The organism is Streptomyces meridianus (assembly GCF_023703325.1).
In the GTDB taxonomy this organism is placed as follows: domain Bacteria; phylum Actinomycetota; class Actinomycetes; order Streptomycetales; family Streptomycetaceae; genus Streptomyces; species Streptomyces meridianus.
Map to the genome: position 1 here is coordinate 1 of NZ_JAMQGM010000023.1, position 55,969 is coordinate 55,969.

55 protein-coding genes and 1 pseudogene (1 of these 56 cut by a window edge) are annotated in these 55,969 nt (G+C 71.7%); 32 read left to right on the forward strand and 24 right to left on the reverse strand.

The features are described 5' to 3' along the window. Nucleotides 1-135, forward strand: a pseudogene (locus M1E25_RS26030) (SCO4983 family protein); the annotation flags it as partial. Nucleotides 136-393: 258 nt separating this feature from the next. Here M1E25_RS26030 and M1E25_RS10830 read toward each other — a convergent pair. Continuing rightward, nucleotides 394-2,226, reverse strand: coding sequence for a phosphoenolpyruvate carboxykinase (GTP) (locus M1E25_RS10830; protein ID WP_251413263.1), 1,833 nt, complete (start codon nt 2,224-2,226; stop codon nt 394-396). Nucleotides 2,227-2,483: 257 nt separating this feature from the next. Between M1E25_RS10830 and trhA the strand changes: the two genes are divergently transcribed. Continuing rightward, nucleotides 2,484-3,302 carry a PAQR family membrane homeostasis protein TrhA gene (trhA, locus tag M1E25_RS10835; protein WP_372500590.1) on the forward strand — a complete coding sequence of 273 codons (819 nt, stop codon included), beginning with the start codon at nt 2,484-2,486 and terminating at the stop codon, nt 3,300-3,302. A gap of 55 nt (nt 3,303-3,357) precedes the next feature. Here the strand turns inward: trhA and M1E25_RS10840 are convergent, their stop codons facing one another. Next, on the reverse strand, nt 3,358-5,409 hold the full coding sequence (locus M1E25_RS10840; protein ID WP_251413266.1) for a thioredoxin domain-containing protein: 2,052 nt from the start codon (nt 5,407-5,409) through the stop codon (nt 3,358-3,360). A gap of 98 nt (nt 5,410-5,507) precedes the next feature. On the opposite strand from M1E25_RS10840, the gene M1E25_RS10845 reads away from it, so the two are divergent. Then, the gene (locus M1E25_RS10845; protein ID WP_251413268.1) at nt 5,508-5,753 is read left to right on the forward strand and encodes a type II toxin-antitoxin system VapB family antitoxin; all 246 of its coding nucleotides are present in this window, start codon (nt 5,508-5,510) and stop codon (nt 5,751-5,753) included. After that, nucleotides 5,750-6,163 carry a PIN domain nuclease gene (locus M1E25_RS10850; protein ID WP_251413270.1) on the forward strand — a complete coding sequence of 138 codons (414 nt, stop codon included), beginning with the start codon at nt 5,750-5,752 and terminating at the stop codon, nt 6,161-6,163. Before M1E25_RS10845 ends, M1E25_RS10850 begins: the two co-directional genes overlap by 4 nt. Nucleotides 6,164-6,548: 385 nt before the next feature. Here M1E25_RS10850 and M1E25_RS10855 read toward each other — a convergent pair whose 3' ends face one another. The 3 genes from M1E25_RS10855 to mca all read right to left on the reverse strand — a co-directional run bounded on the left by M1E25_RS10855 (nt 6,549) and on the right by mca (nt 9,264). Then, a complete protein-coding gene (locus M1E25_RS10855) occupies nt 6,549-7,769 on the reverse strand; it encodes an alpha/beta hydrolase family protein (RefSeq protein ID WP_251413271.1) in 1,221 nt (406 codons plus the stop codon). A gap of 315 nt (nt 7,770-8,084) precedes the next feature. After that, the gene (locus M1E25_RS10860; RefSeq protein WP_251413274.1) at nt 8,085-8,387 is read right to left on the reverse strand and encodes a hypothetical protein; all 303 of its coding nucleotides are present in this window, start codon (nt 8,385-8,387) and stop codon (nt 8,085-8,087) included. Between the two features lie 4 nt (nt 8,388-8,391). Then, nucleotides 8,392-9,264 (reverse strand): mycothiol conjugate amidase Mca, encoded by an 873-nt coding sequence (gene mca / locus M1E25_RS10865; RefSeq protein ID WP_251413276.1) that lies wholly within the window; start codon nt 9,262-9,264, stop codon nt 8,392-8,394. A 118-nt stretch (nt 9,265-9,382) separates the two neighbouring features. On the opposite strand from mca, the gene M1E25_RS10870 reads away from it, so the two are divergent. Both M1E25_RS10870 and greA read left to right on the forward strand, forming a co-directional pair. Continuing rightward, nucleotides 9,383-9,823 (forward strand): DUF4307 domain-containing protein, encoded by a 441-nt coding sequence (locus tag M1E25_RS10870; protein ID WP_251413278.1) that lies wholly within the window; start codon nt 9,383-9,385, stop codon nt 9,821-9,823. A 169-nt stretch (nt 9,824-9,992) separates the two neighbouring features. Further along, nucleotides 9,993-10,490, forward strand: coding sequence for a transcription elongation factor GreA (gene greA, locus M1E25_RS10875; RefSeq protein WP_251413280.1), 498 nt, complete (start codon nt 9,993-9,995; stop codon nt 10,488-10,490). Nucleotides 10,491-10,628: 138 nt separating this feature from the next. On the opposite strand, the gene M1E25_RS10880 is transcribed toward greA, so the two are convergent. The 3 genes from M1E25_RS10880 to ilvA all read right to left on the reverse strand — a co-directional run bounded on the left by M1E25_RS10880 (nt 10,629) and on the right by ilvA (nt 13,991). Next, nucleotides 10,629-11,498 carry an ABC transporter permease gene (locus M1E25_RS10880; protein WP_251413282.1) on the reverse strand — a complete coding sequence of 290 codons (870 nt, stop codon included), beginning with the start codon at nt 11,496-11,498 and terminating at the stop codon, nt 10,629-10,631. Beyond that, the gene (locus M1E25_RS10885; protein ID WP_251413284.1) at nt 11,495-12,508 is read right to left on the reverse strand and encodes an ATP-binding cassette domain-containing protein; all 1,014 of its coding nucleotides are present in this window, start codon (nt 12,506-12,508) and stop codon (nt 11,495-11,497) included. Before M1E25_RS10885 ends, M1E25_RS10880 begins: the two co-directional genes overlap by 4 nt. Nucleotides 12,509-12,740: 232 nt before the next feature. Further along, on the reverse strand, nt 12,741-13,991 hold the full coding sequence (gene ilvA, locus M1E25_RS10890; protein WP_251413287.1) for a threonine ammonia-lyase: 1,251 nt from the start codon (nt 13,989-13,991) through the stop codon (nt 12,741-12,743). A 176-nt stretch (nt 13,992-14,167) separates the two neighbouring features. On the opposite strand from ilvA, the gene M1E25_RS10895 reads away from it, so the two are divergent. From M1E25_RS10895 to M1E25_RS10905, 3 genes are all read left to right on the forward strand, one after another. After that, a complete protein-coding gene (locus M1E25_RS10895) occupies nt 14,168-14,683 on the forward strand; it encodes a MarR family winged helix-turn-helix transcriptional regulator (protein ID WP_251413607.1) in 516 nt (171 codons plus the stop codon). Between the two features lie 92 nt (nt 14,684-14,775). After that, on the forward strand, nt 14,776-15,291 hold the full coding sequence (locus M1E25_RS10900; RefSeq protein WP_251413289.1) for a sigma factor-like helix-turn-helix DNA-binding protein: 516 nt from the start codon (nt 14,776-14,778) through the stop codon (nt 15,289-15,291). Then, nucleotides 15,288-15,539, forward strand: coding sequence for a hypothetical protein (locus tag M1E25_RS10905; RefSeq protein ID WP_251413291.1), 252 nt, complete (start codon nt 15,288-15,290; stop codon nt 15,537-15,539). Before M1E25_RS10900 ends, M1E25_RS10905 begins: the two co-directional genes overlap by 4 nt. 62 nt (nt 15,540-15,601) lie before the next feature. On the opposite strand, the gene M1E25_RS10910 is transcribed toward M1E25_RS10905, so the two are convergent. After that, nucleotides 15,602-16,765 carry a cystathionine gamma-synthase gene (locus M1E25_RS10910; RefSeq protein ID WP_251413294.1) on the reverse strand — a complete coding sequence of 388 codons (1,164 nt, stop codon included), beginning with the start codon at nt 16,763-16,765 and terminating at the stop codon, nt 15,602-15,604. Nucleotides 16,766-16,928: 163 nt separating this feature from the next. On the opposite strand from M1E25_RS10910, the gene M1E25_RS10915 reads away from it, so the two are divergent. Both M1E25_RS10915 and msrA read left to right on the forward strand, forming a co-directional pair. Next, nucleotides 16,929-18,047, forward strand: coding sequence for a hypothetical protein (locus M1E25_RS10915; protein WP_251413298.1), 1,119 nt, complete (start codon nt 16,929-16,931; stop codon nt 18,045-18,047). 109 nt (nt 18,048-18,156) lie between these two features. Further along, nucleotides 18,157-18,822 carry a peptide-methionine (S)-S-oxide reductase MsrA gene (gene msrA, locus M1E25_RS10920; RefSeq protein WP_251413301.1) on the forward strand — a complete coding sequence of 222 codons (666 nt, stop codon included), beginning with the start codon at nt 18,157-18,159 and terminating at the stop codon, nt 18,820-18,822. A gap of 615 nt (nt 18,823-19,437) precedes the next feature. Here the strand turns inward: msrA and M1E25_RS10925 are convergent. Beyond that, complete coding sequence (locus tag M1E25_RS10925; protein ID WP_251413610.1) at nt 19,438-19,953, reverse strand: snapalysin family zinc-dependent metalloprotease; 516 nt, start codon at nt 19,951-19,953, stop codon at nt 19,438-19,440. 504 nt (nt 19,954-20,457) lie between these two features. On the opposite strand from M1E25_RS10925, the gene M1E25_RS10930 reads away from it, so the two are divergent. Together M1E25_RS10930 and M1E25_RS10935 are read left to right on the forward strand one after the other, a co-directional pair. Beyond that, the gene (locus M1E25_RS10930; protein ID WP_251413611.1) at nt 20,458-21,171 is read left to right on the forward strand and encodes a polysaccharide deacetylase family protein; all 714 of its coding nucleotides are present in this window, start codon (nt 20,458-20,460) and stop codon (nt 21,169-21,171) included. Between the two features lie 127 nt (nt 21,172-21,298). Continuing rightward, nucleotides 21,299-21,685, forward strand: a complete 387-nt coding sequence (locus M1E25_RS10935; RefSeq protein WP_251413304.1) for a hypothetical protein — start codon at nt 21,299-21,301, stop codon at nt 21,683-21,685. A 124-nt stretch (nt 21,686-21,809) separates the two neighbouring features. On the opposite strand, the gene M1E25_RS10940 is transcribed toward M1E25_RS10935, so the two are convergent. Continuing rightward, on the reverse strand, nt 21,810-23,084 hold the full coding sequence (locus tag M1E25_RS10940) for a L,D-transpeptidase (RefSeq protein ID WP_251413307.1): 1,275 nt from the start codon (nt 23,082-23,084) through the stop codon (nt 21,810-21,812). 573 nt (nt 23,085-23,657) lie between these two features. Here M1E25_RS10940 and M1E25_RS10945 point away from each other — a divergent pair. After that, nucleotides 23,658-23,978, forward strand: coding sequence for a hypothetical protein (locus M1E25_RS10945; RefSeq protein WP_251413310.1), 321 nt, complete (start codon nt 23,658-23,660; stop codon nt 23,976-23,978). 88 nt (nt 23,979-24,066) lie between these two features. On the opposite strand, the gene hutH is transcribed toward M1E25_RS10945, so the two are convergent. The 5 genes from hutH to M1E25_RS10970 all read right to left on the reverse strand — a co-directional run bounded on the left by hutH (nt 24,067) and on the right by M1E25_RS10970 (nt 30,126). Continuing rightward, nucleotides 24,067-25,611, reverse strand: coding sequence for a histidine ammonia-lyase (hutH, locus tag M1E25_RS10950; protein WP_251413314.1), 1,545 nt, complete (start codon nt 25,609-25,611; stop codon nt 24,067-24,069). A gap of 118 nt (nt 25,612-25,729) precedes the next feature. Further along, nucleotides 25,730-26,818 carry a GGDEF domain-containing protein gene (locus tag M1E25_RS10955; RefSeq protein WP_251413626.1) on the reverse strand — a complete coding sequence of 363 codons (1,089 nt, stop codon included), beginning with the start codon at nt 26,816-26,818 and terminating at the stop codon, nt 25,730-25,732. A gap of 162 nt (nt 26,819-26,980) precedes the next feature. Continuing rightward, nucleotides 26,981-27,784, reverse strand: a complete 804-nt coding sequence (locus M1E25_RS10960) for an enoyl-CoA hydratase/isomerase family protein (protein ID WP_251413317.1) — start codon at nt 27,782-27,784, stop codon at nt 26,981-26,983. A 165-nt stretch (nt 27,785-27,949) separates the two neighbouring features. Continuing rightward, a complete protein-coding gene (locus tag M1E25_RS10965; protein ID WP_251413319.1) occupies nt 27,950-29,044 on the reverse strand; it encodes an adenylate/guanylate cyclase domain-containing protein in 1,095 nt (364 codons plus the stop codon). A gap of 104 nt (nt 29,045-29,148) precedes the next feature. After that, nucleotides 29,149-30,126 (reverse strand): biotin--[acetyl-CoA-carboxylase] ligase, encoded by a 978-nt coding sequence (locus M1E25_RS10970; RefSeq protein ID WP_251413321.1) that lies wholly within the window; start codon nt 30,124-30,126, stop codon nt 29,149-29,151. Nucleotides 30,127-30,375: 249 nt separating this feature from the next. Between M1E25_RS10970 and M1E25_RS10975 the strand changes: the two genes are divergently transcribed. The 5 genes from M1E25_RS10975 (at nt 30,376) to M1E25_RS10990 (ending at nt 34,666) form a co-directional block, all read left to right on the forward strand. Beyond that, on the forward strand, nt 30,376-31,983 hold the full coding sequence (locus tag M1E25_RS10975; protein WP_251413324.1) for an acyl-CoA carboxylase subunit beta: 1,608 nt from the start codon (nt 30,376-30,378) through the stop codon (nt 31,981-31,983). A gap of 14 nt (nt 31,984-31,997) precedes the next feature. Next, a complete protein-coding gene (locus M1E25_RS10980; RefSeq protein ID WP_251413337.1) occupies nt 31,998-32,201 on the forward strand; it encodes an acyl-CoA carboxylase subunit epsilon in 204 nt (67 codons plus the stop codon). 81 nt (nt 32,202-32,282) lie between these two features. After that, nucleotides 32,283-32,411 carry a morphogenic membrane protein MmpB gene (gene mmpB, locus M1E25_RS25615; protein WP_285830631.1) on the forward strand — a complete coding sequence of 43 codons (129 nt, stop codon included), beginning with the start codon at nt 32,283-32,285 and terminating at the stop codon, nt 32,409-32,411. 164 nt (nt 32,412-32,575) lie between these two features. Next, complete coding sequence (locus tag M1E25_RS10985) at nt 32,576-33,934, forward strand: erythromycin esterase family protein (protein ID WP_251413340.1); 1,359 nt, start codon at nt 32,576-32,578, stop codon at nt 33,932-33,934. 114 nt (nt 33,935-34,048) lie between these two features. Continuing rightward, nucleotides 34,049-34,666, forward strand: coding sequence for a nucleoside triphosphate pyrophosphatase (locus M1E25_RS10990; protein WP_251413343.1), 618 nt, complete (start codon nt 34,049-34,051; stop codon nt 34,664-34,666). Nucleotides 34,667-34,719: 53 nt separating this feature from the next. Here M1E25_RS10990 and M1E25_RS10995 read toward each other — a convergent pair whose 3' ends face one another. Then, entirely contained in the window at nt 34,720-35,160 is a 441-nt protein-coding gene (locus M1E25_RS10995) for a hypothetical protein (protein WP_251413344.1), read from the reverse strand. A gap of 382 nt (nt 35,161-35,542) precedes the next feature. Here M1E25_RS10995 and M1E25_RS11000 point away from each other — a divergent pair, with 382 nt between their 5' ends. Beyond that, nucleotides 35,543-37,306 carry an acetyl/propionyl/methylcrotonyl-CoA carboxylase subunit alpha gene (locus M1E25_RS11000; RefSeq protein WP_251413346.1) on the forward strand — a complete coding sequence of 588 codons (1,764 nt, stop codon included), beginning with the start codon at nt 35,543-35,545 and terminating at the stop codon, nt 37,304-37,306. Between the two features lie 234 nt (nt 37,307-37,540). Here M1E25_RS11000 and M1E25_RS11005 read toward each other — a convergent pair whose 3' ends face one another. After that, nucleotides 37,541-38,503 carry a DeoR/GlpR family DNA-binding transcription regulator gene (locus M1E25_RS11005; protein ID WP_251413629.1) on the reverse strand — a complete coding sequence of 321 codons (963 nt, stop codon included), beginning with the start codon at nt 38,501-38,503 and terminating at the stop codon, nt 37,541-37,543. Nucleotides 38,504-38,674: 171 nt separating this feature from the next. Then, entirely contained in the window at nt 38,675-40,183 is a 1,509-nt protein-coding gene (locus tag M1E25_RS11010) for an NAD(P)H-quinone dehydrogenase (protein ID WP_251413348.1), read from the reverse strand. 85 nt (nt 40,184-40,268) lie between these two features. Here M1E25_RS11010 and M1E25_RS11015 point away from each other — a divergent pair, with 85 nt between their 5' ends. From M1E25_RS11015 to M1E25_RS11025, 3 genes are all read left to right on the forward strand, one after another. Further along, nucleotides 40,269-40,706, forward strand: coding sequence for a gamma-glutamylcyclotransferase family protein (locus tag M1E25_RS11015; protein ID WP_251413350.1), 438 nt, complete (start codon nt 40,269-40,271; stop codon nt 40,704-40,706). Nucleotides 40,707-40,823: 117 nt separating this feature from the next. Next, nucleotides 40,824-41,651 (forward strand): purine-nucleoside phosphorylase, encoded by an 828-nt coding sequence (locus M1E25_RS11020; protein WP_285830632.1) that lies wholly within the window; start codon nt 40,824-40,826, stop codon nt 41,649-41,651. A gap of 91 nt (nt 41,652-41,742) precedes the next feature. Then, nucleotides 41,743-43,434 (forward strand): phospho-sugar mutase, encoded by a 1,692-nt coding sequence (locus M1E25_RS11025; protein ID WP_251413363.1) that lies wholly within the window; start codon nt 41,743-41,745, stop codon nt 43,432-43,434. A 39-nt stretch (nt 43,435-43,473) separates the two neighbouring features. Here M1E25_RS11025 and M1E25_RS11030 read toward each other — a convergent pair whose 3' ends face one another. After that, nucleotides 43,474-44,070: a PH domain-containing protein gene (locus M1E25_RS11030; RefSeq protein ID WP_251413366.1), complete on the reverse strand. Its 597-nt coding sequence runs from the start codon at nt 44,068-44,070 to the stop codon at nt 43,474-43,476. A gap of 231 nt (nt 44,071-44,301) precedes the next feature. On the opposite strand from M1E25_RS11030, the gene deoC reads away from it, so the two are divergent. The 4 genes from deoC (at nt 44,302) to M1E25_RS11050 (ending at nt 48,491) form a co-directional block, all read left to right on the forward strand. Beyond that, nucleotides 44,302-45,297: a deoxyribose-phosphate aldolase gene (deoC, locus tag M1E25_RS11035; RefSeq protein WP_251413631.1), complete on the forward strand. Its 996-nt coding sequence runs from the start codon at nt 44,302-44,304 to the stop codon at nt 45,295-45,297. Nucleotides 45,298-45,304: 7 nt separating this feature from the next. Next, the gene (locus M1E25_RS11040; protein WP_251413369.1) at nt 45,305-46,765 is read left to right on the forward strand and encodes an aldehyde dehydrogenase family protein; all 1,461 of its coding nucleotides are present in this window, start codon (nt 45,305-45,307) and stop codon (nt 46,763-46,765) included. Beyond that, nucleotides 46,762-47,628, forward strand: a complete 867-nt coding sequence (locus M1E25_RS11045) for an aldehyde dehydrogenase family protein (RefSeq protein ID WP_251413370.1) — start codon at nt 46,762-46,764, stop codon at nt 47,626-47,628. The genes M1E25_RS11040 and M1E25_RS11045 overlap by 4 nt, the downstream gene beginning before the upstream one ends. Before the next feature lie 197 nt (nt 47,629-47,825). Next, nucleotides 47,826-48,491: a hypothetical protein gene (locus M1E25_RS11050; protein WP_251413372.1), complete on the forward strand. Its 666-nt coding sequence runs from the start codon at nt 47,826-47,828 to the stop codon at nt 48,489-48,491. A gap of 36 nt (nt 48,492-48,527) precedes the next feature. On the opposite strand, the gene M1E25_RS11055 is transcribed toward M1E25_RS11050, so the two are convergent. Continuing rightward, nucleotides 48,528-49,493, reverse strand: coding sequence for an aldo/keto reductase (locus tag M1E25_RS11055; protein ID WP_251413374.1), 966 nt, complete (start codon nt 49,491-49,493; stop codon nt 48,528-48,530). Between the two features lie 499 nt (nt 49,494-49,992). Next, nucleotides 49,993-50,757: a SigE family RNA polymerase sigma factor gene (locus M1E25_RS11060; RefSeq protein WP_251413375.1), complete on the reverse strand. Its 765-nt coding sequence runs from the start codon at nt 50,755-50,757 to the stop codon at nt 49,993-49,995. A gap of 216 nt (nt 50,758-50,973) precedes the next feature. Here M1E25_RS11060 and afsQ1 point away from each other — a divergent pair, with 216 nt between their 5' ends. From afsQ1 to M1E25_RS11085, 5 genes are all read left to right on the forward strand, one after another. Further along, nucleotides 50,974-51,651, forward strand: coding sequence for a two-component system response regulator AfsQ1 (afsQ1, locus tag M1E25_RS11065; protein WP_251413378.1), 678 nt, complete (start codon nt 50,974-50,976; stop codon nt 51,649-51,651). Nucleotides 51,652-51,796: 145 nt separating this feature from the next. Then, on the forward strand, nt 51,797-53,359 hold the full coding sequence (locus M1E25_RS11070; protein WP_285830649.1) for an ATP-binding protein: 1,563 nt from the start codon (nt 51,797-51,799) through the stop codon (nt 53,357-53,359). Nucleotides 53,360-53,369: 10 nt separating this feature from the next. After that, entirely contained in the window at nt 53,370-54,035 is a 666-nt protein-coding gene (locus M1E25_RS11075) for a hypothetical protein (protein WP_251413384.1), read from the forward strand. Between the two features lie 151 nt (nt 54,036-54,186). After that, nucleotides 54,187-54,729, forward strand: a complete 543-nt coding sequence (locus M1E25_RS11080; RefSeq protein WP_251413387.1) for a VanZ family protein — start codon at nt 54,187-54,189, stop codon at nt 54,727-54,729. A gap of 74 nt (nt 54,730-54,803) precedes the next feature. Next, nucleotides 54,804-55,007, forward strand: a complete 204-nt coding sequence (locus tag M1E25_RS11085) for a PspC domain-containing protein (RefSeq protein ID WP_251413388.1) — start codon at nt 54,804-54,806, stop codon at nt 55,005-55,007. A 75-nt stretch (nt 55,008-55,082) separates the two neighbouring features. Here the strand turns inward: M1E25_RS11085 and M1E25_RS11090 are convergent, their stop codons facing one another. Further along, on the reverse strand, nt 55,083-55,445 hold the full coding sequence (locus M1E25_RS11090) for an ATP-binding protein (RefSeq protein WP_251413390.1): 363 nt from the start codon (nt 55,443-55,445) through the stop codon (nt 55,083-55,085). 170 nt (nt 55,446-55,615) lie between these two features. Continuing rightward, nucleotides 55,616-55,969: the 3' end of an adenosine deaminase gene (locus tag M1E25_RS11095; RefSeq protein WP_251413392.1), read on the reverse strand. It continues 813 nt past the right edge of the window; only the last 354 of its 1,167 coding nucleotides appear in the window; the start codon falls outside the window, past its right edge; it ends in the stop codon at nt 55,616-55,618.

Consider the following 55,969-nt stretch of genomic DNA (forward strand, 5'->3'; position numbering starts at 1 on the left):
GCGCACACGCTGGCCGGGCGGGCGCTCGTCGTCGCCGCCTCCCGGGCCGACACCGCGGCGGCCATCCTCGCCGCGGAACGCATGGATGCGCACGCGGCGGCGCTGGCCGAACCCGCCGGCCCCCGCAGCGCCTGACGCACGCGGGCCCGGGCACCGGAAGCGACCCCGGAAACACCGGAGGCCGGGACACGACAGGCGTCGTGTCCCGGCCTCCGGCAGCACCTGATCGGCCGCCTCAGCCGGGAGCGGCACTGGTCGGGGCCATCCCTGGCCGGCCGATCAGGAAGCACCGGCGGCGCGCACCCGGATCGCAACGATCAGGACACACTCCGCCGGAACCGTGCCCGGCGCTGCGGACCGCAGGATGACGAGAGCCCCCGGCCCGCACCCCGGCTATCCCAGGCGCTGGACGAGCGCCCGGTACTCGTCCCACAGCTCCTTCGGCGCGTGGTCGCCGAACGTGTTGAGGTGTTCCGGCACGAGCGCCGCCTCGTCCCGCCAGACGTCCTTGTCGACCGTGAGCAGCAGTTCGAGGTCGCCGTCCGCGATGTCCAGGCCGTTGGTGTCGAGGGCCTCCCGGGTCGGCAGCACGCCGATCGGGGTCTCCACACCGTCGGCCTTGCCGTCGAGGCGCTCCACGATCCACTTGAGCACGCGGCTGTTCTCGCCGAAGCCGGGCCACACGAAGCGGCCCTCGGCGTCCTTGCGGAACCAGTTGACGTAGTAGATCTTCGGCAGTTCGGACCGGTGCCCCTTGTCGACGGCGGACTGCCCCACCTTGACCCAGTGCCCCATGTAGTCGCCCATGTTGTAGCCGCAGAACGGCAGCATGGCGAACGGGTCGCGGCGCAGCTCGCCGACCTTGCCCTCGGCGGCGGCGGTCTTCTCGGACGCGACGTTCGCGCCCAGGAAGACGCCGTGCTGCCAGGAGAGGGACTCGGTCACCAGCGGGACGGCCGTGGCCCGGCGGCCACCGAAGAGGATCGCCGAGATCGGCACACCCTTCGGGTCCTCCCACTCCGGCGCGATGGTCGGGCACTGGCCCGCCGGAACGGTGAAGCGGGCGTTGGGATGGGCCGCCGGGGTCCCGGACTCCGGCGTCCAGTCGTTGCCCTTCCAGTCCGTGAGGTGGGCCGGCTTGTCCTCGGTCATGCCCTCCCACCAGACGTCGCCGTCGTCGGTCAGGGCGACATTGGTGAAGACCGAGTTGCCCCACAGGGTCTTCATGGCGTTGGCGTTGGTGTGCTCGCCGGTGCCGGGTGCGACGCCGAAGAAGCCGGCCTCCGGGTTGATGGCGTAGAGGCGGCCGTCCTCGCCGAAGCGCATCCAGGCGATGTCGTCGCCGATGGTCTCCACGGTCCAGCCGGGGATGGTCGGCTCCAGCATGGCGAGGTTGGTCTTGCCGCAGGCGGACGGGAAGGCGGCGGCCACGTACCTGGCCTCGCCCTGCGGCGGGGTGAGCTTGAGGACCAGCATGTGCTCGGCCAGCCAGCCCTCGTCGCGGGCCATCACCGAGGCGATGCGCAGCGCGTAGCACTTCTTGCCCAGCAGGGCGTTCCCGCCGTAGCCGGAGCCGTAGGACCAGATCTCGCGGGTCTCCGGGAAGTGCGAGATGTACTTGGTGCTGTTGCACGGCCACGGGACGTCCGCCTCGCCCTCGGCGAGCGGAGCCCCGAGGGTGTGCACGGCCCTGACGAAGAAGCCGTCGTCGCCGAGCTCGTCGAGGACGGCCTGCCCCATGCGCGTCATGGTGCGCATCGAGACGGCGACGTAGGCGGAGTCGGTGATCTCGACGCCGATGGCCGACAGCGGGGAGCCCAGCGGGCCCATGCAGAACGGCACGACGTACATCGTGCGGCCACGCATCGAGCCGCGGAAGATGCCCTTCTCGCCGGTGAAGATGTCCTTCATCTCCGCCGGGGCCTTCCAGTGGTTCGTCGGGCCCGCGTCCTCCTCCTTCTCGGAGCAGATGAAGGTGCGGTCCTCGACGCGGGCCACGTCCCGGGGGTCGGAGGCGGCGTAGTACGAGTTCGGCCGCTTGATCGGGTCGAGCTTCCTGAACGTGCCCTTCGCGACGAGCTCCTCGCACAGGCGCTCGTACTCGGCCTCGGATCCGTCGCACCAGACGACCTCGGCCGGCTCGGTGAGAGCGGCGATCTCGTCGACCCAGGAGATCAGCTCCCGGTGGTTGGTGAGGGTGGTGGGAGCCGCATTGCTGCGCGCCACGATCGCTCCGTCCCGCCGGTGCCCTGCCGCTCCGGCGTCACTTGTCGAGGGTTGTCGGACCCGTGGCGTCCGACGCCCCGAGCCCGTCTGTGAAGTAGTCACCCCGTGGGGGCCGCGACCCGGATGCTTCGTGACCGCTCATCCGGTGCCGACCGTACTCATTTGATCATCCGGCCAGAATCGTCATCTGTCCAGAGGGCGCTGTCGTGACCATCACCACTCGGCACGGATCAGTAACTTACGGTTCCGTAGGTAACATGATCCCCATGACTGCCGGCCCCTCCGACGCATCGTTCGAAACCGCCGACCCCCTTGGCGCGCCCGCCGAACCCGCCTCCGGACCACGGCACGACGAATCCGGGCCCGACGGTTCCGGGCCCGACGGTTCCGGCAGCGGCGGGGCCAAGGCCGCCGTCGCCCGCGCCCTCCACATCCCGGACCAGGTCAAGCCCCGGCTCCGTGGGTGGCTGCACGCCGGCATGTTCCCCGCCGCGCTCGCCGCGGGGATCTTCCTGACGGCGCTCGCGGACAGCACGCGCGGCCGCGTCGCCTGCGCCGTGTACACCCTCACCGCCGGGCTGCTGTTCGGCGTGAGCGCGCTCTACCACCGCGGCAACTGGAGCCCGCGGACGAACGCGGTCCTGCGTCGCCTCGACCACGCCAACATCTTCCTGATCATCGCCGGCACCTACACCCCGCTGTCGATCCTGCTCATCCCCGGCGGCCAGGGGCAGGCACTGCTGTGGGGGATCTGGGCCGCCGCCGTGGCGGGCATAGCCTTCCGGGTCTTCTGGGTCGGCGCGCCCCGCTGGCTCTACACGCCCTGCTACATCGCCATGGGCTGGGCGGCCGTCTTCTTCCTCCCCGACTTCCTGCACAAGGGCGGGGTCGCGGTGCTCGTCCTCGTGGTCGTCGGCGGTCTGCTCTACAGCGCGGGCGGGGTCATCTACGGCCTGAAGCGCCCGAACCCGTCACCGCGCTGGTTCGGTTTCCACGAGGTGTTCCACTCCCTGACGCTGGCAGCGTTCGTCGTGCACTACGTGGGGATCTCGCTGGTCGCCTACCGGCACGCCTGAGGCGGGCGATGCCGCCGTGACGGCCCGCGGCCGTCACCGGTCCGCGGGCCCACCGTCACGTACGGACGCCCAGGGTCTCGGCGAGAGCGGCGGGGTCCGTCGTCGGCGCCTCGCAGGTGAAGTGGCGGCAGACGTACGCGGCCGGCCTGCCGTCCACCGGCTCCCGCCCCTCCAGCAGGGGAACCTCGCCCGACCCCGGGGGTCCGACGGCCACGACCGCGCCGGGTGAGGTCCCCAGCAGGGCGGCGCGGTGGAGCTCCCGGGTGGCCGGGTCGCCCTCCGGCCCCACGACGGCCACCTCGCGCGGGCCGGCCAGCGCCGCCTCGGCCACCGCAAGCCCCCAGCCGACGAACCGGGGGGCGCGCGACGCCAGCGCCTTCACCACCCCGAGCGCCCGCTCGGCCGCCTCCCGGTGCCGCTCGCTGCCCGTGCCCGCGGCGTACGACAGCAGGGCGCCGGCCGCTGCCGTCCACCCCGAGGGAACGGCATTGTCCGTGGGGTCCTGGGGCCGCCTGATCAGGGCCTCACCGTCGTCGGCCGTGTCGAACAACGAGCCGTCCTCGGCGGTGAAGTGGCGGAGCACGGTGTCGAGCAGCAGGCCGGCGAACTCCACCCACACCCCCTCACCGGTGACCGACGCGAGGGTGAGGAAGCCCTCGGCGACATCGGCGTAGTCCTCCAGCACGCCGGAGTTCGCGCCGGCCGCGCCGTCGCGCGAGGTGCGGGCCAGCCGCCCGTCGTACCCCATGTGGACCCGCACCAGCAGGTCCGCCGCACCGGTCGCCGCGTCGATCAGGTCGGGGCGGTCGAAGTAGGCGCCGGTCTCGGCCAGGGCGGCGATCGCCAGGCCGTTCCAGGCGGCCACCACCTTGTCGTCGCGGCCGGGGCGCGGACGCTCCTCTCGCGCGGCGAACAGCCGCTCGCGCACCGACGCGACGCGCTCGGCCTCGGCCTCCGACGGCTCGTCCCCGAGGCCACGCGGCAGCCGGAGGACGGAGGTGCCCTTCTCGAAGCTGCCCTCGTCCGTCACCGCGAAGTACTCGGCCGCGAAGGCCGCGTCCTGCTCGCCGAGCACCTCGCGCAGTTCGCCGGGCGTCCAGACGTAGAAGGCGCCCTCGGCGTGGCCGCCCTTGCCGTCGTCGCTGTCGGCGTCCAGCGCGGAGGCGAACCCGCCCTCCGGGGTGAGCAGTTCGCGCACCAGGAAGTCGGCCGTCTCCAGCGCGACCCGGCGGGCGAGGCCGGAGCCGGTGGCGCGCCAGAGGTGGGCGTAGGCCCGGCAGAGCAGGGCGTTGTCGTGGAGCATCTTCTCGAAGTGCGGAACGATCCAGTCCCGGTCCACCGAGTAGCGCGCGAAACCGCCGCCGAGCTGGTCGTACATGCCGCCACGGGCCATGGCCTCGCAGGTGTCGGCGGCCATCCGGAGGGCGCCCTCCGAGCCGGTGCGCGCATGGTGACGCAGCAGGAACTCCAGCACCATCGACGGCGGGAACTTGGGCGCGTCGCCGAAACCGCCGCGGGAGGCGTCGTAGTTCCGGGTGAGCTCCAGCAGCGCGGCGTGCAGGTCTTCCTCGGCCGGCGGGACGGGCTCCGCGGCGCCGAGTGCCAGGGTGCGCGAGGCCAGATCGCGGACGATGCGGCCGGCGACCTCGCCGACCTCCTCGCGCCGCTCGGCCCAGGCGTCGCGCACTCCTTGGAGGACCTGACGGAAGGCGGGCATGCCGTGGCGCGGGGCGGGCGGGAAGTAGGTGCCGAAGTAGAACGGCTCGGCCTCGGGGGTGAGGAACACCGTCATCGGCCAGCCGCCCTGGCCGGTGGCCGCCTGCACGGCCTCCATGTAGACGGCGTCGACGTCGGGCCGCTCCTCCCGGTCCACCTTCACGGAGACGAAGTGCTCGTTGAGGTAGGCCGCGGCGGCCTCGTCCTCGAACGATTCGCGGGCCATCACGTGGCACCAGTGGCAGCTGGAGTAGCCGACGCTCAGGAGGACGGGCACGTCGCGCCGCCGCGCCTCCGCGAACGCCTCGTCGGACCAGGGCCACCAGTCCACCGGGTTGTCGGCGTGCTGGAGGAGATAGGGGGACGTCTCGTGAGCCAGTCGGTTCGGCATGTGTCCATCCTGGCGCATCGCCGGCCCGAGGCCGCCGTCACGCATCCGCCCCTTCCATGTATCCGTGATAGATTTTGGATATACGAAGGTGGGGTCGCATGAGCAAGACACTGATCGAAATCGACGAAGAAGCACTGGCCGTAGCGCAGGACGCGTTCGGCACCAAGACGAAGAAGGACACCGTCAACCGCGCTCTGCGGGAGGTCAGTGACCGGGTCAAGCGCCACGAGGCACGCATGGCGGCAGAGCGCATCGCCGCGGAAGCCCTGGACCTCGATGCCCTGACGGACAAGGCCGCCTACCGCCCCACCCCCGGCGACGACGACCAGGGCCAGGCTGCGTGAAGTACCTGGCCGACACCTCGGCGGTGGCACGCTTCCTGCGCCACGGCGCGGACACCTGGGGGTGGGGAGAAGCGCTCGACTCCGGACTGGTCGGCATGTGCGAGGTCACGGAGATGGAGGTTCTGCGCTCCGCACGGTCATCCGCACACCACAAGCAGATGCAGCAGTGTCTGAGCGGGTTCTACGCCTGGGCACCGATCCCGGACGGTGCCTTCCGACGGGCCCTGCAGGTCCAGCAGACTCTTGTCGATCACGGCGAGCACCGCAGCGCCGGACCGGTCGACCTTCTCGTCGCAACGGTGGCCGAACTGTCCGGCCTCATCCTGCTGCACTGCGACCGCGACTTCGAGACGATCGCGCGGCACAGCGGGCAACCCACATTGATGCTCACGGACGACTCCCGGCCGTAGAGCGCTGCCACAAGTCGCCGCCCGACGACGCCGCCGCATCGCCGCGGCCGACGCACACACCCATCGCCCTCTGCCGGGAGGCCGCCGTCGTCAGCAGCCTCCCGGACCACGAACGCCCTGCACTCATCGCGCTCGTGGACGAACCGGAGGTCGCGCTGTCAGGTCCCCCACAGGTCGGCTCGGCTGACCGGCCGTACGCCGCAAAGCACCGTGCGGCAGGAGCCGTTGTTCCGGGAGCGGCCGTTACGGCGACGAAAGCCAACGGGGCAGCGGCCGCGGTGCAGTCGGACCACGGCCGTCAGCCGGCTGTGCAGGGCACCCCGGAGTGGTCGCGCGGCTCGGTATCGGGACGCGCTTCCCGCTCTCGCCCGGTCCTGGTGCGCGGTCACCGCACGAACCGCACGTCCGGGTGCGCGGGGGACGGCCCGTCCAGCAGGTCGCGCGGCCGGTCACGCAGGTGCTGGTCGAAGAACGCTGCGATGTAGGCGCGTTGGGCCGAGGTGCTGCGTCCGGGGTCGACAGTGCCGATGTACTGCTCGCGGGTCCGGGCCGGGACGCCCAGTTGCTCGTCGAGAGCCGGCACGAAGGACTGCGCGTCCGTGTAACTGAAGTGGGCGGCGTCCTTCAGGCTCAGGTCGCGCTTCCAGCCCGTCGACCGGTTCCACAGGGACTGCCAGGACGGCTTGTTCAGGTGGGTCTGGTTCTCCTTGCCCAGGAGCATGAAGGGGCGTTCCAGTCCCTGGCGCGCCACAGGCAGGAAGTCGGTGTCGTTGTACTGGAGAGTGCCGTCCATGTTGATGCCCGCGTCGACCCGGCGGTCCACGCGCATGGTCTCGGCTGCGGTGGCGCCTCCACCCGAATGCCCGAACATCCCTGTCCGCCCCGGATCGAGCGTCCGGGCCAGACCACGGGGCAGACGGCGCCCCTCGGCGTCCGGATTCCGGCCGCCGTGCAGCACCTCGAGCTGATCGAGGACGAACCGGGTGTCGCGCACCCGGGTCCGGATGGCCTTCCTGAGGTCGTCCTCTCCGGACATCGGCTTCTGCAGCTCGACCCGGCCCGCGGGGAATTCCACGGCAGGCGTCTCGTAGGTGTGGTCGATGGTCACGACGACGTAGCCGCGGCTCGCCAGTTCCGTCGCCGTCGACGTGCCCAGTGATCGGAGCATCTGCAGTCCCGGCGAGTACAGCACGACCGCCCGGCCCTTGCGGCCGTCGGCCGGGGCACCCGCGCCCGCATCCGTCAGGACACCCGCCCAGTCCACCTGGCCGGGCTCTGCGAGCCCGAACGAGCCGGACGCGTCGACAACGCGCGCGACGCCCGGCGGCATGTACGGCCGGCGTGAATACCCGCGCGTGCCGCGGGCCGGGTACCAGAGAGTGACCATCAGTTCCCGGTCCCTGCCGGCGACCCAGGGGTCCTTCCGGTCGTGGTCGACGAGGTGGAGTTCGGTGCTGCCCACGGGCAGCCGGCCCGTCGGCTCCGGCAGCGTGAACCGCACGCCCTGCCGGGCGGGGGGTTCGGGCGGGGGGATGGCTGCCGCTGCTGTTCCGGCAGTGAGGCAGAGGACGATTGCGGCGGTGACCGCCGCCGGTTGCGTACGCATACCGGCCACTCTCCGCCCCCTGCCCGACGGCGGGATCCCTCGCGGGGTGGAGTCCGCCCCTGGCACACCACCGAGTTCCAGCCCGCAGCCGACTCAGGGGCGAAGCAGCGCCGTGCACCGGCCAGGGGGCCGGAGAAGTGCTTCGCCGGACCGCCCGGCCTCGGCCGGGGGCGCAGCTGGAGTGATGCGGCACGGCGAGTGCGTCCCATCGGCGGGCTCCCCCTCGGACGTCCCGGCAGGACCGGGCTCCGGCCCGACCGTCGAACGGCCCTCCCCGGGCAGGCGGCCGGTGCCCTGCCCGCCCGGGGACGCCGGTCAGTTCTGCCGTGGGTCAGCCGCCGGGCCGGCCTTCGGCGCCGAGGCGGTGTTCCGCTCCGCCGTCGCTCCGGCATCGGCGGTCGCGGCGCTGCCGGTGTCCGGAGTGTCCCGCCCCGGCCCCTCGTCGAAGTCGATCTTCGTGAACTGCTTGTTCATGTTCTTCATCAGCATCCACACCGCGCCACCGAGGAGTGCGAAGACGATGAACCCGAGGACGCCCGGCGTCACCTTGTTCTCGTCCAGTTCCCTGGCGAACGGGACGAGCTGCGAGGTGGCCAGGAGGGTGCTGGGAATGGTCATGTGCTCAATTCTTCCGGATGCCTGCGAAGAGGTCGTCCTCGGGGATGGAGGTCTCCACGTGCGACCTCACGAGCTCGTACTCCTCGGTCGGCCACACCTCCTGCTGGATGGGCATGGGGACCTTGAACCAGCCGCCCTCGGGGTCGATCTGGGTGGCGTGGGCGATGAGCGCCCGGTCGCGCACGGGGTAGAAGTCCGCGCACGGAACGTGCGTGGTCAGGGTGCGCTCCGGCCGCTGGAACTCCTTCCAGCGCTCGAGCCACTCGCCGTAGGGCGACTCCATGCCGCGGGCGAGCAGCGCCTCGTGCAGGGCAAGAGTGCGCGGCCGGTTGAAGCCCTGGTTGTAGTAGAGCTTCTGCGGCTGCCAGGGCTCGCCGGCGTCGGGATAGCGCTCGGGGTCGCCGGCCGCATCGAAGGCGACCACGGAGATCTTGTGGGTCATGATGTGGTCGGGGTGCGGGTACCCGCCGTTCTCGTCGTACGTGGTGACCACGTGCGGCTTGAACTCGCGGATGAGCTTCACCAGGGCACCGGCGGCCTCGTCGACGTCCTCCAGCGCGAAGCAGCCGTCGGGCAGCGGCGGCAGCGGGTCCCCCTCCGGAAGCCCCGAGTCCACGAAACCGAGCCATGCCTGCCGGACGCCCAGGATCTGGCGGGCCTCCTCCATCTCCTTGGCACGGACCTCGCGGATGTTCGTCTCGATGTACGCGTCGCCCTGCAGCTTCGGGTTGAGGATGGAGCCGCGCTCGCCGCCCGTGCACGTCGCGACGAGCACATCCACCCCCTCGGACACGTACTTGGCCATGGTGGCCGCGCCCTTGCTCGACTCGTCGTCGGGGTGGGCGTGGACTGCCATCAGTCGCAGTTGCTCGGTCAAGACTCGTCCTCGGTCTCGGTCGGTAACGGCCCGCTCGTCGGCCGGATCGGGCGCCTTCTATAGTGACCCAAACGAGGGGCCGATAATTCCGTGGTCCCCGTCCTCTGGAGGATCCGCCATGACCGCCACCCGCGACGGCTCGCCCCGGGGCGTCGCCGCAGCGCGGGCCCCGGGCCGGTACGGCGTCTCCGCGGACGCGGACGCGGCCGCCGACCGAAGGCTGAAGGCGGTGGGGGCCGTGCTGGGAACCCTGCTGGTTGCGTTCGTCGCGTGGTCGGGCTTCTCCTACGTGTCCGGGCAGGACGTCAGCGGCGAGATGATCAAGTTCAAGGTGGTCTCCGACCGAGCCGTCGACGTGCATCTCGAGGTCCGCAAGGAGCCCGGCGTGCACGGGGTGTGCACGGTGCGAGCCCTCGACGTCGCGAAGGGCGAGGTGGGCCGCAAGGACGTCCGGTTCACGGACACCGACGGCCGGGTGGACCGGGTCACGACCGTCCGGACCACGAAGCGCGCCACCGCCGCGGAGCTGATCGGCTGCACGCCGGCCGGGGACCGCTGAGGCCGAGCCGCCTCCAGCGGGCTTGACCAGCGGTTCCGAAAAAATCCGCAGGGAACATCCTCCCCCTTTTGAGCCGAAATTGTTAGGCTCGTGGTTTCGCCCACCCGTGCAGGCGCAACTCTGACGGGTAGGGCGACGCTTTGTATCCCAGTACCGACGAGGAGCACCTGTGACCCAGACCAGCGACAACGTCACCTGGCTCACCCAGGAGGCGTACAACCAGCTCAAGGCCGAGCTGGAGTACCTGTCGGGTCCCGCACGTACCGAGATCGCGGCGAAGATCGCGGCCGCTCGGGAAGAGGGTGACCTGCGGGAGAACGGCGGATACCACGCGGCCAAGGAGGAACAGGGCAAGCAGGAGCTCCGGGTCCGCCAGCTGACCCAGCTGCTCCAGCACGCCAAGGTGGGTGCTGCTCCCCCCGACGACGGCATCGTCGAGCCGGGCATGGTGGTGACCATCGCCTTCGACGGCGACCCGGACGACACCACGACCTTCCTTCTCGCTTCCCGCGAGTACGCGAGCTCGGACATCGAGACCTACTCGCCGCAGTCGCCGCTCGGCATCGGCGTGAACGGCAAGAAGGTGGGCGAGGAGGCCGAGTACGAGCTGCCGAACGGCCGTACCGCCTCCGTGAAGATCCTCGAGGCGAAGCCGTACCAGGGCTGATCCGCCTCGCTCAGCGACGAAACCCCCCGGCACCGAGCGCCGGGGGGTTTCGCTCGTCCGCCGCAACCCGCGCGGTGCGACGGCCACGACAGACCGAACCGGCAGGGGGCGGTGCGCCCGCCCCCGTACCGGCTGGGCTCAGGCCGTCGCGGAGCGGTACTTGCGCACCGCCAGGGTCCGGAAGAACATGATGATCAGGACCGACCAGATCGCCGAGGCCAGGACCGGGTGCTGCATGGGCCAGGCGTCCGGGACCGGGTAGCCGGCCGGGAGGTTCCCGAAGAGTTCGCGGGTGGCCTGCACGGTGGCGCTGAACGGGTTCCACTCGGCGATGTGCTGCAGCACCGTCGGCATGCTGCTGGACGGCACGAAGGCGATCGAGACGAACGTCAGCGGGAAGAGCCAGATCAGCCCGCCGGACGTGGCCGCCTCCGGGGTCCGCACCGTCAGGCCGATCAGCGCACCGATCCAGGAGAAGGCGTAGCCGAGCAGGAGCAGCAGGCCGAAGCCGGCGAGCATGTCGACCACGCCGTTGTGCGCCCGCCAGCCGATGAGCAGGGCCACCAGGGCGAGCACGACGAGCGTCAGCGCGCTCTGCGCCAGGTCGGCCAGCGTGCGGCCGGTGAGCACCGCTCCCCTGGACATGGGCAGCGAGCGGAAGCGGTCGATCAGGCCCTTGTGCATGTCGTCCGCGATGCCCGCGCCCGCGCCCGCCGTGGCGAAGGTGACGGTCTGCGCGAAGATGCCCGCCATCAGGAACTCGCGGTAGACCTCGGAGTCGGCCGGGCCGCTCGATCCGGGGACACCGATGGCGCCGCCGAAGACGTAGCTGAACAGCACCACGAACATGATCGGCTGGACGAGCCCGAAGACGACGACCTCGGGGATGCGCATCATCCGGATCAGGTTGCGCCGGGCGACGACCAGCGAGTCCCGCACGGACTGGGCGATGCCGCCGCGCGGTACCGGTGCCGCGAGCTTCGTGGACACCTCGGTTGCGGTGGTCACAGGGCTGCCTCCATTTCCTTCGCGGCGTCGGGTCCCCCGTTGCCGTTGTTGCCGTTCTCACCGGGGCCCGCCTCCGCGGCGTGACCGGTGAGCGAGATGAACACGTCGTCGAGGGTGGGACGGCGCAGGCCGATGTCGTCGATCTCCACCCCCTGCGCGTCGAGGTCGCGGATGACCTCGGCGAGCAGCTTCGCCCCGCCGGCCACCGGCACGGTGATCTTGCGGGTGTGCTGTTCGACGGTGGTCTCGCCGCGGCCGAAGCGGTTCAGGATTTCCGTGGCCGGCGTGAGCTGCTGCCGGTCGTGGACGACGACCTCGACGCGCTCCCCACCGGTCTGCGCCTTGAGCTCGTCGGAGGTGCCGCGGGCGATGACCCGGCCGTGGTCGATGACGGCGATGTCGTGCGCGAGATGATCGGCCTCCTCGAGGTACTGCGTGGTCAGGAGGAGGGTGGTGCCGCCGGCGACCAGCTCCTGGATGACCTCCCAGAGCTGCTGCCGGTTGCGCGGGTCGAGGCCGGTGGTCGGCTCGTCCATGAACATCACGGGCGGGCTGACGACGAGGGCCGCGGCGAGGTCCAGACGCCGCCGCATGCCGCCGGAGTAGGTCTTGGACGGCCGGTCCGCTGCCTCCGCCAGATTGAAGCGCTCGAGCAGTTCGCCCGCGCGGGCCTTCGCCGCCCTCGCGCTCATCTGGTAGAGCTGACCCACCATCTGGAGGTTCTCGCGGCCGGTGAGGTACTCGTCGACGGCGGCGAACTGGCCCGAGAGGCCGATGGAGCGGCGAACCTCGTTGGGCTTGTGGAGGACGTCGAGGCCTGCGACGACGGCACGGCCGCTGTCGGGCCTGAGGAGCGTGGTGAGCACCCGGACGGCGGTCGTCTTGCCGGCGCCGTTGGGGCCGAGCAGGCCCAGCACGGTGCCTTCCGGCACGTCGAGGTCGACACCGTCGAGGGCCCTCACCTTGCCGAAGGTCTTGACGAGACCCTCGGCGTAAATGGCGCCTGGCATGGATTCTCCCAGGATTCGATTCGGTTTTCGGGGGTGATGCGTGATGCCGTTCCCGGCGCGAGGCGGCCTGCGGGGCGGCCGGCGCGGTCCTGGACCGGCCGTTCACCCGCGCACACCCTCTGAGCCGTCCCGCACCGGACACGAGTCCGGTGCGACGAACCGAGAACACTGTCCCTCAACGCGATATATCGCGTCAAGCTGTTTCTCGATGTATCGCGAAATTCGAGCCAGGTCACGGCATCAGGGTGTAACCCGCCTCGCTCAGCGCCGTCCGTACCTCGGCGCAGTGCTCCGCACCCTTGGTCTCCAGATGCAGTTCCACCTCCGCCTCGGTCAGCCGCAGCCGTGGATCGGTCCGTACGTGACCCACGTCGAGAATGTTGGCATCCACCACCGACAACACCCCCAACAAGGAGGCCAGAGCCCCCGGACGGTCCGTCAGCCTCAGCCGCAGCGACAGGTACCGGCCCGCCGCGGCCATGCCGTGCCGCAGGATCCGCTGGAGGAGCAGCGGGTCGACGTTGCCGCCGGACAGCACGGCCACCACCGGCCCCTCGAAAGTCTCCGGGGACGACAGCAGCGCCGCCACCGGACTCGCCCCGGCCGGCTCGACCACCAGCTTCGCCCGCTCCAGGCACAGCAGCAGCGCCGAGGACAGTTCGTCCTCCGAAACCGTACAAATGTCGTCGACCAGTCCGCCAACGATTTTGAACGGCACGTCACCGGGACGGCCCACCTTGATGCCGTCCGCCATCGTCGACGGCGCGTCCAGCGCCACCGGACGGCCCGCGGCCAGCGACGGCGGATACGACGCCGAGCCCGCCGCCTGCACCCCGACCAGCCGCACGTCCGGCCGCAGCGCCTTCACCGCCACCGCGATCCCGGCCATCAGGCCGCCCCCGCCGACCCCCACCACGATCGTGTGCACTTCGGGGCACTGCTCGAGGATCTCCAGCCCGACCGTCCCCTGACCGGCCACCACATCAGGGTGGTCGAAGGGGTGGATGAACACCGCCCCGGTCTCCTGCGCGTGCTGCTGGGCCGCCTGCAGTGTCTCGTCCACGACCTGGCCGTGCATCACCACGTCCGCGCCGTACTCGCGGGTGGCTGCGACCTTCGGCAGCGGCGCGCCGGACGGCATGAAGACCGTGGACCGCACCCCGAGCAGCGAGGCCGCGAGCGCCACCCCCTGTGCATGGTTACCGGCGCTGGCCGCGACGACCCCCGCCGCGCGCTCCGCGGGGGTCAGCCCGGCGATGCGCACATACGCACCACGGACCTTGAACGAGCCCGTCCGTTGCAGGTTCTCGCACTTCAGGGACACCGGGGACCCCACCAGCGCACTGAGGTGACGACTTCCCTCCAGGGCGGTCATCCGGGCCACACCGCGCAACGTCCGGTGGGCGGCGCGCACGTCCTCGACGGTCACGCCGAGCGGTTCCCGGGAGAGCGTCCTCTCGGTCCTGCCCGAGGCTGCGGACATGGCCACAAGTCTTCCAGCACCGGCCCCGTCCGGCCTCCCGTGAGCCTCGCGGGGCTCTCCGGGAGCGTCCGCCCGGTCCCGTCGTGCACCGGTTCGAGCGGACCGCTGCGGAGTTCGAGCGGGCCGGTACCCTGTGCCCCAATCATCCGACCGTCACCACGAAGCGAGCCGAGGCCATGCCCACCACTCAGGACATGTCGACTGCACTCGAGAGCGGTCTGCTCGACGATCTCCAGCACCAGGTGGCGGTCTTCGCCCGCAGGGCCGAGCAGACCCGGCTCGGCGGTGTCGGCCGGCTCCGCAACTCCATGGACCGGGCTGCCTACCTGCTGCTCAGCCGGCTGGACAGCAAGGGCCCGATGGGCGTCAAGGCGCTCGCCGCGGGCATGGGGATCGACTCCTCGACCGTCACCCGCCAGGTTGCCCCGCTCGTCGAGACCGGGCTGGTCAAACGCACCTCCCACCCGGAGGACGGCCGTGCCGTGGTCCTTCAGCTCTCCCCGCGCGGGAAGACCCGGCTGGACGAGGTCCGCGCCTCGCGCCGCGAACTGATGGCCCTGCTGACCGAGGACTGGCAGGAGGACGAACGCGAGACCTTCTGCCGTCTGCTCACCCGCTTCAACTCCGCGCTGTCGGAGCGGATGGCCGCAACGGCCCAGCAGCCGGAGGCTCCCCGGGCCCCGGCCTCTTGACCGCAGCTCTCGCCTGCCGTCCCATGAGAGCTGTTGGCCGGCCCGTTCCGGGGGCAGAAGTCCGACAGGAGCTTCCAGGAGCGGGAGGCGGGGTGCGAGAACGGCGGAGGTCACACGAGGACCGTCGTGCCCAGGAGTTCACGGCGTTCGTCGCGGGCGCGGCCGGCCGGCTCCTGCACGCCTCGCTACTGCTCACCGGCGAACCGGCCGCCGCCGAGAAACTGTTGACGTCGGCCCTCGCCCGTACCTACACGGTCTGGGACCGGCTGCACGGCGAGGACCCCTACGCCCGCACCCGGCAGGAGATGGCCACCCGGTTCGCGCGGACCGGCCGGCGTCACCGCCATCCGTGCGGCGGGGCGCTCGACCGCCTCACGCCGCAGGAACGGCTGGTGGTCGTGCTGCGGCTCTTCGAAGGGGTGGACGAGGAACAGGTGGCCGCCATGCTCGGGCTGCCGGCCGAACGGATCCGGGCCGTCTGCACCCGCTCCGTCGCCACGCTGCGCAGCTCGCCCGCCCCGTCCGCCGCCGGCGGGCACGCGGGCGCCGCCGGAGCCGGAGCGGCTCCGGCCGAGGAACCGGCGCCGCTGTCGGAGGCGTCGCGATGAGCGCCCCCGACCGCAAGGAGCAGGAGGTCCGCCGGATGCTGGACGGGCCGCATCCCGTCGTGCCCCCGGACCTGGCCCGGCTCGCCGTCGAACGGGGACGCCGGCTGCTCACCCGCCGCCGGGCGCTGCGGGTCGCGGCGGGCGTCCTGATCGTCGTCGCCGTCGCGGCCTTCACCCTGTGGGCCGTCACCGCGCAGCCGTGGCTCGCACCACCGGCCGGCACCACTCCCCCGCTCGACGGCTGGTAGACAACGGCGGAACGGCCCGCCCCCACGGGGGAGCAGGCCGTTCCGGTACTCCGTGGTACAGGTCAGCCGAGGGCCGCCGACAGGTCGGCCAGCAGGTCCTCGACAGCCTCGATGCCCACCGAGAGCCGCACCAGGTCCGCGGGAACCTCCAGAGCCGAGCCCGCCACCGAGGCGTGCGTCATCCGGCCCGGGTGCTCGATCAGGGACTCGACACCGCCCAGCGACTCACCGAGGGTGAACAGCTCAGCACGGTTGCACACGTCGACCGCGGCCTGCTCACCGCCGGCGACGCGGAACGACACCATGCCCCCGTGGGCCCGCATCTGCTTGGCAGCGATGTCGTGCCCGGGGTGTTCGGCCAGGCCCGGGTAGTAGACGTGGCTCACCTTCGGGTGCGAGGCCAGCAGTTCCACGACCCGCTCGGCGTTGGCCGTGTGCCGGTCCATGCGCACGGCCAGCGTCTTGAGGCCCCGCAGCACCAGCCACGAGTCGAACGGCCCGGCGATCGCGCCCATGGCGTTCTGGTGGAACGCGAGCTCCTCGCCGAGCGCGTCGTCGTTCACGACCAGCGCGCCGCCGACCACGTCGGAGTGGCCGCCCATGTACTTGGTCATGGAATGCACGACGACGTCCGCGCCCAGCGCCAGCGGCTGCTGGAGGTACGGGCTGGCGAAGGTGTTGTCGACGACCAGACGGGCCCCTGCGGTATGGGCGATCTCGGCGACAGCGGCGATGTCGGTGATGCCGAGCAGCGGATTGCTCGGGGTCTCGACCCACACCATCTTCGTACGCGGCCGCAGCGCCCCACGCACGGCGGCCGGGTCGGAGGAGTCGGCCACCGACCACTCCACGCCCCAGCGCTCGACGACCTTGGCGAAGAGCCGGAAGGTCCCGCCGTAGGCGTCGTTCGGGATCACGACGTGGTCGCCGGGGACGAGCAGCGAGCGCAGCAGGCAGTCCTCGGCTGCGAGCCCCGAGGCGAAGGCGAGCCCGCGACGGCCGCCCTCGAGCGCCGCGAGGTTCTCCTCGAGCGCGGTGCGGGTGGGGTTCGCGGAACGGCTGTACTCGTAGCCGCCGCGCAGGCCACCGACACCGTCCTGCTTGAAAGTGGACACCTGGTAGATCGGCGGCACGACGGCGCCGGTCAGCGGGTCCGCCTCCTGCCCTGCGTGAATGGCCAGAGTCTCGAAGCTCCGGGCGGCACGATGCTGGTACTGGTCGCTCATGGGAACCGAGGGTAGCCGTGCGGCGGACGAACTTCCCCATTCACGGGCCGATGCAGAAGACTGTCCGCCGGGGACGGCGTCCCCAGCCCCGGACGCACCCTCCGGCACGGCGACCGCCGGTGTCGCGGACCCCTCGCAGCAGACCCCACACACAGGACAGCCCATGGAGATTCTGACCATCCTGCTCGGCCTCGTCATGCTCGGCGGGCTGCTGATCGTGCCCGCCGTACTGCGGATGCGCGGCAGCCGGCAGGCCGCGGAGCCGTTCGTTGCCGCCACGACCGGGAGCTACGGGTTCGTGGCGCCGGAGCGGCTCGACGTCCGGCTGCCCGGGCCGGACCGGGAACTGGCCGAGACGCTGCAGGAGATCCGCTCCACGCAGGACTGGGAGCCGGCGGCCCGGCTCCTCGCGCTGACCGGTGACGACTGGGAGCTGCGCTGGCAGCGGGTCCAGACACTGGCCGGCGCGGCTGCGGTGGAGCAGGCCCGGGAGCCGCGCGAGGGCGGGCGCTGGCTGCGCGCCTGGCGGCTGGAGTCCCCCAAGGACGCGGGCGGGGCGCTGGTGCACGCCGAGTTCCTGGTGCGCCAGGCCCGTCAGACGCAGGCGGGTGCCGGATCGGACGAGTACCGGATCATCCTGGAGGAGGCCCGTACGGTGTGCGAGGCGGCCGCTCTGCTGGCGCCCGGTGACCCGACTCCGTACGTCGTCCGGCTCGCGGTGGAGACCGGTCTCGGCTGCCGTCCGGCCGAATTCGAAGAGCTGTGGGGCACGGTCGCGCGGCGCGCTCCGGACCACATGGGCGCGCATCTGGCGGCACTGAACTACTGGTGCGGCAAGTGGCACGGTTCGAAGGAGCTGGCGGAGGAGTTCTCCCACCGTGCGGCGGCGTCCGCTCCGGAGAAGAGCCTGCTGCCCGCACTGCCGCTGTTCGCCGTCTTCGAGCACCTGCCCGAACTGACCGTCGTCCGGGGACTGTTCCAGGGAGCGGTGATCGGCCGCGCGATCGAGGGCGCACTGTTCGCGGCCCGTACGGCTCCGGCCGGCCACCCGATGATGCCGCACGTACGGCATCTGCTGGTCTGGTTCCTGGTCCGGGCCGAGCGCTACGCGGAGGCGATGGAGCAGCTTCGGCACGTGGACGGGCACGTGGGGGCGGTGCCCTGGTCGTACGGGCCGGACCCGGTCGCGGCGTACACGGCCTACCGCACGCTGGCCGTGGCCGGCTGGGAGGACCAGGGCGGGAGCCCGGCGACGCTGCCCGACCGGGGGCCGCAGGCGTAGGGCCGGGAAGGTTCCGGTCTGCCCGCGCCCCGGGCGTGGGGGCCGGTTAACGGAATCTTCGCGGCGGTGCGGACGTTGTCGGAAGGGACGTCACTGCGAGGAGATCCTCATGTTCCTGAACCGTGCCCGGACGCGGATGCCCACCCCGGAGGAGGCGCTGCCCGGGCGTGAGACGCCGGGATTCCCGCTGTCGGAGCGCCACACGGTGCTCGGCAACCCGCTGGCCGGCCCGTACCCGGAGCACCTGGAGGTTGCCGACTTCGGCCTCGGCTGCTTCTGGGGCGCGGAGCGCGTGTTCTGGCAGGTCCCCGGGGTCTGGACGACTCTGGTCGGCTACCAGGGCGGTCACACCCCGCACCCCACCTACGAGGAGGTGTGCAGCGGGATGACCGGCCACACGGAAGCGGTCCGGGTGGTGTTCGACCCAGCGGTGGTCCCGTACAACGACCTGCTGAAGGTCTTCTGGGAGGCGCACGATCCCACCCAGGGATTCCGGCAGGGCAACGACCACGGCACCCAGTACCGCTCCGCGGTCTACACGCATACTCCCGGCCAGCAGGCCGCGGCCGAGGCGTCCCGGGACGCCTACCAGCCGGTGCTGACCGCGGCGGGCTACGGGGCCATCACCACGGAGATCCACTCCGCGGAGGGGCGCCCGTTCCACTACGCCGAGGCGTATCACCAGCAGTACCTGGACAAGAACCCGAACGGCTACTGCGGTATCGGCGGCACGGGCCAGTCCTGCCCCGTCGGGGTGGCTCCGGCGGGCGGCTGAACCGTCCGGCCGGCCGCCCAGGCGCCTGGGACGTGCGCGAGCCCGTCGGCATACGGGCGTTCCCTCGTTCCGCGCCGTTGTCGGACCCCGGTGCTTGGATGCGCACCATGACCGGTCGAAGCGTCGTCGTGGAACGACAGGATCGCCGCCGTGCAGCCGGCTCGCTCCCGGAGAACCGAGCCCGCACGGACTGACGGTCGGCCGTGCATCACGGCATGGACACCGGGGAGGACGTCGAACGCGGCCTTCCCGTCCGTCGTCAGCAGAGTCCTGGCGGTGGCAGCGGCCGTGGCAGCGATGATCAGGTCGTGGGCGCCCCGGGGCTTCCCCTCTCGCCGTACATGAGCGAGAAGTCGGGCGTACACCATGGCCACGTCCGGGGTGTAGTCCTCGACGGACGAGGGCACGCACTCCGTCGACGAATTCCTGTCGCCGGACCCGTCGACTCCCGTCCGCGAGCTCGACTCCGAGCTGTAGTTCGGCGACGCTCACGGCGGCGACGCTCACGTCGTCGTCTTCCTCGAGCAGGTCGGCCAGTCCGCGGGCGTCCCGCACCGGCGGTTCGGAATCCCCGAACCGCCGGCCCGCGGTCCGTGCACCTACTGTGCGCGCCGGTCAGTCCTGGAACACCAGGGGACGCTCCCAGGCCTTCGACGGTGCGAAACCGCCCGCGAAGTTGTCCTCGACCCAGGCCTTCTCGTAGGCGTCCGGGTAGACGTTGTTGCACGCGGTCCCGGCGGAGGAACCGGACATCAGGCTGGAGCACGGACCGGGCTTCATGTCGGGCAGACCGAGTATGTGGCCGAGTTCGTGCGACGCGATGCGCACCCAGTTGTAGTCCGCCGCCTCGCGGCCCATGTAGACGGTGCCGTTGCCGAGGCTCGTGGTGACGGCCCGCGGCCAGCCGTCGTCGGCGACGATGCGGATGTTGGGCGTCTCTCCCGCCTGGGCGGGGCGCAGTTGGACGTTGGTCACACTGCTGTTCCACACCGCCGCGCCGTCGTCGACGGCGTCGTGGAACTCGGCGGACGCACTGGCGTCGTACGTCAGGACGCGTCCGGCGAGGGGCTGCTCCGGCGCTGCGGCGGCAGCAGATTGACTGCCCGTCAGCGCCACGGCGCCCACCACCATCAGGCTCGCGAAGAACGCGCGCACGGCTCTGCCTGTCAACACATCGGCCTCCTCGTGGGGGAAAGGAATCTGGCGACGCCCCAGAATGACACCATGAACATGACATGGGTAGAGGACCCCGCGATGCTTTCGGGCCCACCCGGCGGATGAAGGGGGCTGGTCTTCCGACCCGCCGACGTCCGCTTTTCATGCATGTGTTGACGTCGGATGCCCCGCTTCCCAGCTCACCGCAATGTTCGGGATGCGGAATGCGGGACGCATACGGGAGTCGAGCCATTGCGCGAGCCGACCGTCCCGGAAGAGCCCGGCAAGCGGCAACGTGAGGCAGGTGTCCGGCCCGGGGCGGCGCGCAGGCCGCGCCGGGCCCCCTCCGGACCAGGGCGCCCGCATGGAGCCGCCCGAGGCCGGCCGCCCGAACAGCCGCACCCACGCTGCCGTGCTCGCCCGGTGACCTTACGTTGCGATCAGGAAGCCCCCGGCTCGGTACGGAGGGATCTCGTGACGATGCGGACAGCAGCGTTCCTGGCGCTCGCCTCGTTCCTCGCGCTGGGCGTGAACCCGACCGACAGCACGGAGGCCGGTGCCGCCGCCGAGGACTACTCGGCCTCCCGCTGCGGCAACACCTCCGGCCGGGTGCTGCTGACGTTCGACGACTGGGGCTACAGCGACCCGTACCGAGCCACGGCCGTCGGCGAGTACCTGCGGTCCCGCGGGATCCGGGCGGCGTACTTCCTCGTCAACGAGTTCGCGCAGGAGCACGACGACATCGTCCGGGAGCTGCGCGGACAGGGCCACTGGGTGGCCAACCACAGCTACTCGCATCCGCACCTGACGCGGCTCACCGACGACGGCGCCCGCCAGGAGATCGAGGGCGGAATCCGTTCGACCCTGCTGCGCCCGCCGTACGGGGACTACGGACCGCGCGAGGAGACCATGGCCGCGGACCTCGGGATGCGCATCTGCACCTGGACGCTCGACACCCTGGACTGGGAGGTCACCGGGGACGGCTACCGCTCGGCCGAGAGCATCCGGGCGATCGTGCGCGACGCCCCCGCCTCCGAGAAGGCCGGAGGGGTCGTCCTCGGGCACCTCGAGTACCACTTCCCGGACGCCGTCGGAGGCATCATCGACGATCTGCACGCCCAGGGCTACCTGTTCTGCCGCAACAGCGGTCCCGTGGACGAGAGCGTGCCGTTCCCGCTCGACTGCGGTGAGTGAGCTGCGACCGGACTGCCCCCCTCCGCAGGTCGCCGGTCACACGCCGGCCGTGGGCCGGTGATCAAGTTGCCGCTGCCGGGGCCCGGGTGTGACCTGAGGTGAGGGGAGCGTCGAGAGGAGCGCCGGGATGAACGCACATGCTGCCGTGCGGCCGCACCGGGTACGTCTGCACGCCGAGATCACGATCCCGGTCCTCGCCGGCCTGGCGTTCGGCGCATACGCGGGGTGGCTCGACCGCAACGGGGGCGCCGCGACCCACAGCGCGATCATTCTGGGCGTGGTGGGTGCGGCCGTCGCGGGCGTGCTCGCCTTCGGCATCGGCAGGGTTCAGGCGTCCCTGCCCCGCGAACAGGTGGCCACCCTGTACGCCGCCCTGTTCGGCAGCGCGGTCGGCTATCTGAACAGCCTGTGCGGGGCGAACACCTGGCTCAAGGCGTCGTTCATCGGCTTCTTCGTCGGGGCCGGCATGTTCCTCGTCGCGAACTATCTGCTCCTCTACCACCGCAAGGACTGAGTGCGGCCCGCGTCGCTCCGCGCCCCGGCGACCGAGCCGGGGCGCGGTCCGCACGAACGACGGCGGCGGCCGGCACCCGCGAAGGGTGGCCGGCCACCGCCGTTGCCGGACGAGAGTGCGCCGGTCAGCTGAGCGCGCTGCCCGCGACCCACTTGTCCCAGGTCATGTTCCAGCCGTTGAGACCGTTGTCGGGCTGGATCTGCTTGTCCGGCGAGTTCTTCACCACGACCACGTCGCCGATGAGCGAGTTCTCGTAGAACCAGGCGCCCGCCTGCTTCGCGTCGTCGCCGCCCTTCTTGTCGTTCAGGCCGACGCAGCCGTGACTGGTGTTGACGTTGCCGAAGACCGAGTCGTCGCCCCAGTAGTTGCCGTGGATGAAGGTGCCGGAGGTGGACAGCCGCATGGCGTGCGGCACGTCCTTGATGTCGTACTCGCCCTTGCCGTTCTTCTTCTTGAAGCCGACGGTCGAGCCGTCCATCCGGGTCTCCTTGAACTTCTCGGAGATCACCATCTGGCCGTTGTAGGTGGGGTTCTCCGGGCTGCCGGCGGAGATCGGGATGGTCTTGATCGTCTTGCCGTCGCGGGTGACGGTCATCTTCTTGCTCTTGGTGTCGACGGTGCTGACCTGGTTGCGCCCGACCTTGAAGGTCACCGTCTTGTCCTGCACGCCCTTGACGCCGGGGGCGCCCTCGACACCGTCGAGGTCGAGCTTCAGCGTGACGGTGGAGCCGGCTTGCCAGTAGCTCTGCGGACGCAGGTCGAGACGGGTGTCGTTGAACCAGTGGCCGACGGCCTGCTGACCGCTGGTCGAGGAGACCTTGATCCGCCGCTCGATGTCGGCCTTGTTCGTGATCGCCTTGTCGAAACGGATCGACACCGGCATGCCGACGCCGACGGTCGAACCGTCCTCCGGCGTGAAGTTGCCGATGAAGCTGTTCGCGGGGGAGACGGTCGTCAGCTTCGAGTTCTCGGTGGCGCCCCGCCCCTTCGCGTCCTCGGCCTTGGCCGTGATCGCGTACTTGGTGGCGCGCTGCAGCTGGCCCTGGGGCTTCCAGGACTTGCCGTCGGCCGCCATCGTGCCGGGCACCTCGGCCCCGCTCGCCACGGCGGTCATCCTGACGTCGGTGAGCTTTCCGCCGGTGACAGCGACCCGGACGTCGTTGTTGATGCCCGCGTTGTTCGCACCGTCCTCCGGTGTGATCTTTATTCGGGCGTCGGAGGCGTCCTCGGCGACCGCCTTGTCGACCTGGGCCTGTGACTTGGCGTGGCCGTTGCCGGCACCGGCCTTGCCACCGGCGTCGTCACCGCAAGCGGCGAGCGTCAGCACACCGCCGAGCAGCGCCGCTACGGCCACCAGGCCCTTGCGTCGCTTACCGTCCGTCATCACACGCTTCTCCATTGCTACGGAAATCGCTGAATCCCCCGACCGGGACATGGGGCACACACTTCACCCAGTCACCTACTGAAGAACACCTCGGCGTGCCCGTCGGTTCCCGGACCGATCGAAAATGTGGGCCAGGACACGTTCGGAGCGCCCCGAGGAGCGATCGGGAAGCGGTCGCGATGCGCCGCCGCCCGGCTCTCCGGGGGCCCTGTCGTCATCGTTGACAAGCCCACGGGACGCTGGTTCCCGCCCTCGCGAGGATCAGTCCCGACCGCCCCCGTCTCCGGGGTCGCATATGCACGATGTCCATCGATAGTGGACATCTTTCCCGACCAGAATGCCGTGAGATGCCGCTTTCGTGAACCCCCTCGGCGAAATCGGCCCGGCGACCGGCCGCCCGCCCCGAACCTGCCGGGCGGACCCCGGAGCGCTCGCGGGCGGCTTGCGACGACGGCGGGGGGCGCGCGCTCGCGCGAGGGGCGGACGCGAGGGCGGAAGGCTGCGGAACCCTGGCCTTCCGTACCCCTGACATGTGTCACTAGCATTGCCACGCCTGCCAGTTCGCGATCTGCACAAGGGGTCCTTGACGTGTCCGCACGCCGACCGCTGATGACTGCCGCCACCGCCGGAATCCTGCTCTGCGGCCTCTGGTTCGTGCCCTCCGCGAACGCGAACCCGGGAGATCGAATACAGGTCGAACAGGCCCGGGCGCAGCCGGCCGGGCAGGGCGCGCAGACCGTCCCGGCAGGCGCGGAAGCGACCGGTGCCCGCACCGCCTCGCTCGCCGCGACCGGGAGCGTGGACACCACGCCCTATTTGGTGGGCGGCACGACCTTCCTCGGCTTCGGCGCCATCCTGCTGGCGCACAGCGTCCGCCGCTCCCGCCGGGCCGTCCCGCAGCCGGTCTGACGTCACCTCAACCACCGTTGCCGGAAGGGCGATTCCACCGCGCCGGCACCGCGTCCGGCGCCGTCGGTCACGCTCCTGCCGCCGGCCCTCAGGCGAGTGGACCGGTCACGGACTCCGCCGCGGCCACCAGCCGGCCCGAGCGCACGAACGCCTCCGCGGCCGCCAGGTCGGGGGCGAGGAAGCGGTCGCCGCCCGGCCCCTCCACCCCGGCCGCGCGGACGGCCTCCAGCACCGCCCGACTCGCCGGAGCGGGCGTCAGGCCGTGCCGCAGCTCGATTCCCCGGGCGGCCGCGACGAGTTCGACCGCGATGACCCGGCACAGGCTGTCGACGGACGTGCGTAGCTTCCGCGCCGCGGACCAGCCCATCGACACATGGTCCTCCTGCATCGCGGAGGACGGGATCGAATCGACGGATGCCGGGACCGCCAGCCGCTTCATCTCGCCGACCAGCGCGGCCTGCGTGTACTGGGCGATCATCAGTCCCGAGTCGACCCCCGGGTCGCCCGCGAGGAACGGCGGCAGGCCGTGCGAGCGGTTCTTGTCGAGCAGCCGGTCGGTGCGCCGCTCCGCTATCGAGGCGAGGTCGGCGGTGACCACGGACAGGAAGTCCAGCACGTAGGCGACGGGCGCGCCGTGGAAGTTGCCGTTCGACTCCACCCGTCCGTCGGGCAGGACGACCGGGTTGTCGACGGCGGCGGCGAGCTCCCGTTCGGCCACCAGCCGGGCGTGGGCGAGCGTGTCGCGGCCGGCACCGGCGACCTGTGGGGCGCAGCGGACCGAGTACGCGTCCTGGACCCGCGGCGCCTCGTCCTGGTGGTGCCCGGTCAGGCCGGAGCCCGCGAGGACGCGCAGCATGTTGTCGGCGCTGGCCGCCTGACCGGGGTGGGGGCGGATGGCGTGGAGCTCTGGCGCGAGGACGCGGTCGGTGCCGAGCAGGGCCTCGAGCGAGAGGGCCGCGGTGATGTCCGCGGAGGTGAGCAGTCGGGCGAGGTCCGCGCAGGCCATCACGAGCATGCCGAGCATGCCGTCGGTGCCGTTCAGCAGGGCGAGGCCCTCCTTCTCGCGGAGGACGACCGGTTCGATGCCGTGCTGGGCGAGCAGCTCGCCGGCGGGCCGCACCACGCCGTCGGGCCCTTGGGCGTCGCCCTCGCCCAGCAGCGTCAGCGCGCAGTGCGAGAGCGGCGCGAGGTCGCCGGAGCAGCCGAGCGAGCCGTACTCGTGCACGACCGGGGTGATGCCGGCGTTGAGCACAGCGGCCATGGTGCGGGCGACTTCGGGGCGGACTCCGGTGCGTCCGGAGGCGACCGTCTTGAGGCGCAGGAACATCAGCGCCCGGACCACCTCGCGCTCGACGCCCGGCCCCATGCCGGCGGCGTGCGAGCGGACGATGTTGCGCTGCAGCTGGGCCCGGAGTTCCGGGCCGATGTGGCGCACCGCGAGGGCGCCGAAGCCCGTCGAGACGCCGTAGACGGGCTCGGGCTTCGCGGCGAGGGCGTCGACCACCTTGCGGGATGCAGCGAGTGCCTCCAGGGCCTCGCCGGACAGCTCGACTCGTGCCTCTCCGCGTGCCACGGCGATGACGTCGTCCGCGACGGCGCCGGAAGTCCCCACCACCACAGTGTGCATATTCATATTCAGTCACCCTAGAGAGTGAATCCCTGAAAGTCATCACCGGCGCCGGCGACACGGACCGCGCCGGGTGGACCCGCGGTTCCCCGCGCTCCGGGCCGCTGCGTCCCCGCTGCGCCGTTCACCTGCGGAAGCGGCGGCGCTCGACCCCGTCACCGGGCGCCTCCCGGTCCACCAGGCGCAGCACGGGATCGTCCGGGCCGCCCCGGCCGGCGACCACGGGCACCGGGGAACGCGCCGCCTTGGCCCGGTACTGCGCCGCGTCGGCGAGCCGGAACAGGCGCCGCGCCGACCGCACGGTGCCGATCGGGTCCCCGGTGGACGCCACCCCGCAGGCCACTCCCTCCCCGAGGTCCAACTCGGCTGCCCTCCTGCACAGTTCACGTGCCACGGCCACCACGTCGTCCGCCGGGGGGCCGACGGCCAGCAGACAGAACTCGTCACCGCCGAGCCGGGCGACGAGCGCCCCCGGGAGCATCGCCCCGCAGAGCGAGAGCACGCAGCCGAACCGTTCCAGCAGCCGGTCACCCACCGCGTGCCCCCGGGTGTCGTTGACCCGCTTGAGCCCGTTGACGTCGGAGACGACCAGACTGACGACGGCGCCGCTGTCGCGGTGCTGCGTCAGAGCCTCGTCCAGCCGCACGTCGACGGCCCGGCGGTTGGCGAGCCCGGTCAGCGGGTCGGTGAAGGCCAGCCGGCGGGCCACCTCCAACTGCTCGGTCTGGGCGATGCCGACGGCCGTCACCGAGGCCAGGACGGCGGCGAAGTCGGCGTCCTGGCGCCCGAAGACGCGCAGGCCGGCCCGGCGTGCGACGTAGAGCTCTCCCCAGGCGCGCCCGTGGAGGACGATCGGTGCGACCACGCAGCATCCTCGGCCCCGGCGGCGCAGGGCGGCCACCCGGCTGTGGCAGTGCGGGCCCTCCTCGTCCGGGGCGGCCTCGGCCGTCTCCACCCAGGCGTTGGCCTCGCCGCCACCGGACCAGGTGTCGTGGCGGAACTCCGCGATCTCCGGGAAATCGTGCACCGGGTAGGTCTCGGACTCGGGGAACTCCTCCTCGTCCGGGGCGAGTTCGCCGACGTTCACCACCACCCGCAGCCGGCCCCGGTCGCGCTGCCAGGCGGAGACTGCGGCGAACGTGCCCTCCAGGGCGACCATCGCACGGGTGGCGGCGGCCCAGACCGCCTCCCGCCGGGAAGGCGCGGCGGCCATCGCCTGGGCCAGTTGCACCACGGCCCGCAGCCGCACATCGCCCTCGTCGCCCGCCACCGGTAGCCACACCTCACGTTTCCCACTCCGCGTGCCCGCACTGCACCCAGAGTAGGAACATTAGGCATGATTTGCCCTACTCACCCCGGTTGGGAAGGGGCGGGGTCATTCACCCGGCCAGTCCGGCGTCCGCTTCTCGTTGAACGCCGCAACGCCCTCGGCACGGTCCCCCGAGAAGGCCACGGTGCGCCAGGCGTTGTCCTCTACCTCGAGTCCGGCCCGCAGGTCCAGCCCGTGCCCGAGACGGAGCGCCCGCTTGGCGGCACGCAGGCCGACGGGCGAGTTCGCCGCGATCCGGCCGGCGAGTGCCAGGGCCTCGGCGGTGTCACCCCCCGCGTCGACGAGCAGATCGACGAGTCCCAAACGCTCGGCCTCCTCGGCCTCCACCCGCCGGGCGGTGAAGACGAGTTCCGCTGCCCGGGCGGCGCCCACGCGCCGCGGCAGGAGCTGCGTGCCACCCCCGCCGGGAATCACCCCGACGGACACCTCCGGCAGGCCGACCACGGCGGTGCGGTCCGCCACGATCAGGTCGCACGACAGGGCGATCTCGAAACCGCCGCCGAGGGCGTAGCCGTGCACGGCCGCGACGGTGGGCATCGGCAGTTCCAGCACACCCGTGTACGCGGCCCTGGTCTGCGGACGCTGGCGGGCGAAGTCGGCGCCCGTGAAGGAATTGCGCTCCTTCAGGTCCGCGCCCACACAGAAGGCGCGCTCGTTGGTCGAGGTCACGACCACCGCACGCACGGTCCGGTCCGCGGAGAGGGCGTCGCACGCCTCGGCGAGGCAGCGGGCCAGCTCGGTGGAGACCGCGTTCATGGCCTTGGGACGGTCCAGCGCCAGCTCCGCCACATGCGATCCGTGCCGCCGAACGGCGATCCACTCCCCGTAGCGCGTCTCGGTTCCGCTCATCCCTGCGTCCCTCCCGTGGTTAACGATCGTTCAGCGGATCATCCCATCCGAAGGCTCGCCCGGCCAGAGCCGCAGGCGGGGCATGCAGCCGGGCCGAGGGACCCGGTGGGCACGGACGGCAGTGCGGGGCGGACCCTTTCGGTCGCGGGCCGTGCGGTCCGCAGTTCAGTCGCGCCGGGTCAGACGCCAGGGCTCCACGACGCCCAGGCCACGCACCGGCCGCTGCCACTGCGGCTGCAGGGCGAAGCGGTAAGCGGAGGCCGTCACGGCCGCCGCCGCGTCCCCGCCCTCCTTGAGCGCCGCCGCGGCCTCGGCCTCCGACCGGGGCGCGTCGCCGGAGCGCATGAGCTCCTCGGCCAGTGCTCCGTCGATCAGAACGGCGTCCTTGGGCGCTATCGACGTCAGCCTGCTGGCCAGGTTCACGGTGGTGCCGAAGACGTCGCCCATCCGAGTCGCCACCGTGCCGAAGGCGATGCCGACCCGCAGTTCCGGCATGGTCTCGTCGTTCATCAGCGTCTCGATCAGCCGCAAGCCGATCTCGGCGGCGATCGCGGGGTCGTCGGCCGCATACAGCACCTCGTCGCCGAGCGTCTTGATCAGCCGCCCGCCGTGTGCGGCCACCAGGTCGGCGCAGGTCGTCTCGAAGGCCTCGACCAGCTCGCCGAGCTCCTCCTCCTCCAGGCGCCGGGTCAGCCGGGTGAACCCGACCAGGTCGGCGAATCCGACGGCGAGCCGCCGGTCCACCATCTCCTCGTCGTCCTGCGCCTGCACCACACGGCCGGTCGAGGCGGCGAGCTGGCGCCGCCACACGTAGACGAGGAACTCCTCCAGCTCCGGCAGGAGCAGCTCCACCAGCGGATACGTGACCTCGGTCCGGGTCATGCCGGGCTCCGGCGGTTCGGTGAGCCCCTCCAGGAAGGAGTCGATCTGCCACTCGGCGAGACGGGCGGTCGTCTGGCCGGTGGACCTGGCCACCTGAATGGCCAGCGGCTCGCTGAGCAGGCCGGCCTCGACCAGACCCGCCAGTCGCCGCAGGGCGAGGACATCGGCCTCGGTGAGCGCCTTCGCCTGGCCGATGTCCGCGAACCCCATCGCCCGCCAGAAACGGGCGGCGAGATCCATGGAGACACCGGCGCTGCGCGCTGCCTGGAACGGCGTGTACTGCCGGTCGGCGCCGAGGATCAGAGCCTCGAGCCGCAGGGCGAGCGGGTTGACCTCGTCCGGAGCGTCCTCGTCGGAGCTCCTCTCATCAGCGGTCACCGCCCGCCACCTGTCCGATCCGTGCGCACAACCCTTCCGATCACTCTCGCCTGATCCGCCTGCCTGTTCGGCCGCCTCAAACGATACGGCAGATGTGCCCTGGCTCACTCGTCCGCGCGGGCCCCGGATCGGCCGTCGTCACTGGTGACGCCGCCTGCGCCGGGAGCCGGCCGGAGATGGACGATGTCCCCCGCGGCCACCGCCCGACGTCCGCCGTCGGGCAGGGCGAGCACCAGCCGGCCGTCCCCGTCGACGGCGACGGCCTCACCCACCGTCTCCGTGCCGCCGGGCAGCACGGCCCGTACCGTGCGGCCGAGCGTCGCGCAGCCCGCCGCGTAGGCCTCCTGGAGCCGGCTGGCCCCCGGGTCCCCGCCGGCCGACCGCCAGTCCGCGTACCACTGGGCGATCGACCGCAGCACCGCCCGCAGCAGCGTGTCCCGGTCGGTGGAGACCGCCCCGGCCAGCGCGAGAGAACCGGCCCCCGGCACGGGCAGCTCGTCGGCGCGCAGGGTGACGTTGAGACCGATGCCCACCACCACGGCGTCGCCCGTGCGCTCGGCCAGGATGCCGCCGGTCTTGCGCTCGACACCGTCGACACGGACCAGCACGTCGTTGGGCCACTTGAGGGCGGTGTCGACGCCGGCGGCGCGGGACAGGGCGCTCGCCGTGGCGACGCCCGCGAGCAACGTCAGCCAGCCCCAGCGCTCCTGGGGCACCGGGGCCGCGCCGCCGTCCGCTGCGTCCGCGCCGGCACCCGGGCGCAGCAGGACCGAGAAGAACAGCCCCGACCGGGCCGGTGCCGTCCACTGCCGGTCGAGCCTGCCGCGGCCCGCGGACTGCTCCTCGGCGACGAGAACGGAGCCCTCGGGGGCCCCGGCCCGGGCACGGGCCGCGAGATCGGAGTTGGTGGAACCGGTCGCCTCCACGACCTCCACCGAGGTCCACAGGCTGTCTCCGCCGGTCAGCGCGCGCGTCAGCCCGGCGGAGTTCAGCGGCGGCCGGTCCAGATCGGTCCAGCGTCCGCCGGGGCGCTGCGCGCCGGGACCGTCCGCTGCCCGGTGGCCGGGTGGTGTCGGCGTCATGCGGCCAGCATAGAAGCGGGGGCGGGATCGGGCGGCTCCGGTGCGACGCCGGCCGGAGTGTTCCGCGGCGGACCAGGCGTTCGCCCACCCCTTACGCACGCGGACGCGGCGAATGCCCGGTCCGCCGGCATCCGGTGTGTGGCCAACACCGCACTGCCGGGCAGCAGCCCCGCCGATACGCTACGAGGCGGTAGCCCGTCCCTGCCGACGGCAGGGGACCCCTCGAGGACGAGCAGGAGCCGCATCCCGATGTCCGAGCCGGAAATCGCGCCGGAGAACAACGCAAGCAGCCACACCACCGCCGGGAAGATCGCGGATCTTCAGCGGCGCATCGAGGAGGCGACGCACGCCGGCTCCGCGCGGGCGGTCGAGAAGCAGCACGCCAAGGGGAAGCTGACCGCGCGTGAGCGCATCGCCCTGTTGCTGGACGAGGGATCGTTCGTCGAACTGGACGAGTTCGCCCGGCACCGCTCGACGAACTTCGGTCTGGACGCCAACCGCCCGTACGGCGACGGCGTCGTGACGGGTTACGGCACGGTCGACGGCCGCCCGGTCGCCGTGTTCTCACAGGACTTCACGGTCTTCGGCGGGGCACTGGGCGAGGTCTTCGGCGAGAAGATCGTCAAGGTGATGGACTTCGCCCTGAAGAACGGCTGCCCGGTCATCGGCATCAACGACTCCGGCGGCGCCCGCATCCAGGAGGGCGTGAGCGCGCTCGGCCTGTACGGCGAGATCTTCCGCCGCAACACCCACGCGTCCGGTGTCATCCCGCAGATCAGCCTGGTCGTCGGCCCGTGCGCGGGCGGCGCGGTCTACTCCCCCGCGATCACCGACTTCACCGTGATGGTGGACCAGACCTCGCACATGTTCATCACCGGCCCTGACGTCATCAAGACGGTCACCGGCGAGGACGTCGGCTTCGAGGAACTGGGTGGCGCCCGCACGCACAACGCCACCTCCGGCGTCGCGCACCACATGGCGGGCGACGAGAAGGACGCGATCGAGTACGTCAAGTCCCTGCTGGCATACCTGCCGTCCAACAACCTCTCCGAGCCCCCGGCCTTCCCGGAGGAGGCAGACCTCGAGACCTCGGACGAGGACCGCGAGCTGGACGTGGTCATCCCCGACTCGGCCAACCAGCCGTACGACATGCACGCGATCATCGAGCACGTCCTCGACGACAACGAGTTCCTCGAGACGCAGCCGCTGTTCGCGCCCAACATCGTCACCGGCTTCGGCCGGGTCGAGGGTCACCCGGTGGGCATCGTCGCCAACCAGCCCATGCAGTTCGCGGGCTGCCTCAACATCGACGCCTCCGAGAAGGCCGCGCGCTTCGTACGCACCTGCGACGCGTTCAACGTGCCCGTGATCACCTTCGTCGACGTGCCCGGCTTCCTGCCCGGCACCGACCAGGAGTACGACGGCATCATCCGGCGCGGCGCCAAGCTGATCTACGCGTACGCCGAGGCGACCGTCCCGCTGATCACCGTCATCACGCGCAAGGCGTTCGGCGGCGCCTACGACGTCATGGGATCCAAGCACCTGGGCGCCGATCTCAACCTGGCCTGGCCGACGGCGCAGATCGCCGTGATGGGCGCGCAGGGAGCGGTCAACATCCTGCACCGGCGCACCCTGGCGGCCTGCGGAACGCCGGAGGAGCTGGAGGAGACCCGGGCGCGGCTGATCGCCGAGTACGAGGACACGCTGCTGAACCCGTATGTCGCCGCGGAGCGGGGGTATGTGGACGCTGTGATCATGCCGTCCGAGACGCGCCGCCACATCGTCCGCGGGCTCCGCACGCTGCGCAACAAGCGCGAGTCCCTGCCGCCGAAGAAGCACGGCAACATCCCGCTCTGAGGAGTGTGCAGAAGATGTTCAAGGTCGTGAGGGGCAATCCCACCCCCGAGGAACTGGCCGCCGCGCTCACGGTGGTCCAGGCACGCGCTGCGGCGGGCGCCGCATCCGCGGAACCCGACGAGACGGACGAGTGGTCGGACCCGGCACGCACCGTGCCGGGCCGCCGGCTGCCGCATCCGGGGCCCAAGGCCTGGCGCACCACGTACTGGCCGGCCTGAGCCGCACCGGACCCGGACTGAGTGCCGCCTGAGTACCCGTACTCAGGCGGCACTGCCGTTCCGCCGCGCAGGATCGGAGACATGCTGTGGTCCGACCCGCCCGACGAGCCCCCCGACGACCTGCGGGCGGCCGAAGCGATGCTGCGCCGGGCCGGGCTGGTGCTGGCTCTCGCCATGGTCGCGCTGATGCTGGTGCTGGGCGTGCGGTGACGGCACGGGCGCCGGGCCGAGAACGGGCCTGCGTCGCCTCGATCGACCGTGCGGGTGGCGACGGTCCGCTCGACGGGTGAGGCGGACACGACGGGAGGCGAGCGCTGCGGACCGCGGACGCATCCTGATCGCGTTCCATCGGCAACGCGTCGAAAGAGAGCACCATGCCGCCCACCGGCCGCCTACCGTCCCGCGCCCCCGCCGCGCTGCTGACACTGCTCCTGGCCCTGTGCACCCTCCTCACCAACCAGCCCGCAGCGCACGCGACATCGCAGCCGGCCCCGGCGGATCCGGCGGTAGTGGCCGGGCTGACCCGCGCGGCGCGTCCCCTCGCCACGACCGAGCCGTACGGCCCGCTGGGTGACTTGCGCCCGTTCGGCCGCTCGGTCGGCGCGGCCGATCTGGTGGGGGTGGGCGAGGGCACTCACGGGACACACGAGTTCTTCACCCTCCAGCACCGCCTCTTTCGCTACCTCGTCGAGAAGAAGGGCTTCGCGAGCTTCGGCCGGGAGACCGGCTGGGGCGCCGGACTGGACATCAACGCGTGGGTGCTCGGTGGACCGGGCGACATCCGCGCCATCATGCGGGCGTCCTTCCAGGCCGACGACATTCTCTGGGCGAACGAGGAGTACGCGCGGCTCTTCGAGTGGATGCGCGCCCACAACGCCGGACACGCCGAGAAGCTGCAGTTCATGGGCTTCGACATGACGCCGGTGGAGCCCCGGCTCTACGACCGGGTGCTGGACTTCGTCGCCCGGCACTACCCGGACCTGAAGCCGGCCTTCGACGATCTGTACCGCGGCCGTCCCACGGGATCGGTGGCGGAGGCGACCCGGGAGTACCAACGCCGGCCGGCCGCCGATCTGACCGACATGGCCGAGCGCGCCCGCCAGGCCTACCTGCTGCTGCGTGAACAGCAGCCGGCGCCCGACCCGATCGCCGTGCAGACCGCCCGTGTCATCGCGCAGAGCACCCGCTTCTACGCCTATCCCAACACCGAGGAAGGCATCACCGAAGCGCTCCAGGACCGGGACCGGACCATGGCCGCCAACGTGGCCTGGTGGCACCGTTACAGCCACGACAGGACGGTGGTCTCCGCGCACAACAGCCACGTCGCCTACCTGGAGGCCCTGCCGTCGGACGGCTTCCGCAGAATGGGCGGCTTCCTCCGTGACCGCTTCGGCCCCGACTACACCAACCTCCGCACCACCTTCGGACAGGGATCGTTCAACTCCTCGTACGTGACGGACGGGTACTTCGGCGTGCGGCCCTACGTCGTGGGACCGCCACCGCCCGGCTCGAACGAGTACACGCTGAACAAGGTCCCCCACCCCCAGTACTTCGCCGACCTTCGCACCCTCCGCGGTCCCGCACGGACGTGGGCGTCCATGCCACGGCCGAGTCGGTTCATCGGTGCGGACTTCTCCTATCCCGTAGACATGGAGAAGATCGCCCTGCGCCGGTTCTCCGACATGTTGATCCACCTGCGGCGCGGCACCGCGTCCCACATGCTGCCCCAGTGATCGCACCACCCGCCCCGCCCGGGGGCCGGCCCTGCCCGGCCCTTCCGGCGGGGCGGGCACGGGGTGCAGCCGGCCGGTTGGGGTGTGCAGCGCAGGGCCTCTAGGCTCGCCGGCATGACCGTTCACGCAGCACCCCGCCGCCACCTCGTCCTCGCGTCAGCCTCTCCGGCCCGGCTCGGGTTGCTGCGCCAGGCCGGCCTCGACCCCGAGCCGATCGTCAGCGGAGTGGACGAGGACGCGATCACCGCCGGCAGCCCGGCCGAGCTGGCCCGGGTGCTGGCGGAGGCCAAGGCAGCGGCCGTGGCGGAGCGGCCGGAAGCTGCGGGGGCGCTGGTCGTCGGCTGCGACTCGGTGCTGGAGCTGGACGGCCGGGCGCTGGGCAAGCCCGCCGACGCCGAGGACGCCATCGGCCGGTGGAAGTCCATGCGGGGACGGGCCGGGGTCCTGCGGACCGGCCACTGCGTCGTCGACACGGCGACCGGACGGAGCGTGTCGGCCACCGCCTCCACGACAGTCAGCTTCGGCGAACCCACGGACGAGGAGATCTCCGCGTACGTGGCCACGGGCGAGCCCCTCCAGGTCGCAGGCGCCTTCACCCTCGACGGGCGGTCGGCGCCGTTCATCGACGGGATCGAGGGCGACGCCGGGAACGTCATCGGGCTGTCCCTGCCGCTGCTGCGCCGCCTGCTCGCCGACCTCGGAGTGGGGATCACGGAACTCTGGGCCCGGTAGGTCCTGCAACCGCCGGGCCCCGGGACCGTCCGGTCCCGGGGCCCGAACGGGCGTCAGGCCGGCTCGGGCTCGGGCTCCGTGGCCTGGGCCGGCGCCTGCTCGCGCGGTTCACCGTAGGAGATCAGGGTGAACACGACCAGGCCGAACGTCACCATCATCAAGGCAAAGGCCGCCCAGCCGACGAGGCCGACGGTGACCGCGCCGATGACCGCGTGCACCACCGCGCAGCTGATCAGCGCGATGCGGGGCAGCCGGCCGGGCGCCTTGTCGGTCAGCGCGCAACGACCCTCGAAGTAGGCACAGACCAGCAGGTATATGCCTATGAGGACGCCGTTCGCCCAGGTGGAGGTCTTCATGAGATCCGGGTCGAGCCCGGCCAGGGACATGTCCTGGTGCTGGACCGCCAGCCCCAGGATCCAGTTCAGCATCACGATGCCGAACGCCTCCGCCACCAGTACCACCGCGGCCAATGCCGCCACCGGTCTGCGCCCCACCGAGCCACCTACTTCTCACCGTTACCACGAGTACAGAAACATCGCGCACGCTACTAACGGGTATTCACCCTGGACAAGAGGTGCGCCGGATTCTCCTCATCAGCCCGTACAGCGGATCCTCTTGCCGCAAAGTTTCACCGCCCCAGTCGTGGAGACCCCACAAAGGATGGCGAGCACTTGGTGGATCACGACGTGGAGATCTTGACCACACCGTGTCCCGGGCAAGCCTCGGGTGAACCCGGCGTACCTTGGTGCCACAAGCCTTTTCACCATCGGACAGCCCCTGGGTGACGCGACGTGTGGGGAAGCTCACCCACAGGTTCGGGTCGGCAGGCCGTGTCGACTGTCCCTAAACTCGCCTTGTTTCAAGGAGGGAGCCATCGTGCGCAAGGTGCTCATCGCCAACCGAGGCGAAATCGCTGTCCGCGTTGCCCGCGCCTGCCGGGATGCCGGGATCCTGAGCGTAGCCGTCTACGCCGACCCGGACCGGGACGCTCTGCACGTCCGCGCTGCCGACGAGGCCTACGCGCTGGGTGGCGACACCCCGGCAGCCAGCTATCTGGACATCGGCAAGGTGCTGAAGGCGGCTGCCGACTCCGAGGCGGACGCGGTCCACCCCGGGTACGGATTCCTGTCGGAGAACGCCGAGTTCGCCCAGGCGGTCATGGACGCCGGCCTGACGTGGATCGGCCCGCCCCCGCACGCGATCCGCGACCTCGGCGACAAGGTCGCCGCCCGTCACATCGCCCAGCGCGCCGGTGCACCGCTCGTCGCGGGCACCCCCGACCCGGTCTCCGGCGCCGACGAGGTCGTCACCTTCGCCGAGGAACACGGCCTGCCGATCGCCATCAAGGCGGCCTTCGGCGGCGGCGGTCGCGGTCTCAAGGTCGCCCGGACCCTCGAGGAGATCCCGGAGCTGTACGACTCGGCGGTCCGCGAGGCGGTCGCCGCGTTCGGCCGCGGCGAGTGCTTCGTCGAGCGCTACCTGGACAAGCCGCGGCACGTCGAGACCCAGTGCCTGGCCGACAAGCACGGCAACGTCGTTGTCGTGTCCACCCGTGACTGCTCGCTGCAGCGCCGCCACCAGAAGCTCGTCGAGGAGGCCCCGGCGCCGTTCCTCAGCGAGGCCCAGAACGCCGAGCTGTACAAGGCCTCCAAGGCGATCCTCAAGGAGGCCGGCTACGTCGGCGCGGGCACGGTCGAGTTCCTCGTCGGCCTCGACGGCACGATCTCCTTCCTCGAGGTGAACACCCGACTCCAGGTGGAGCACCCGGTCACCGAGGAGGTCACCGGCATCGACCTCGTCCGCGAGATGTTCCGCATCGCCGACGGCGAGGAGCTCGGTTACGACGACCCGCCGGTGCGCGGCCACTCCTTCGAGTTCCGCATCAACGGCGAGGACCCGGGCCGCAACTTCCTTCCCGCGCCCGGCACCGTCACCCTGTTCAGCCCGCCGGCCGGCCCCGGCGTCCGGCTGGACGCCGGTGTGGAGTCCGGTTCGGTCATCGGCCCGGCCTGGGACTCGCTGCTGGCCAAGCTGATCGTCTCCGGCGCCACCCGCAAGCAGGCCCTCCAGCGTGCGGCCCGTGCACTGGCGGAGTTCCGTGTCGAGGGCATGGCGACCGCCATCCCGTTCCACCGCACGGTGGTCACGGACCCGGCGTTCGCCCCGGAGCTCGGCGGCTCCACCGACCCGTTCACCGTCCACACCCGGTGGATCGAGACGGAGTTCGTCAACGAGATCAAGCCGTTCACCGCGCCGGGGGCCGACGATGCCGGGGCCGAGAGCCGCGAGACCGTCGTGGTCGAGGTCGGAGGCAAACGGCTCGAGGTGTCGCTCCCGGCCGTACTGGGCATGGCCGCCGCGCCCGCGGGAGGCGCCAAGAAGCCCAAGCGCAAGGCGTCGAAGAAGGCGGGTGCCGCCGCGTCCGGCGACGCGCTCGCCTCGCCGATGCAGGGCACCATCGTGAAGGTGGCCGTCGAGGACGGCCAGGAGGTCCAGGAGGGCGAACTCATCGTCGTCCTGGAGGCCATGAAGATGGAGCAGCCGCTGAACGCGCACCGCTCCGGGACCGTCAAGGGGCTCACTGCCGAGGTCGGCGCCTCTGTGACCTCCGGTGGCGTCATCTGCGAGATCAAGGACTGACGCCCGCGCCACGCATCCCGCGGATCCCCGCCGTCCCCACGGACGGCGGGGATCCGTCGTTCCGGTCGGGAGGACGACCACGGCCGGCACAGCAAGCCCGCCGAACCCGTGCCTCCGTGCGACACGTTGACGCCGTGCCAAGGGCAACCGGCCGGGACCGGGTGCGTTCGGCACGGCGGCAGCAGAACCGGCCGGCGGACTCCGGGCATCCGCCGCGAGCCGCCGTTCGCCGTGCTACCGGCGGCGCGGGGCGAGGTCCGAGATGCGGCCCAGACCGGCTGCCTGCTGCTCCGCCGCGCCGGCGGCCGAGCGGAGCTGCGGCGGAGCGCCCACACCAGGCGGGCGGTTGCGCCGCTGTCCCGGCAGCGGAAGGTCGTCGGGGTCGCCCAGGGCGCCGCCCACCGCCGAGCCCATGCGCCGCCGGCGCCCTGCCGGCCCTCCCGCCTCGCCGCCCGGACCCGCGACGGTGATCTGCACGCCCTGATCGGCGAGCAGCTGGAGTTCGGTGGCGGCCCGGTCGTCCTGCGCGGGCGGCTCGTCCGTCACCAGCCGGGTGATGACGTCGGTCGGCACCGTCTGGAACATGGTGTCCGTGCCGAGCTTGGTGTGGTCGGCGAGGACCACCACCTCCGACGCCGCCTGGACGAGCGCCCGGTCGACACTGGCGGACAGCATGTTGGACGTGGACAGTCCGCGCTCGGCGGTCAGGCCGCTGCCCGAGAGGAAGGCGCGGGAGACCCGCAGTCCCTGCAGGGACTGCTCGGCGCCGCTGCCCACCAGGGCGTAGTTGGAGCCGCGCAGGGTGCCTCCGGTCATGACGACCTCCACCCGGTTGGCATGGGCCAGTGCCTGGGCGACGAGCAGCGAGTTGGTGACGACCGTGAGCCCGGGGATCCTGGCCAGCCTGCGGGCCAGCTCCTGGGTGGTCGTCCCCGCCCCGACGACGACTGCCTCGCCCTCGCCGACGAGCGTCGCGGCGGCATCGGCGATCGCCGTCTTCTCCGCGGTGGCGAGGTGGCACTTCTGCGGGAGGCCGGACTCGCGGGTGAGTCCGCCCGGCAGGACGGCACCGCCGTGGCGGCGGTCGAGGAGTCCTTCTGCCTCGAGTGCGCGCACGTCTCGCCGTACGGTCACTTCGGAGGTCTGGACGACGCGGGCGAGCTCACGGAGCGACACCGCTCCGTTGGCGCGCACCATTTCGAGGATCAACTGGCGACGTTCTGCAGCGAACACGGAACTGACAGTAACCCCACGAGGCGTCTGGTTTCAGCACTTTGCGCCGAATACCAGATGTTGTTCGCAGCCGGGACCGACAAGTGGTAAAGGAGCGGACAGAACCGACATCGGCCCCACGGCAGTGTCGCCCGGCTACTCCTCGCCCTGCGTCTTCCGCGTGTGCAACTGCCGTGCCACCTCGGCGATCGAGCCCGACAGCGACGGGTAGACCGTGAAGGCGTTGGCCATCTGCTCCACCGTCAGGTTGTTGTCGACGGCCAGCGCAATGGGGTGGATGAGCTCGCTCGCCCGCGGGGCGACGACCACGCCGCCGACCACGATCCCGGTGCCCGGGCGGCAGAAGATCTTGACGAAGCCGTCCCGGATGCCCTGCATCTTGGCGCGCGGGTTGCGCAGCAGCGGCAGCTTCACCACGCGCGCGTCCATCCGCCCGGAGTCGATGTCCGCCTGGCTGTAGCCGACGGTGGCGATCTCCGGGTCGGTGAAGATGTTCGCCGACACGGTCCTGAGGTTGAGCGGCGCGACCGCCTCGCCCAGGACGTGGTACATCGCGATCCGGCCCTGCATCGCCGCGACGGACGCCAGAGCGAACACGCCGGTGCAGTCACCCGCGGCGTAGACGCCGGGCGCACTGGTGCGCGAGACCCGGTCGATCCTGATGTGCCCGGAGTCCCGGAGCTGCACCCCGGCGTCCTCCAGTCCCATGTCGGCGGTGTTGGGGATCGAGCCGACCGCCATCAGGCAGTGGGTGCCGGAGATGACCCGGCCGTCGGCGAGCGTCACCTCGACCCGGTCGCCCACCCGTCCCTCCTCGTCCGCCTTCGGCGAGGAGGGTCCCTGTGCGCGTGCATGCCCGGGGACACGCTTCACCGAGGCAGCGCGTGAGCGGGCCATGACGTTCATGCCGCGGCGACGGAAGACGTCCTCCAGCACCGCGGCCGCGTCCGGGTCCTCGCCCGGCAGCACCCGGTCCCGGCTCGAGACCAGGGTGACCTTCGAACCGAGCGCCTGGTAGGCGCCCGCGAACTCGGCGCCGGTGACACCGGAACCGACCACGATGAGCTCCTCGGGGAGCTCGTCCAGGTCGTACACCTGGGTCCAGTTGAGGATGCGCTCGCCGTCCGGCTGCGCGTCCGGGATCTCCCTCGGGTGCGCGCCGGTCGCGACCAGCACGGCGTCGGCGACCAGCTCCTCGGTGCTGCCGTCGCCGGCCGTCACCGTCACCCGCCGGGTGCCGTCCGGCGCCTGCGCGGGCCGGAGGCGTCCGCGCCCGCGGACGACGCGCCCGCCGGCCCGGGTGACGGAGGCCGTGATGTCGTGGGACTGGGCGAGCGCGAGGCGCTTCACCCGCCGGTTCACCTTGCCGAGGTCCACGCCGACGACCCGCGCCGCCTGTTCGATGGGCGGGGTGTCGTCGGCGACGATGATGCCGAGCTCCTCGTAGGAGGAGTCGAAGGTCGTCATCACCTCGGCGGTCGCGATGAGGGTCTTCGACGGCACGCAGTCGGTGAGCACCGAGGCGCCGCCCAGACCGTCCCGGTCGACGACGGTCACCTCCGCGCCGAGCTGGGCGGCCACCAGGGCCGCCTCGTATCCGCCGGGTCCGCCACCGATGATCACGATCCGAGTCACATGCTCCATTGTCCCGCACGGTACCGGGACCCGGTGCCCGGGGGGTACGGCCCGAGCCCGACCAATGCGAGCGCCCCTCCCGTAGGCTCGTCCCATGTCGCTCTACGCCGCGTACGCCGGCAACCTCGACGCGCGGCTGATGTCCCGCCGCGCACCGCACTCCCCGCTGCGCGGCACCGGCTGGCTCTCCGGCTGGCGGCTCACCTTCGGCGGCGAGCACATGGGCTGGGAAGGAGCACTGGCTACCATCGCCGAGGCCCCCCGTTCCCAGGTCTTCGTGGCCCTCTACGACATCGCCGACATGGACGAGGACGCGATGGACCGCTGGGAGGGTGTGGGCCTGGACATCTACCGCCGGATGCGGGTGCGCGTACACACGTTGGACGGCGAGGATGCGGCCTGGCTGTACGTGCTCAACGGCTACGAGGGCGGGCTCCCCTCGGCCCGCTACCTGGGCGAGATAGCCGACGCCGCCGAGTCCGCGGGCGCGCCCCACGACTACGTGATGGAACTGCGCAAGCGCCCCTGTTGAGCCCCGTACCTCGGTGCTCCTCCCCCACGCCCTGCCCGCCGAGCACCGGCGGGCAGCGATCGCGACCCACGGCACACCCGTTTCGTCTACGCGCGTAGCCATTTTCCGGTTACCCTCTTGCGCGTGAACGCTTCTGTTACGTCGGATGTCCCCGGCGACCCCCACAGCACCGCTGACGCCGCCGCAGCCCGCCTCCGCGAGCTCACCGGGGTGGAGACCCACGACGTGGCCCTCGTCATGGGTTCCGGCTGGGTCCCCGCCGCGGAGGCCCTCGGCACGCCCGAGGCCGAGCTTCCGGTCACCGAACTGCCCGGCTTCCCCCCGCCCGCAGTGGAGGGCCACGCGGGCGTCATCCGCTCGTACCTGATCGGCGGGAAGCGGGCGCTGGTCTTCCTCGGGCGCACCCACTACTACGAGGGCCGCGGCGTCGCCGCAGTGGCGCACGGGGTGCGCACGGCCGTCGCGGCGGGCTGCAAGACGATCGTCCTCACCAACGGGTGCGGCGGCCTGAGAGCCGGCATGCGCCCCGGCCAGCCGGTGCTGATCAGCGACCACATCAACCTGACCGCCACCTCGCCGATCACCGGCGCGAACTTCGTGGACCTCACCGACCTCTACTCGCAGCGGCTGCGCACCCTCTGCAAGGAGGTCGACCCGAGCCTCGAAGAGGGCGTGTACGTCCAGTTCCCCGGCCCGCACTACGAGACGCCCGCCGAGATCGGCATGATCCGCACCATGGGTGCGGACCTCGTCGGCATGTCGACGGCTCTCGAGGCCATCGCCGCCCGTGAGGCCGGCGCCGAGGTGCTGGGCATCTCGCTGGTGACGAACCTGGCCGCCGGCATGACGGGCGAGCCGCTCAACCACGAAGAGGTCCTCCAGGCCGGTCGCGACTCGGCGGCGCGTATGGGCAGCCTCCTGGCCCAGGTCCTGGGCAGGATCTGACCCGTAAGTCCCTTACGAGCCGTTCGTGCACGGGCCGGGCCGGCCCGCGCACGCGCGCACGGCGCACGCACCGACGGATCAGGAGCTTCATGTGGCTACCGACAGGGCGCAGTTGCTGGTTCAGGCCCGCACCTGGCTGGAGGAGGACCCCGACCCGGAGACCCGGGCCGAGCTGAGCGCGCTCGTCGAGCGCGCGAACGCCGAGGACCTCGCCGAACTGGCCGACCGGTTCTCCGGGACCCTCCGGTTCGGCACCGCCGGGCTGCGCGGCGAGCTGGGCGCGGGGCCCATGCGGATGAACCGCGCGGTCGTCATCCGCGCCGCCGCCGGTCTGGCCGCCTACCTGCGGGGCGAGGGCCACGGCGACGGCCTCGTCGTCATCGGCTACGACGCCCGGTACAAGAGCGAGGACTTCGCGCGGGCCACAGCCGCGGTCATGGTCGGCGCCGGGCTGAGGGCGGCCCTGCTGCCGCGGCCGCTGCCCACCCCGGTCCTGGCGTTCGCGATCCGGCACCTGGGCGCGGTCGCCGGTGTCACCGTCACCGCCAGCCACAACCCGCCGCGCGACAACGGCTACAAGGTGTACCTGGGCGACGGCTCGCAGATCGTGCCGCCCGCGGACGGCCTGATCGCCGAGGAGATCGCCGCGATCGGGCCGCTCACCGACCTGCCGCTGGCGGAAGGCGGCTGGGAGGTGCTGGGCGAGGAGGTCGTCGACGCCTACCTGGCCCGCGCCGCGTCGGTACTGACCCCCGGTTCGGCGCGGGACGTCTCCGTCGTCTACACCCCGCTGCACGGCGTCGGCCGCGACGTGCTGACCGCGGCGTTCGACCGGGCAGGCTTCCCCGTACCGAGGGTCGTCGCCGAACAGGGCGACCCCGACCCGGCGTTCCCGACCGTGGCGTTCCCCAATCCGGAGGAACCCGGGGCGATGGATCTGGCCTTCGCCGCGGCGCGGGCCGCCGGGCGCGGCGCAGTGGACGTGGTCATCGCCAACGACCCGGACGCCGACCGGTGCGCCGTCGCGGTCCCCGAGACTCCGTTCAACGGCTCGTGGCGGATGCTGCGCGGCGACGAGGTCGGCGCGCTGCTGGCGGAACACCTGGTGCACAAGCGGGCCCGGGGCACGTTCGCGACGACGATCGTCTCCTCGTCGCTGCTCTCCCGGATCGCCGCCGCCGCGGGCACCGGCTACGAGGAGACCCTGACCGGCTTCAAGTGGCTGTCCCGGGCCGGCGGCCTGCGCTTCGCCTACGAGGAGGCGCTGGGCTACTGCGTCGACCCGGACGGCGTGCGCGACAAGGACGGCATCACCGCCGCGCTGCTGGTCGCCGAGCTGACCGCCGAGCTGAAGGAGAAGGGCCGGACGCTCTCCGACCTGCTCGACGACATCGCCGTGGAGTACGGCCTGCACGCCACCGACCAGCTGTCGGTGCGGGTCGACGACCTCGCGGTGATCTCCTCGGCGATGAAGCAGCTGCGCGACAAGCCGCCCGCCGTGCTCGCCGGGCTGGACGTCACCTCGGCCGAGGACCTGTCCGCGGCTACCGGCCCGCTGCCGCCCACCGACGGTCTGCGCTACCGGCTGGCCGGCGACCCCGAGTCCGGGGTGGAGCAGGCCCGGGTGATCGTCCGGCCGAGCGGGACCGAGCCGAAGCTCAAGTGCTACCTCGAGGTCGTGGTCCCCGTCGCCTCCTCGCGGGAATTGGCCGGGGCGCGGGAGAAGGCCGCGAAGGTCCTCGGCGCGCTGAAGACCGGTCTGGCGTCGGCGGCCGGACTCTGACCCGGCGGGGTGCCGCGGACCCCTCCGGGGCCCGGGGGGTCAGGGGGCGAGGAGCAGCACCACCAGCGCGACCACGCCCACCGCGAGGGGCGCCAGTACCGGCCAGGACCAGCTGACGACGGGCTCCCCGGCGGACTCCTCCAGCGGCCCGTTGCGCACGACCATGTCGTTCAGCTCCCGGACGGTCCGGTCGGTCTGCCCGAGCCGCTCCGAGTCCTCCGCCGAGGCCCGCATGGCCTTCTTCCGGTCCCGGAGCGAGACCGGGAGGGCCCAGATCTGGTACTTGGCGTCCTCGGTGTGGACGACGGTGGAGAGGGTCGCGCGGATGGCGTCGACCGAGCCCCAGGGCAGGTCGATCGTCCGGAAGGGGTTTCGGACGCGCAGCCGGTGCGCGCCCACGAACACGGCCGGCCGCAGGGTGAACGCGACCACGAGGGGCGCCACGACCAGCAGGACGGCGGCCGTCACGAGACGGGTGGCGCCCGTGCCCCTGACCAGTGCGTCGGCGCCCAGCCAGCCGGCGAGCGCGAGCAGCAGGACGCCGGCGACGAGGGCCAGCGGAGAGCGGTACACACTGTCCGCATAGGTCTCGCGTGCCGCCGGGCGGCGATCGGAGGAGTTGTCGAGGCTGGTCATGGCACAGATTCTGCCCGACCGCCCGGACCGTGGATACAGCGTTACGGCATCGATACGAAAGCCCGCCGCGGAGCCGCCGATGCCCTCGAGCGCGGTCAACTGCCGCTCCCGCACCGGGGCGAAGGCGGCTCTCGACGCCGTCCGCCGGGGCACGGTGGCGTCGTCCGGACGGTGTGCGCCGCCTCGGGGGATGACAGCTCCTACGCGCGTAGATATGCTCTTCTGGTGACCATGCCAACGACTGTTCCCGCATTCGGCAACGAAGCCGCGGACCGGCTGGCGTCGATGGCGGACGTGACCGCCTCGGACGCAGCACTCCGCCGTTTCCTGCACGGCCTGCCGGGTGTCGACGCGGTCGGCCTCCAGGCCCGTGCCGCCACCCTCGGCACCCGCTCGATCAAGACCACGGCGAAGGCGAACGCCATCGACCTGGCGATCTCGATGATCGACCTGACGACCCTGGAGGGGGCGGACACCCCCGGCAAGGTCCGGGCGCTGTGCGCGAAGGGCGTCAACCCCGATCCGACCGACCGCAGCGTGCCGAAGGTCGCAGCGATCTGCGTCTACCCCGACATGGTCGCCACGGCCAAGGAGGCCCTCGGCGACTCGGGCGTCAACGTCGCGTCCGTCGCCACCGCCTTCCCGGCGGGCCGGGCCGCGCTGCCGGTCAAGCTCGCCGACACCCGGGACGCGGTCGAGGCCGGGGCGGACGAGATCGACATGGTGATCGACCGCGGCGCCTTCCTGTGCGGCCGCTACCTCGAGGTCTTCGAGGAGATCAAGGCCGTCAAGGAGGCCTGCCGGCGCGCGGACGGCACCGCCGCCCACCTGAAGGTCATCTTCGAGACCGGCGAGCTGCAGACGTACGACAACGTGCGCCGCGCCTCCTGGCTGGCCATGCTCGCGGGCGGCGACTTCATCAAGACGTCCACCGGCAAGGTCGCCGTCAACGCCACCCCGCCGGTCACCCTGCTGATGCTCGAGGCCGTGCGCGACTTCCGGGACGCCGTCGGCGTGCAGGTCGGCGTGAAGCCCGCGGGCGGCATCCGCACCACCAAGGACGCGATCAAGTACCTGGTGATGGTCAACGAGACGCTCGGCGACGAGTGGCTCACCGCCGACTGGTTCCGCTTCGGCGCCTCCAGCCTCCTCAACGACCTGCTGATGCAGCGCCACAAGCTGAGCACCGGGCGTTACTCCGGTCCCGATTACGTGACGGTGGACTGAGACTGCCATGAAGAACACAGTTTTCGAGTACGCACCCGCGCCCGAGTCCCGTGCAATCGTCGACATCGCCCCGTCGTACGGGCTGTTCATCGACGGTGAGTTCGCCGACGCCTCGGACGGCAAGGTCTTCAAGACCGTCTCGCCGTCCTCCGAGGAGGTCCTCTCGGAGGTCGCGCAGGCGAGCACCGAGGACGTCGACCGCGCGGTGAGGGCCGCCCGCCGTGCCTTCGAGGCGTGGTCGGCGCTGCCGGGATCCGAGCGCGCCAAGTACCTGTTCCGCATCGCGCGGATCATCCAGGAGCGCTCGCGCGAGCTGGCGGTACTGGAGTCCCTCGACAACGGCAAGCCGATCCGCGAGTCCCGCGACGCCGACCTGCCGCTCGTCGCCGCCCACTTCTTCTACTACGCGGGCTGGGCCGACAAGCTGCCCTACGCCGGCTTCGGCAGCAACCCGCGGCCGCTGGGCGTGGCCGGCCAGGTCATCCCGTGGAACTTCCCGCTGCTGATGCTGGCGTGGAAGATCGCCCCGGCGCTCGCCGCGGGCAACACGGTGGTGCTCAAGCCCGCCGAGACGACCCCGCTGAGCGCCCTGTTCTTCGCGGACATCTGCCGTCAGGCCGGGCTGCCGAAGGGCGTCGTCAACATCATCACCGGCGACGGCTCCACCGGCGCCGCGCTCGTCGGCCACGAGGGCATCGACAAGGTCGCGTTCACCGGCTCCACCGAGGTCGGCAAGGCGATCGCACGGACCGTCGCCGGCACCGACAAGAAGGTCACGCTCGAACTGGGCGGCAAGGCGGCGAACATCGTCTTCGACGACGCGCCGATCGACCAGGCCGTCGAGGGCATCGTCAACGGCATCTTCTTCAACCAGGGCCACGTCTGCTGCGCGGGCTCCCGCCTGCTGGTGCAGGAGTCGGTCGCGGACGAGGTGCTGGAGTCCCTCAAGCGCAGGATGTCGACGCTGCGCGTCGGTGACCCGCTGGACAAGAACACCGACATCGGTGCGATCAACTCGGCCGAGCAGCTGGCCCGGATCCGCGAACTGGCGGACGCCGGCGAGGCCGAGGGCGCCGAGCGCTGGGCCCCGTCCTGCGAACTGCCCGACTCCGGCTTCTGGTTCCGGCCGACGGTGTTCACCGGCGTCACCCAGGCGCACCGCATCGCCCGCGAGGAGGTGTTCGGCCCGGTGCTGTCCGTGCTGACCTTCCGCACGCCCGCTGAGGCCGTCGAGAAGGCCAACAACACTCCGTACGGCCTGTCGGCCGGCATCTGGACGGAGAAGGGCTCGCGCATCCTGTGGATGGCGGACCAGCTGCGTGCGGGCATCGTGTGGGCCAACACGTTCAACAAGTTCGACCCCGCTTCGCCGTTCGGCGGCTACAAGGAGTCGGGCTACGGCCGCGAGGGCGGCCGGCACGGTCTGGAGGCGTACCTCGCCTCGAATCCGAAGGCGAGCGAAAAGTGACTGCGAACGACCGGCTCAGCGTCTTCAAGACCTACAAGCTGTTCGTCGGGGGCAAGTTCCCCCGCAGCGAGAGCGGACGGGTGTACGAGGTGACGGACGCAAAGGGCACGTGGCTGGCCAACGCCCCCCTGTCCTCCCGCAAGGACGCGCGCGACGCCGTCGTCGCCGCGCGCAAGGCGTTCGCCGGATGGTCGGCGGCCACGGCGTACAACCGCGGCCAGATCCTCTACCGCATCGCCGAGATGCTGGAGGGCCGGCGCGACCAGTTCGTCACCGAGGTGGCGGCGGGCGAGGGCCTGTCGAAGGCCAAGGCCACGGCTCAGGTGGACGCCGCCGTCGACCGCTGGGTCTGGTACGCGGGCTGGTCCGACAAGGTCGCCCAGATCGCGGGGTCGGCGAACCCGGTGGCGGGACCGTTCTTCAACCTGTCCACGCCGGAGCCGACCGGGGTCGTCACGGTCCTGGCACCGCAGGAATCGTCCTTCCTCGGCCTGGTGTCGGTGATCGCCCCGGCGATCGTCACCGGCAACACGGTGGTGGTCGTGGCGTCGGAGAAGTCCCCCCTGCCCGCGCTGTCGCTGGGCGAGGTGCTCGCCACTTCCGACCTGCCGGGCGGCGTGGTCAACGTCCTCTCCGGCCGGACCGCCGAGATCGCGGCGCCGCTCGCCGCGCACCAGGACGTCAACGCGATCGACCTGACGGGCGCCGGCGCGGATCTCGCGAAGGACCTCGAGACGGCCGCCGCGGACAACCTCAAGCGGGTCGTCCGTCCCTCGGTCACGGACTGGCTCGCCGACCCGGGCACCGGGCGGATGCTGTCCTTCCTGGAGACCAAGACCGTCTGGCATCCGATCGGCGTCTGACCGGACTCCTCCGGAGGGCCCGGCCGTTGCGACGGCCGGGCCCTCCGGCCTACCCGGGCCCGCGTTGCGCGCCCGGCCCCGGCTGCCCCCATGAGTGCCGGCCGGACGGCGGCCGCCGGTGCGGATGTGACCTCGACGTGACGAATTTCCGGCCCCTGCGGGTCCGCACGCCCCTCCATGCCCGACAATGGTGTCCCGTGGCCCCCTCACCTTCCCTGTCGCCCGGTTCGGGCGAAGCCGTCATACGCGTCGTGCTGCTGACCGGCCCGTCGGGCTCCGGCAAGTCGTCGCTGGCGGCCCGCACAGGTCTTCCCGTGCTCCAGCTCGACGATTTCTACAAGGAGGGCGACGACCCGTCGCTCCCCCGGCTCCCCGACGGCAGCGGCACCGACTGGGACTCACCGTCGTCCTGGGACGCCGCCGCGGCCCTCGCCGCCATCGCCGAACTGGCCTCCAGCGGAACGGCGGAGGTCCCGGTGTACGACATCGCGACCAGCTCCCGTACCGGCGTGCGCCGGCTCGGCCTCGGGCAGGCTCCCGCGTTCGTCGCCGAGGGGATCTTCGCCGCCGACATCGCGGACGCGTGCCGTGAACTCGGTCTGCTGGCCGATGCGTTGTGCCTGCGCGGACGTCCTACCACGACCTTCCGCCGCCGCCTGGTCCGCGACCTGCGGGAGGGCCGCAAATCCGTACCGGTGCTGCTGCGCCGCGGCTGGCGGCTGATGCGGGCCGAACGCGGCATCGTCGCCCGCCAGGAACGGCTGGGCGCGTACGCCTGCGAGGGTCCCGAGGCGCTCGCCCGGATCACGGCCGCCGGAGTGCGGGGCGCGCACGTGCCGGGGCTGCGCACCGTCACCGGCTGAGCCGCGGGCCCGTCCACGGGACCGCGGCCGGCCGGATCACGTGTAGAAGTTGCGCTGCCAGCGGTGCTTCGCCAGCACGGCGAGCTGGTCGGCGGTGAGGGGACGCCCGTCGCTCAGAGCCGTGTTGCGCTCGACGTTGCGCACGGTGCGCATCCCGGGAATGACGGTGGAGACGGCCGGCGAACTCAGCACAAACCGCAGCGCGTACTCGGCGATCTCGTCGGGAGCGATGCCGAGGTCGTCGACGATGGCGGCCACCCGCCGTTCGACCTGCGCCGGACGGTCGTCCCGGAAGTAGCGGTTGCGGAAGTCGCCCTCGGGGAACGTCGTGCCGGCGGTGATCCGGCCGGTGAGACCGCCCTCGTCCAGAGCCACCCGCACCACGACACCGACGCCGTGTTCCTCACATGCGGGCAACAGCGCGTCGGCGGGCGACTGGTCGAAGATGTTGTGGATGACCTGCACGCTGTCCACGGTGCCGCTGCGCACGAGCGCGAGCGCCGTGTCGGGCCGGTGGTCGTTGACGGACACACCGAACAGGCGGATCTTTCCCTCCTGCTTGAGCCCGGCGATGGTCTCCAGCCAGTCGCCCCGGCCGACCCAGTCGTCGCTCCAGACGTGGAACTGCAGGACATCGAAGTGCTCCAGGCCGCCGGCGCGCAGACTGGTCTCCAGACTTGCGCGGATGTGCTCGCCCGGGAACGTCTCGGCCGGGTCCAGACCGCCGGGTGCCGGCCAGAGACCGTTCTTCGGCGGCACCTTGGTCGCGACCCGTACCTCGTCGCCGGCCCGTTCGCGGACGACCCGGCCGACGATCCGCTCGCTCTCGCCGTAACCGCGTGCCGTGTCGACGAAGTTCACGCCGAGGTCGATGGCCCGGTGCAGGGCCCGGACGGACTCGTCCTCCGTGGCGCCCACCCAACCGGATTCCCCGATGCCCCACGCGCCGTATCCGACCTCGGACACCGTCAGTCCGGTGCGTCCCAGCTCGCGGTAGCGCACAACCGCCCCCTCACGTCGTGGTCCCGTTGCCGGTCGGGGAGCAACATGACACCCGCCGGGATCCCGACCTTAGGGGACTCGAGCGGTCGCGTCAGAGGCTTTCGGCCGCGGGCACGTGCTCGGGCGGGCACGGAGAAGTCCACGGCGGACACGGGCAGCAACGGATGCTCCGTCCGGGGGGGGAATCGATGTGCCGGTGGATCCCGTCGTGATGGGCGGGCGACCGCTCCGGCGGGACATGGCCGCGGGGCGCGGCGGGCCGGACCGAGGTGGTGTGCGCGTCGGCACCGCTGCTCCCCGGCACGGTCCGCGGCAATCCGTCCGAGCCGAACGTCGGACGAACCCGACCCGGCGGCAGGCCCGTTCGGAACCGGACACGAGCCGGGCACGAAGAAGCGGGACCGGGCAGCCCCCAGGCTCCTGCCGGTCCCGCTCCGTGTCCCGTCCGCCTCCCCAGCAGACGGGCTCCCACCGGTTCCCCCGCCCCCGGCTCCGCCCCTCAGGCGACCAGTGCGCCGAAGGACTCCTCCTCGTCACGGCCGAAGCTCAGCGCCTCGTCCTCGCGCAGCCGGCGCAGGGAACGCCAGATGCTGCTCTTGACCGTGCCGACACTTATGTCGAGAATGTCCGCGATCTCCGGGTCGGTGCGCCCCTCGTAGTAGCGCAGCACCAGCATGGTGCGCTGGAGTTCCGGCAGCCGGGCCAGCGCCTGCCAGAGCACGGCACGCAACTCGCTGCTCCGCATGGCGTCCGTCTCACCGGCCTTCTCCGGCAGCTCCTCGGTCGGATACTCGTTGAGCTTCCGCCGACGCCAGGCGCTGATGTGGAGGTTCGTCATGGTGCGGCGCAGATAGCCGCCGACCGCCGCCTTGTCGCTGATCCGGTCCCAGGCGCGGTACGTCGAGAACAGCGCGCTCTGCAACAGGTCCTCGGCCTCGTGACGGTTGCCGGTGAGGTGGTAGGCGGTCGCGAACAGGGCGGTGCGGCGCTCCTGGACGTAGGCGGTGAACTCGGCCTCGGGCCCTCCGGCGGACTGCCGCTCCGGCGCGGCCCCCGCCGGCCGCTCGCCCTGCACCGGCTCCGCGGCCGGGGCGGCGACGGGACCGGCCGCGCCGAACGGGGACCGCTGCTGCGGCACACTGCGGACGCAGCCGGGCACCGGCTTGAGCGCCGGAGCCCCGTTCCTCACGCCACGGACATTCCGTCCGGCATGCGGGAGTGTGTGAAGAACTGCGCGAGTGGTTCCGGTGTGCAGTGCGTTCATCTCGCCCCCATCGGTGGACCCGGTTCGGTCGTCTTCCCCCCACCGGGCTGTGCTCCGCCCGGTGTCCAACAGACTGCCGGGGCGACTTCATCGGGCTGTCCGCCGTCTGTCACAGCCGTGTCACAAGCGCCGGCACAGGGGCGGAAGGGGCGCTCCGAGCGGCCGGAATCCGGTCTTCGGTCGATCCTGCGGCACCGCTTGGGCCAGAATGACCGGGTGCCCTTCCTGTTGCTGATCGAGGACGACGACGCCATCCGAACGGCCCTCGAACTCTCCCTGACGCGCCAGGGTCATCGTGTGGTGACCGCGGCGACGGGCGAGGACGGCCTGAAACTTCTCCGCGACCAGCGGCCCGACCTGATCGTGCTCGACGTCATGCTGCCCGGCATCGACGGCTTCGAGGTGTGCCGCCGGATCAGGCGTACCGACCAGCTGCCGATCATCCTGCTGACCGCCCGCAGCGACGACATCGACGTGGTGGTCGGCCTGGAGTCCGGCGCCGACGACTACGTGCTCAAGCCCGTCCAGCCCCGGGTGCTCGACGCACGGATCCGCGCGGTGCTGCGCCGCGGCGAGCGGGAGTCGCACGACGCCGCGACCTTCGGGAACCTCGTCATCGACCGGTCGGCCATGACCGTCACGAAGAACGGCGAGGACCTCCAGCTCACACCGACCGAACTGCGGCTGCTCCTGGAGCTGAGCCGCCGCCCGGGCCAGGCGCTGTCCCGCCAGCAGTTGTTGCGCCTGGTGTGGGAACACGACTACCTCGGCGACTCGCGGCTGGTCGACGCGTGCGTGCAGCGGCTGCGGGCGAAGGTGGAGGACGTGCCGTCGTCGCCGACCCTGATCCGGACGGTCCGCGGCGTCGGCTACCGCCTGGACTCCCCGTCATGAGAGCGTGCCGGGACTCCCGCGTCGCGGGTCCGTCGGGAGATCCCCGACACGCTCCGTACGGCCGGACCTGGATACGCGGAGGCGGGGCGCTCCTGTGACGGCGGCCACGGAACATTCGGGCCGGATCCGCGGCTGGGCCTCGGGCATGCTGCGCTGGACGAGTCTGCGGCTGCGCCTGGTGGTGGTCTTCGCCCTGGTGTCGCTGACCGCGGCGACCTCCGCGTCGGCCATCGCGTACTGGTTGAACCGGGACGCCGTGCTGACCCGCACGCAGAACGCGGCGCTCAACGACTTCCGCGAATCCCTGGAGAGGAGCGTGGGCTCGCTTCCGGTGCAGCCCCGGTGCGACCGGCTGCAGGACGCCGCCGGCCGGCTGGCGGACACCACCCAGCACTACGAGGTCGTGCTGATCGGCGAGCAGCGGGACGGTACACGCTGCGCGGCACAGTCCGACCCCGGGCTGTTCACGCTCGCCGCCGTGCCCGACTCGCTCCGGGCGGCGGTGAACAAGAAGCGCCCGGCGGACGAGGGCGACGGGCTGCCCTACCACCTGTACTGGCAGCGGGTCACGCTCGACGGCGACCCGTATCTCGTCGGTGGCACCCGGGTGATCGGCGGCGGCCCGACGGGCTACATGCTCAAGTCCCTCGCCTCCGAGCGCGACGATCTCAACTCGCTGGCCTGGTCGCTCGGCATCGCCACCGCCCTGGCCCTGGTGGGCTCGGCACTGCTCGCGCAGGCGGCGGCGTCGACCGTGCTGCGGCCCGTGCAGCGGCTCGGGGAGGCGGCCCGGCGGCTCGGCGAGGGCAAGCTGGACACCCGGTTGCGCGTGTCGGGCACCGACGAACTCGCCGATCTGGCAAGGACGTTCAACAAGACCGCGGAGTCACTGGAGGAGCGGGTCGAGGACCTCAGCTCCCGGGAGGCGGCCAGCCGCCGGTTCGTGGCCGACATGTCGCACGAGCTGCGCACGCCGCTGACCGCGATCACGGCCGTGACCGAGGTGCTGGAGGACGAGGCGGACAACCTCGACGAGATGATCTCCCCCGCCGTGCACCTGGTCGTGACGGAGACCCGGAGGCTGAACAACCTGGTCGAGAACCTGATGGAGGTCACCCGCTTCGACGCGGGAACGGCCCGGTTGGTGCTGGACGACGTGGACGTGGCGGACATGGTGACGGCCTGCGTGGACGCCCGGGCCTGGCTGGACGCCGTGGAGCTGGACGCCGAGCGGGGCATCGTGGCACGCCTGGATCCGCGCCGGCTCGACGTGATACTCGCGAACCTCATCGGGAACGCGATCAAGCACGGAGGTTCCCCGGTGCGCGTGTCCGTCCGCACGGTCGACGACGGCAGCCCGGCCGGCGAACTGGTCGTCGAGATCAGGGACCACGGCCCCGGCATCCCGGAGGACGTCCTGCCGCACGTCTTCGACCGCTTCTACAAGGCGAGCGCATCCCGGCCCCGGTCCGAGGGCAGCGGCCTGGGCCTGTCCATCGCGCTGGAGAACGCGCACATCCACGGCGGCCGCATCACGGCCGCCAACTGGCGCGCCGAGGAAGCCCGTGAGGCCGGTGCAGCCGGCGAGCCCGGAGCGAACGACGGCGGCTGCCGGACCGGCGGCGCGATGTTCACCCTGCGGCTGCCGATGGACGCCTCGCCGCTGGCGAGCGGTGCGAACGGCGAGAACCGCCGGGAGGAGCGGTGAGGAGGGCGTGGTGACCGCAGGACGGTACGGCCCCGGGCCGGAGCCACGGCGTGTCCGCCGGTTCCGGCGCCCGGCGCGGACCTGGGCCGGTCTGCTGCTGGCCTGCGCCGTGGCGGCGGGCGCGGGCGGATGCGGCATCCGCGGCACCTCGGTGCCGGTGGACGCCGGCGCCGCGCCGGTCCGGGTCTCGTGCGACGCGCCGGCGGATCGCAGCACCCAGCGGCCGCACTCGGTGCGCATCGTCCGGGTGGATGCCTTCCTGGTGTGCAGTGCGCAGCTGCGGCCGGTGCACCGGGCCGTCCCGGCCGTGCCGGACCCGGCCGGTGCCGGCCGGCTCCGGCTCGCCCGGTCGCTGCTCGACCAGTTGCAGGCGCACCCCGCCTCCCGGGAGGCGGCGGCCGGATTCGGCACGGAGGTTCCCGACGATCTGACGGTGCGCGGCGCCCGGCCCGGGGACCCGGCCGGGGCGCTGCGGCTGTCCCGCCCGCCCGGCGAGTTGCCGTCGTACGCCCTGGCGCAGCTGGTGTGCACGTTCGCCGCCCCGCAGGCCGGGGGGAACGGGCAGTTCGTCGTGCTGGGCGGGCCGGGGAAGTCGCCGGTGGAGCGCTACGTGTGCGACGGCAGGCTGCGGGCCAATCCCGAATCGGCGGCCGACCGCGGTGTTCCGGTGACCTGACGGCGGGCGCTCGTCGCGGACAGTGCCGGTGCGATCCGGGGGCGCCGCAGCGGGCCCGCTGTCCGCTCACGTGACAGGTGCCACAGCGATTCCACCGTCGCGCGCCGTCCCGGCCGGAACCGTCCGCCGTCCGGCCCACGTCCTTCCCGGTGTGCAGCACCCTGGCCGCGGCGACCGCGCCGCCCACCGAATCCGAGCCACAGGACTCGTACTCCTCTGCGCACACCTGCTGTTCGTCGGCTGGGTCACGCTGCGTCCGCTTGCCGTACCGTGGGTGACGCCGACCAATCTCCAGCCGCTGGCGACGATCCGCACGGAGCTGGCCGCGGGCCCGTGGGAGGCGGCCGAAGGGCTCGCGGGCAGCCTTCTGCTGCTGGCACCGCTCGGGCCGCTGCTCCCCATGGTCAAGCGTCAGTTGACGGGCTCCTGGACGGCGTCGTTCCTCCGGACCACGGGGGCGGGCCTGCTGGTGTCGGTGGCCATAGCGCTGCTGCAGACCGACGTACCGGGGCGGACGTTCGACGTGGACCGGCTGCTGCTCAACGCCACCGGTGTGGCGGTCGGCCATCTGCTGCTGGTGCCGCCGCTGCGGGCACGACTGCGGCGCCGCCACCGGGGCATGCGACCACCGTACGGACGGCCGGACCCTCAGGGTGGGACCCCGAACATCTCCAGGGTCCGGATAGCCCCGTAGGGCGACGTTCGGAGACACTCGGACGGTTAGGGTCGAAGTGTCGGAGAGTTCCGCACGGTTCGAGGAGGATTCCCATGTCCCAGCTTGCCCGACCCACGCAGGGGCGCATGCTCGGCGGAGTCTGCGCGGCGCTGGCGCAGCGCTTCGGAATGTCGCCGAAGACCGTGCGCCTGATCTTCGTGGTCTCCTGCCTGCTGCCGGGGCCGCAGTTCCTGATCTACCTCGCGCTGTGGATCCTGCTGCCCTCCGAGGACAAGGTGCGCGCCACCGGCTGGTGACCGCGGCACGACGGCAATGGCCCGGGGCCCGCATCCGCTGTCCGGATGCGGGCCCCGGGCCCGATGCGTCCGAGGTCAGCCGATGCCGCCGAGACCGCCGGCCTTGCCGACGCCGCCGAGGTTGCCGACACCGCCGCCCTTGGCGAGCTTGCCTGCGGGCACACCGCCGAGCAGCTTGCCGGCGGACTTGCCGAACTTCTGGACCGTGGGAGTCTTCTGCGCGTTGTTGGCAGCACGCGACACACCGCCGGTGGTCTTGTTCAGCGCCCCCTGGCCGCGCTCCATGGCCGAACCCGCGAGGGGCAGGTCCTTGACGGCGTCGCCGGCACCACCGGGCAGCAGTCCGGCAGGCGCGGCGGAGGCGGTGCCGGCACCGACGGCGGCGAAGGCGAGGCCCAGAGCGGCGACACCGAGAGTCTTGGCAGTTCCCTGCTTCATCGAATTACGTCCTCGTGATGGGGGTTGTGCGGCACCGCGGTGACGCGGCGTTCCCGCACACCACACAGAGTGGCCGCGGGATTTCGCACAGTAGCCACTCGATGGGGGATCCACAAACACCGGGAGCGGCCGGACGCCGGGCCCGGCCGCTTGCCCGGTTCCCGCCGGGATCAACCGTGCGTGCCGTGGGAACCGCTGGTCGGGACGGGTGCGGCTGCCGCCGCCCGGAACAGCCATTCGGACTTGAGCTCGGAGTATCCGGGCTTGATGACCTCGTTGATCATGGCCAGGCGTTCATCGAATGGGATGAACGCCGACTTCATCGCATTGACGGTGAACCACTGCATGTCGTCCAGCGTGTAGCGGAAGGTGGCCACGAGGTGCTGGAACTCGGCGCTCATGTTCGTACCGCTCATCAGCCGGTTGTCGGTGTTGACGGTGGCCCGGAAGTGCAGCCGGCGCAGCAGCCCGATGGGGTGCTCGGCGTACGAGGCGGCGGCTCCCGTCTGGAGGTTGGAGGACGG

Bases quoted from the DNA above. Each gene is read 5' to 3' on its own strand.
- trhA (WP_372500590.1), top strand. From the start codon at position 2,484: ATGATCCCCATGACTGCCGGCCCCTCCGACGCATCGTTCGAAACCGCC.
- M1E25_RS10840 (WP_251413266.1), bottom strand. From the start codon at position 5,409: ATGCCGAACCGACTGGCTCACGAGACGTCCCCCTATCTCCTCCAGCAC.
- M1E25_RS10845 (WP_251413268.1), top strand. From the start codon at position 5,508: ATGAGCAAGACACTGATCGAAATCGACGAAGAAGCACTGGCCGTAGCG.
- M1E25_RS10855 (WP_251413271.1), bottom strand. From the start codon at position 7,769: ATGCGTACGCAACCGGCGGCGGTCACCGCCGCAATCGTCCTCTGCCTC.
- M1E25_RS10860 (WP_251413274.1), bottom strand. From the start codon at position 8,387: ATGACCATTCCCAGCACCCTCCTGGCCACCTCGCAGCTCGTCCCGTTC.
- M1E25_RS10870 (WP_251413278.1), top strand. From the start codon at position 9,383: ATGACCGCCACCCGCGACGGCTCGCCCCGGGGCGTCGCCGCAGCGCGG.
- M1E25_RS10885 (WP_251413284.1), bottom strand. From the start codon at position 12,508: ATGCCAGGCGCCATTTACGCCGAGGGTCTCGTCAAGACCTTCGGCAAG.
- ilvA (WP_251413287.1), bottom strand. From the start codon at position 13,991: ATGTCCGCAGCCTCGGGCAGGACCGAGAGGACGCTCTCCCGGGAACCG.
- M1E25_RS10895 (WP_251413607.1), top strand. From the start codon at position 14,168: ATGCCCACCACTCAGGACATGTCGACTGCACTCGAGAGCGGTCTGCTC.
- M1E25_RS10905 (WP_251413291.1), top strand. From the start codon at position 15,288: ATGAGCGCCCCCGACCGCAAGGAGCAGGAGGTCCGCCGGATGCTGGAC.
- M1E25_RS10910 (WP_251413294.1), bottom strand. From the start codon at position 16,765: ATGAGCGACCAGTACCAGCATCGTGCCGCCCGGAGCTTCGAGACTCTG.
- M1E25_RS10915 (WP_251413298.1), top strand. From the start codon at position 16,929: ATGGAGATTCTGACCATCCTGCTCGGCCTCGTCATGCTCGGCGGGCTG.
- msrA (WP_251413301.1), top strand. From the start codon at position 18,157: ATGTTCCTGAACCGTGCCCGGACGCGGATGCCCACCCCGGAGGAGGCG.
- M1E25_RS10925 (WP_251413610.1), bottom strand. From the start codon at position 19,953: ATGGTGGTGGGCGCCGTGGCGCTGACGGGCAGTCAATCTGCTGCCGCC.
- M1E25_RS10930 (WP_251413611.1), top strand. From the start codon at position 20,458: ATGCGGACAGCAGCGTTCCTGGCGCTCGCCTCGTTCCTCGCGCTGGGC.
- M1E25_RS10935 (WP_251413304.1), top strand. From the start codon at position 21,299: ATGAACGCACATGCTGCCGTGCGGCCGCACCGGGTACGTCTGCACGCC.
- M1E25_RS10940 (WP_251413307.1), bottom strand. From the start codon at position 23,084: ATGGAGAAGCGTGTGATGACGGACGGTAAGCGACGCAAGGGCCTGGTG.
- hutH (WP_251413314.1), bottom strand. From the start codon at position 25,611: ATGAATATGCACACTGTGGTGGTGGGGACTTCCGGCGCCGTCGCGGAC.
- M1E25_RS10955 (WP_251413626.1), bottom strand. From the start codon at position 26,818: ATGGCCGCCGCGCCTTCCCGGCGGGAGGCGGTCTGGGCCGCCGCCACC.
- M1E25_RS10960 (WP_251413317.1), bottom strand. From the start codon at position 27,784: ATGAGCGGAACCGAGACGCGCTACGGGGAGTGGATCGCCGTTCGGCGG.
- M1E25_RS10970 (WP_251413321.1), bottom strand. From the start codon at position 30,126: ATGACGCCGACACCACCCGGCCACCGGGCAGCGGACGGTCCCGGCGCG.
- M1E25_RS10975 (WP_251413324.1), top strand. From the start codon at position 30,376: ATGTCCGAGCCGGAAATCGCGCCGGAGAACAACGCAAGCAGCCACACC.
- M1E25_RS10980 (WP_251413337.1), top strand. From the start codon at position 31,998: ATGTTCAAGGTCGTGAGGGGCAATCCCACCCCCGAGGAACTGGCCGCC.
- mmpB (WP_285830631.1), top strand. From the start codon at position 32,283: ATGCTGTGGTCCGACCCGCCCGACGAGCCCCCCGACGACCTGCGGGCG.
- M1E25_RS10985 (WP_251413340.1), top strand. From the start codon at position 32,576: ATGCCGCCCACCGGCCGCCTACCGTCCCGCGCCCCCGCCGCGCTGCTG.
- M1E25_RS10990 (WP_251413343.1), top strand. From the start codon at position 34,049: ATGACCGTTCACGCAGCACCCCGCCGCCACCTCGTCCTCGCGTCAGCC.
- M1E25_RS11005 (WP_251413629.1), bottom strand. From the start codon at position 38,503: ATGGTGCGCGCCAACGGAGCGGTGTCGCTCCGTGAGCTCGCCCGCGTC.
- M1E25_RS11010 (WP_251413348.1), bottom strand. From the start codon at position 40,183: ATGGAGCATGTGACTCGGATCGTGATCATCGGTGGCGGACCCGGCGGA.
- M1E25_RS11015 (WP_251413350.1), top strand. From the start codon at position 40,269: ATGTCGCTCTACGCCGCGTACGCCGGCAACCTCGACGCGCGGCTGATG.
- M1E25_RS11030 (WP_251413366.1), bottom strand. From the start codon at position 44,070: ATGACCAGCCTCGACAACTCCTCCGATCGCCGCCCGGCGGCACGCGAG.
- deoC (WP_251413631.1), top strand. From the start codon at position 44,302: ATGCCAACGACTGTTCCCGCATTCGGCAACGAAGCCGCGGACCGGCTG.
- M1E25_RS11040 (WP_251413369.1), top strand. From the start codon at position 45,305: ATGAAGAACACAGTTTTCGAGTACGCACCCGCGCCCGAGTCCCGTGCA.
- M1E25_RS11060 (WP_251413375.1), bottom strand. From the start codon at position 50,757: ATGAACGCACTGCACACCGGAACCACTCGCGCAGTTCTTCACACACTC.
- M1E25_RS11070 (WP_285830649.1), top strand. From the start codon at position 51,797: ATGCTGCGCTGGACGAGTCTGCGGCTGCGCCTGGTGGTGGTCTTCGCC.
- M1E25_RS11085 (WP_251413388.1), top strand. From the start codon at position 54,804: ATGTCCCAGCTTGCCCGACCCACGCAGGGGCGCATGCTCGGCGGAGTC.
- M1E25_RS11090 (WP_251413390.1), bottom strand. From the start codon at position 55,445: ATGAAGCAGGGAACTGCCAAGACTCTCGGTGTCGCCGCTCTGGGCCTC.